Genomic DNA, 57,671 nt, shown 5'->3' with positions numbered 1-57,671 from the left:
TCGATGTGCTTCTGGCGCTCGGCGTCGTCCGAACCGAACGGGTAGACGTCGTTGTCGTGGAACGTGAAGCCCCAGGCGCCGAGGTCCGCGAGCTTGCGGATGGACTCGGCCGGGTCGAGCTCGGGGCGCGATGCCGTGCCGAACGGGTCGACGGCGTTCCAGCCGATGGTCCACAGGCCGAACGAGTACTTGATGTCACTCACGGGGGTCTCCTCATCGAGGCGGCCCCGGCACGCGGCGCCGCATTTGTTGTACGGATGAACTATTGCCCGGGTCTCGGCTACAGTCAAGGCGTGACCACCGCCGGGACCGCACGCGACACCACTACGCGGACGGGCCCAGGTGCGGCCCGTCAGCACACCCTGCGCGAACGCAACCTCGAGCTGGTCGCGCGCGCGGTGTTCGAGGTGCCGGAACCACTCTCGCGCGCCGGTGTGGCCGCGGCGACCGGCCTGGCCCGGGCGACGGTGTCGACGCTGGTGGACCAGCTCGTGGCCGCCCGGCTCGTCCGCGAGCTGCCCGCCGTGACCGGGGGGCGCGCGGGCCGGCCTGCCGTCCCGCTGGTCCCAGCGCCGCGCTCCGTCGTGGGCCTCGGGCTCGAGGTGAACGTCGACTACCTGGGCGTGCGGGTGCTCGATCTCACCGGTGACGTCGTGTCGGAGCGGGTGGTCCCCGGCGCGCTCCACGACAGCGATCCGGCGGTCGTGCTGGGCCGGCTCGGCGAGCTCGCACGCGAGGTGACCGACGGCGTCGCGGCGTCGGGCATGACGGTCGCCGGCGCACGCCTGGCGCTCCCGGGTCTGGTCGACCCGCGCACCGGCCTCCTCGAGGTCGCGCCCAACCTCGGCTGGTCGTCGCTCGACCCGGTCCCGCTCCTGGGACTCGGTGACCTCGCGGTGCGCATCGCCAACGAGGCCAAGCTCGCCGCGCTCGCGGAGCTGGCCGGCGGCTCCGACGTCGCGGCGCCCGACTCCTTCATCTTCGTGTCGGGCGACGTCGGCATCGGCGGGGCCGTCGTCGTCGACCGCGCGCTGTTCCTGGGGGAGCGCGGGTGGAACGGCGAGATCGGGCACGTGGTCGTCGACCCGGCGGGACCGCGCTGCTCGTGCGGCGCGTTCGGCTGCCTGGAGCAGTACGCGGGCAAGGAGGCGATGATGCGCGCGGCGGGACTGCCGCCGGACTCCCCGCTGGCCGCGCTCGTCGCCCGGCTGGCGCAGACCGGCGCCGCCGCGGGGGGCGCCCAGGCGCTCCCGGCCGGCCGTGCCCTCGGCTCGGCGCTCGCGGACTTCGTCAATCTGCTCGACGTCGGCACGATCGTGCTCGGCGGTGCTTACGCGGAGCTGCTGCCGTGGCTCAGGGCCGACGTCGAGGCGGTGCTGGCCGACCGCGTGCTGGCCGCGCCGTTCGTCGACCTGCACGTCCGGGCCGCGCAGGCCGGGCCGCACGCCGCGCTGACGGGCGGAGCGCGCGAGGTGCTGCGGGCGGTGCTGGCGGCCCCTGCCGCCTGGGTCTGAACCGGATCGCACATTGCGGGTCCGCGCGAGAAGATAATCCCCTGGGATAGACGTCCTCCCGAATTGTTGGCAGCATGCCTGCCCATTGGTTCGGTACAAAGGGGATGCCGGGTCAATGGGAATCCGCCAGTTCCCCGCGAGGAGGCGTTCTCTGTGCTGAATTCACTCGCCCGGCGGCTAGGGCTCAGGACGGACCCGGTGATCTTCTTCGTCTCGGCCGGTCTGATGGTCGCCATCCTGCTGCTGCTCGTCATCTTCCCGACGCCCATCGGGGAGCTGTTCACCGCTGGGCGTACCTGGGTGGTGACCAGGCTCGGATGGTTCTTCATCCTTGGTGTCTCCGTCTGGGTGCTGTTCCTGATCTACCTGGCCATCAGCAAGTACGGGAACGTGCGACTCGGTGGCGACCACGAACGGCCCAAGTACTCCAACATCTCGTGGTTCACCATGCTTTTCGCCGGTGGTATCGGCACTGTCCTGATGTACTGGGGAGTCGCCGAACCGATCAACCATTTCGCGTCCGGGCCACGTGGCGCGGTGCCGTTCTCCGCCGAGGCCGCGAACGACGCGATGAGCATCGCCATCTATCACCTCGGCCTGCACACCTGGGCAATCTTCACCTTGCCGGGGCTTGCCTTCGGCTACTTCGTCTATCGGCACAAGCTGCCGCTCCGGGTCAGCTCGGTCTTCTACCCTTTCCTGAAGGACCGCATCTACGGACCGATCGGCAAGGCGATCGACATCTTCGCGATCCTCGGCACGCTCTTCGGCCTGGCCGTGTCGATCGGTCTGGGCACGCAGCAGATCAATACCGGGCTGGCCGACCTGACCGCGATCCCGGACGCGCTGCTGCCCAAGGTGATCATCATCTGCATCCTCACCGCCGTCGCGGTGTCCTCGATCGTCGCCGGCCTCGACAAGGGCGTGAAGAACCTGTCGAACATCAATATCGGCATGGCCGTCGCGCTGATGCTCTTCGTGCTGTTCGCCGGTTCCACCATCTTCTTGCTGCGCGAGATCATCGAGACCATCGGGCTCTACGCGCAGAACATCGTGCCGCTCGCCTTCTGGAACGACGCGCTGGCCTTCACGACACCAGAGGGCTGGGGCTGGCAGGGCGGCTGGACGGTCTTCTACTGGGCGTGGACCGTCACCTGGGCGCCGTTCATGGGCATCTTCCTGGCGCGCATCTCCCGGGGCCGCACCATTCGTGAGTTCGTCGGCGGCGTGCTGGTCGCGCCCTCGCTCTTCACCCTGGTCTGGTTCGCCATCTTCGGCTGGTCGGCGATGGAGCTGGACGGTATCGGCTCGTCCCCGGACGACCCGCACCCCATCACCGCTGCGGTGCTGGAGAACCCGGCGACGGCGATGTTCACCTTCTTCGAGGAGCTGCTCGGCGTGGGTGGCCTGGCCACGTTCATCTCCGGGCTGGTCGTGGTGATCGTGGCGATCTTCTTCGCCACGTCGTCCGACTCCGCCTCGCTGGTCGTGGACATGCTCTGCACCGGGACCGAGGACTCCGGGCCGGTCCGCCAGCGGGTGTTCTGGGGCGTCTCCGAGGGGGCGGTCGCCATCGCGCTGATCGTGCTGGCCGGGGAGGCAGGACTGGTCGCGCTGCAACAGGTGATCACGGTGGTCGGGCTGCCGATCTTCATCCTGATGTTCCTGGCGATGTTCGCGCTCTGGCGGGGGCTCGCCACGGAGAAGTTCGTGACCATCCGGATGCCGCTCTCCGGCTCGAAGGTGGAGACCCTCCAACCGGAGGCCGAGGGGGTGCGCACCAGGATCAGCCGATCGACGCCCCGTCCGGTGCGTCGATCGGGCCAAGAGTGATCTCCGGGGCGTCCGCCGGCTCCTCGAACGTCTCGACGGCCTCGTCCTCCCGGCCCAGCAGCCGGTCCACGGCGCCCTCGAGCATCTGGGTGATGGCGTTCACCAGCCCGTCCTCGTCCCGTGCCTCCAGGCGTTCGACGATCAGCGCGTGCGCGTCCGCGGTGTCCTTGCGCACCACGTACTCGTCGCTCACGGTGAACGTGGCCAGCCGTACCTCGACGATGAGCGTGGTCATCCAGCGGGTGAGCCAGGGGTTGCCGGCAGCGGCCACGAGAGCCCAGTGCAGGTTCAGGTCGGCGCCGCCGACCCGACGGGCGTCCCCGGTGCGGTTCGCGGCGACGAGCTCGTCGTGCGCGCGGCGCACACCGGCGATCGCCGTGTCGGCGCCGGACCGGACGAGCAGCCGGGCCGCGGAGACCTCCACCGACTTGCGCGCCTCGTAGAGGGCAGGGAGCCGCTCCTTGCTGATCGTCGCCACCCGCATCCCTCGGCCCGGCGTCGCGGCGAGCAGGCCCTCCTGGACGAGTCGCTGGGCGGCCTCGCGCAGCGGGCCGCGGCTCACGCCGAGCTGGGCGGCGACCTCGACCTCCCGGATCGGCGAGCCGACGGCGAGCACCCCCGCGTAGACGGCGTTGCGCAGCTCCGTCTGGATCAGGTCCACGGTCGACGGGCGTGTCACCCGGGAGAAGGACGGGGCGGTCGTCAGCGTGGCCCGCGACGGGTGGGACATCGGTGCTCCTTCCGTGAGCGCACGTCGATGACGTCATCATCCCCGGTGCGCAGACAGCTGTGTGACGACGGCGGTGTCCAGGGCGGCGCCGGTCGGGTGAACTTGTAAATTGTAGACAATCATAATGTCGAACGCTAGATTGTCTGAACGTCAGCACCGCGCTACCGTTGCGAATCGTCCGTGAACTCCAGCCCACCCAGGCTTTGCCAAGACCGCCGGGTGGCGTGAAGGGAACCATGTCTACATCAAGCGTCCGACCGCTCCGCCGAGCCGTATTCGCGGCAGGGTCAGCACTCACCCTGGTCGCGCTGGCCGCGTGCTCGTCGACGGCTCCGAACGAGGGTGGTGGCGACGGCGCCAGCACGCTCGAGCAGCTTCAGGAAGACGGCACCGTCACCGTCGCGTTCAACGGCGAGGAGCCGTACAGCTACGAGGACGGCGGCGACCTCACCGGCGCCACCATCGCCCTGGACCGGGAGATCTTCGGCGCGCTCGGCATCGACAACGTCGAGGGCACCCAGACCGAGTGGAACTCGCTCATCCCTGGCCTGACCGCCGGCCGGTACGACACCGTCAGCGCGGGGATGTCCATCCTGCCCGAGCGCTGCGAGCAGGCCCTGTTCTCCGAGCCGGAGATCATGTACACCACGGCGTTCATGGTGCCGGACGGCAACCCGGACAACCTGACGGACATGCAGTCCGCGAAGGACGCCGGCGTCAAGCTCGCCGTCCTCAGCGGTGCTATCGAGTCCGGCTACGCCGACGACCTCGAGATCGAGAAGATCGAGGTCGGCGACGCTCAGGACGGGCTGGACGCCGTCACCTCGGGCCGTGCCGACGCGATGGCCCTGACGGGTATCTCGCTGAGGACTCTTGAGGCGAAGACCGACGAGGCCGTCGAGGTCACGGACTCGTTCGTGGCCGAGATCGACGGCGTGCCGCAGATCGGCGCGGGTGCAGAGGTCTTCCCGAAGGGCGAGGAGGAGCTGCGCGACGCCTACAACGAGGAGCTCGCGAAGATCACCGCCGACAAGGAGCGCTGGCTGGAGATCGTGGAGCCGTTCGGCTTCACGGAGGCTGAGTACCCCGTCGAGGGCCTGACCACCGAGCAGCTCTGCGAGGGTAACCTCGACGAGGTGGCCAAGGAGCTGGCTCCGGAGCTCGGCCTGGACGGCTGACCGGGCACGTGTCGGACAACCTTCAACATCTCGTCGATCTGCTCCCGCAGCTCGGCGAAGGAATACTCGTCACGCTCGGGCTGACCCTCGGCGGTGCGGTGCTCGCACTGCTCGTCGCGTTCACCCTGGGCTTCGGCTCGCGCGCCCACACGAAGTGGGCGCGCGTGCCGTCCCGGGTGGTCGTGGAGTTCTTCCGCGGCACATCTCTCGTGGTGCAGATCTTCTGGCTGTACTACGTGCTGCCGCTCCCGCCGTTCTACGTCGAGCTGGACCCGCTGGCGTGCGGCATCATCGCGCTGGGGCTCAACTACGGGGCCTACGCCGCCGAGGTGGTGCGCGGCTCGATCAACTCGGTCGCCAAGGGGCAGTGGGAGGCGGCCATCGCGCTCGACCTCGGCCCCGTGCACCGCATGCGCCGGGTGATCCTGCCCCAGGCGTGGCCGCTGATGATCCCGATGTTCACCAACCTGCTGATCCAGCTGGTCAAAGGGTCCGCCCTGGCGGCCTACATCTCCCTGCACGACCTCAACTTCTTCACCAACGAGCTGCGTGACCGGACGTCGGACACGATCTTCTCGTACACGGTCGGCCTGCTCTGCTACTTCGTGTTCGCCTACCTGCTCACGCTGGTCATGAACGCCCTCGAGGTGCGGGCAAAGAGCCGGCTGGGCGTGGGACCGTCGCTGCGCGAGGTCCTGCGCCTGGCGCCCGTGCAGACCAAGGCTGACGTCGGTGCCGCAGCTCCTGCCTCGGCGGAGACGAAGGGAGGTGACCGAGCATGAACGACACCCAAGCATGGAACTGGGAGCACGCAGCGGCTGTGCTCCCCGAGCTGCTCGAAGGTCTGCAGATCACCATCCTCGCGACGGTGGTCGGCATGGTCATCGCCTCCGTCCTCGGGCTGCTCGTCGCCATCGTGCGCCGGTCGAGGCTGCGCGTCGTCACCTTCCCGATCGGCTTCCTGGTCGAGTTCATCCGGTCGACGCCGCTGTTGGTGCAGCTCGTCTTCGCGAACCTGTTGTTCACGCAGTTCCCGTCGCTGGCCATCGGCTGCGTCGTGCTCGGCGTGCACTACGCGACGTACATGTCCGAGGTGTACCGCGCCGGTATCGACGCGGTGCCGAAGGGGCAGTGGGAGGCGGCCATCGCTCTCGACCTGCCGCGCTCACGCACCTGGGGCGCCGTCGTGCTGCCGCAGGCGATCCGCAACACGCTGCCGGGCCTGGGAAACTACGCGATCTCCATGTTCAAGGAGACGCCGTTCCTGTTCGCCATCGCCGTGGTCGAGATGTACACGGCCGCGCAGCAGTACGGCGCCGAGACCTTCCGCTACATGGAGGCGATCACGATGGCCGGCCTGCTCTTCCTGCTGGTGAGCTACCCGACCTCGCTGCTCGTCCGCCGATTGGAGAACCGCCTTGCCTGAGAATGACACCACCCCTGCCATCCAGTTCCAGGGAGTCGGCAAGCGCTTCGGCGACAACGTCGTTCTCGACGGACTGGACTTCTCGGTCGCCAAGGGCGACCGGGTCACCCTGATCGGTCCGTCCGGCTCCGGCAAGACGACCATCCTGCGCCTGCTCATGACGCTGGAGGAGGCGAACGACGGCCTCATCTACGTCGACGGCGACCCGTACACGCACGAGATGCGTGGCGACAAGCGCGTGGCCATCCCGGAGAAGCGGCGCAGCCTGGTGCGGCGCCGGGTCGGGATGGTGTTCCAGCAGTTCAACCTGTTCCCCAACATGACAGTGCTGGAGAACATCATCGAGGCCCCGATCCACGTGCTCGGGAAGCCCAAGGCCGAGGCGATCGCCAGTGCCGAGGCGCTCCTCGACAAGGTCGGGCTGGCCGACAAGCGTGACGCCCGGACCACGCAGCTGTCCGGTGGACAGCAGCAGCGCGTGGCGATCGCACGGTCGCTGGCCATGGAGCCGGAGATCCTGCTGCTGGACGAGGTGACGTCGTCGCTGGACCCCGAGCTCGTCGCGGACGTGCTCGGCGTGCTGCGCAACATCGCGGAGACCACGGACATCACGATGCTGATCGTCACGCACGAGATGCAGTTCGCCCGGGAGGTCTCCAACCGGGTGCTGATGTTCGACGGCGGAAAGATCATCGAGGAGGCCGCCCCCGACACGATCTTCACGTCGCCGACGCACGAGCGGACCAAGGAGTTCCTCCGCGCGATCCTCTGACGTCAGGTCGCTCCATAACGTGTCAGACCCTCAGGTCACCCGGGTGACCTGAGGGTCTGACACGTTTCTCAGGGTGCGCCTGGGCAGACTCGAACTGCCGACACCCGCTTTAGGAGAGCGGTGCTCTATCCACTGAGCTACAGGCGCTCACGCCTCTCCTGGCGGGGAGCGACGCGTCCGCCCCCAGGCAATACCCGGGACCGGCGCACACAGCCTAACGTCCCCGTGCCTCGGTGCGCGAAGTGCTGGGCCAGGAGCACGTCACGTTTTGGCAACATCCCTCCCAAACCTTGACGTGTCCGGCAATAGGGCAGAACGATGCTCAGCAACTCGGCGCGACGCTGCACCGGGTCCGCACGACGGCCGTGCGGGTGGACGAGAGGATCAACGATGTTCCTTCGACAGACCAGGTCCCGGGGCACGGTGGCCCTGGCGACGGCCGCTGTGGCGGGCTTGCTGCTGGCCGGCTGCTCCGGCGGTGGTGGGAGCGCACCCACGCCCGCCGCCAACCCGTACGCGTCCGCCGAAGGAATGGACGCGGCGACCGAGCTCATCGGGGAGTACCCCCGCGAGGAGACGCTGTTCACGAGCGGTACCCAGTGGGGCCCGCCGTCGTCGTGGAACCCGATCTCCGGTGCCGGGCACGCCACAGGTGCGCGCGGCCTGCTCTACGAGTCGCTGTTCCAGTTCGACCCGATCACCCTCGAGCTGACGCCGTGGCTCGCCGAGGGCGGCGAGTGGACCGGTGACGACACCTACGAGCTCACGCTCCGTGAGGGCCTCACCTGGCAGGACGGCGAGACGCTCGACGCAGAGGACGTCGTCTTCACCACAGAGCTCGGCAAGGTCGACGCCGTGCCGTGGAGCAACCTGTGGACCTGGCTGGACAAGGTCGAGGCCACCGACGCCACGACCGTCGAGTTCACCTTCTCCGACCCCCGCTACCAGGAGTGGGACAACTGGCTCTACAGCAACATGGTGCTGCCGGAGCACATCATGGGCGAGTGGTCCGATGAGGAGCTGCTGTCCAACCCGAACGAGGACCCGATCGGCTCCGGGGCGTTCAAGTTCTCCGCCGTCGGGCAGGACCGCATGGTCTGGGAGCGTAACGACGACTGGTGGGCCAAGAGCGAGCTCGGCCTCGAGATGCCGATGAAGTACATCGTCGACGTCGTGAACACCTCCAACGAGGTGGCGCTCGGCCTGATGCTGTCCGGCAGCCTCGACCTGAGCAACAACTTCCTGCCCGGCGTCAACACGCTCGTCGACTCCGGCCAGGTCAGCACCTACTACGACGGTGAGCCGTACATGCTGGCGGCGGCGTCCGCGAACCTCGTCCCGAACCAGACGCGGGCACCGATGGACGACGTCGACTTCCGGCGGGCGCTGGCCCGGTCGATCGACGTCGACAAGATCGTCAGCAACGCCTACGGCGGCCTCGTGTCGAAGGCCCACCCCTCGGGTCTGGTGCCGGCGTTCGAGGAGTACTACGACGAGGACGTCGCCGCGGAGCACGGCTTCACCTTCGACGCGGACGAGGCCAAGTCGATCCTGGCCGACGCCGGCTACGAGGACACCGACGGTGACGGGTTCGTCGAGACGCCGGACGGCGAGCCGATCGACCTCAAGCTGATCGTCCCGGCGGGCTGGACCGACTGGATGGAGGCGGCGCGCGTGATCGCCGAGGACGCCTCGGCGGCAGGCATCAAGGTCACCGCCGACTTCCCCGACGCGGGCGCCGTGGACGACGCCAGGGCCACCGGCGACTTCGACCTGCTGATCAACGGCAACGCCGGCATCAGCAACACCCCGTGGACCTACTACAACTACGCGTTCTACCAGCCCATCCAGGAGCAGATGCTGGCGGGCAACTTCGGCCGCTACGAGAACGAGGAGGCCTGGAACCTGGTGGAGGACCTCTCGCGCACCGAGAGCGGCACGCCGGAGTTCTCCGAGACGCTGTCCCAGGTCCAGGAGCAGTTCATGACCGAGCTGCCGATGATCCCGCTCTGGTACAACGGCGCGTGGGCCCAGTACAACGAGTCGCAGTGGACCAACTGGCCCAAGGAGGGGCGCGAGGACGCGTACTTCCCGGTGATGTGGAACAACTACGTGCAGCTGGGCGGCCTGAACACGCTGCTCGCCCTCGAGCCGGCCTCCTGACGTATGGGTGGCTATCTCGCACGCAAGACGCTGGTCTACGGCCTGACGTTCGTCGTAGCGGTCACGCTGAACTGGCTGATCCCCCGGCTCATGCCGGGGGATCCGGTCCAGCGGATGGTGGCGCGCGCCGCCGTCCAGCACCCCGAGACGATCGCGTCGATGACCGAGTACTACGAGCGCACGTTCGGTCTGGACCTACCGATCTGGCAGCAGTACCTGAACTACTGGGCCGCACTGTTCCGCGGGGACCTGGGCACCAGCGTGTGGCTGTTCCCGGCGCCGGTGAGCGAGGTCGTGCTCGCCGCCGTCCCGTACACGCTCGGCATCATGATCCCCGCCATCCTGCTGAGCTTCGTGGTCGGGAACAGCGTGGGCGCGATGGCGGCGCGCAGCCGCTGGCTCGACAACGTGGCCCTGCCCGTCGGCTACCTGATCACGGCCATGCCGTACATGTGGCTGGCGATCCTGCTCGCGTGGGGCTTCGGCGTGGCGCTCGGCTGGTTCCCCGTGGCGGGCGGCTACGACTTCGGCCTGGTGCCGCAGTGGACCTGGTCGTTCGCGCTCGACCTGCTGCAGCACTGGGTGCTGCCGTTCCTGTCGCTCTTCCTGGTCGCGCTCGGCGGCTGGGCGATCGGCATGCGGAACCTGATCATCTACGAGCTCGAGTCGGACTACTCGAACTACCTCGCCGCCCTCGGCGCGCCGAAGCGGCTCATCCGGCAGTACGCGTTCCGTAACGCGATGCTGCCGCAGATCACGGGCCTGGCGCTGCAGCTGGGCACCATCCTGGGCGGCGCCCTGGTGACCGAGATCGTGTTCGCGTACCCGGGGCTGGGCAAGCTCGTGCTCTCGGCCATCCAGAACCAGGACTTCTTCCTGCTGCAGGGCACCCTGCTGTTCGTGGTGATCGGCGTGCTGGTCGCCAACTTCGTGATCGACATCGTCTACGTGTTGGTCGACCCCCGCACGCGGACCGGACTGACGGGGGCGACCTCATGACGGCGACACAACCGACCGCCGGGCCCGGGACCGAGGCGAGCGAACAGCCCGGTGTGGCCGGGGCGACGTCGGGCATCGGGATGACGGGCGGCCGCAAGCCGGGCGGGGACGCACGCGAGACGCTGTACTTCGCGCTGCGCAACCCCAAGGTCATCATCGGCATGGTGGTGGTGCTCGGGTTCCTGCTGCTCGGGCTGATCGGTCCAGCGTTCCTGAAGTACGCGCCGATGGACTACGCGGGGCCGCCCATGGCGCCGCCGTCGGCGGACTTCCCGTTCGGGACCACGACGTTCGGGCAGGACGTGTTCGCGCAGTTCGTCGCCGGCCTGCGGTCCACGTTCCTCGTGGGCCTGCTCGGCGGCGGCGTGGCCGCCGTGATCGGCATGACCATCGGGTTCGTCGCGGGCTACCGCGGCGGCCTGATCGACGAGCTGCTGAACATGCTCACCAACGTGGTGCTCGTGATCCCCGGCTTCGTGGTGCTCATCATCATCAACGCCTACCTGGGCGTGCGGAGCGTCCCGATGCAGGCGCTGTACATCGGCATCTTCAGCTGGCCCTGGGTGGCCAGAGCAGTCCGCTCGCAGACGCTGTCGCTGCGCTCGCGCGACTTCATCGACCTGGCGCGGCTGTCCGGCGTGGGGGTGGGCACGATCCTCCGGCGGGAGGTCGCGCCCAACATGTACTCCTACCTCTTCATGACGTTCGTGCTGCTGTTCGGCGGGTCCATCCTCACGGCGGCGTCGCTCGACTTCATCGGGCTCGGCCCCACCAACGCGATGTCGCTCGGCCTGATGATGAACCAGGCGGTGCAGTGGAGCGCGCTCCATCTGGGGCTGTGGTGGTGGTTCATCCCGCCGGGGCTGGGGATCACGCTCATCGTTGGCTCGCTCTACATCATGAACGTCGGCCTCGACGAGGTCTTCAACCCCAAGCTGCGGGAGATGTGACATGGCCCTGGCTGTGAACGACCTCAAGGTCTGGTACCGCACGCTGCGCGGCGACGTCAAAGCCCTCGACGGCGTCACCTTCGAGGTGGCGGACGGCGAGATCATGGGCATCGCCGGCGAGTCCGGCTGCGGCAAGACGACGCTCGGCAAGGCCCTGATCCGCCTCGACACCCGCATGAAGCACGTGGGCGGCACCGTCGTCCTGGACGACGACGAGCTGCCGCTGGCCGACGACGCCGCCATGCGCCGCTACCGCTACCGCGAGGTGTCGCTCATCCCGCAGTACGCGATGTCGGCGATGAACCCGACCCGGAAGATCGGCCGGATGATCCGCGACCTGCTCGCGGCGCACAACGTCCGGTACGCCGAGGTGCTGCCGGAGCTCGAGCGGCGGCTGGGGCTCGTCGGGCTGGAGACCGACGTGCTGAAGCGCTACCCGATCGAGCTCTCCGGCGGCATGAAGCAGCGCGTGGTGCTCGTGCTGTCCACGCTCCTGAACCCGTCGCTGCTGATCGGCGACGAGGTGACCTCCGCGCTCGACGTGTCGTCCCAGAAGGCCGTCGCCCGGGCGCTCGTCGAGTTCCGCGACCACGGCTTCGTGAAGTCGATGATCGTCATCACGCACGACATCTCCGTGCTGTTCCAGGTCGCCGACACCATCCTCGTCATGTACGCGGGGCACCTCGCCGAGAAGGCGCCGGCCAAGACGATCATCAACGCTCCGCTGCACCCCTACACCAAGATGCTCATCGGGGCTCTGCCCAAGGTCGGCGACCGGTACGAGGAGCAGCAGCTCGAAGGGATCGAGGGGCGGCCGCCGTCGCTCCTGGAACCGCCCGCCGGCTGCCGGTTCCGCGACCGCTGCCCCCTGGTGCACGACAGGTGCGCCGAGGCGCCACCCTTCCGGGAAGTGGCCGAGGGGCATCATGTCGCGTGCTGGGCGGTGAGCTGATGCTGACGCTCAGCGGGCTCGACAAGGTCTACCGGACCGGCACCTTCGGCACCTCCGACCTGCACGCCGTGCGGCAGGTCAGCCTCGACGTGCAGCGCGGCGAGGTCGTGTCGCTGATCGGCGAGTCCGGCAGCGGCAAGTCGACCATCGGCAAGATGGTGCTCCACCTGCTCAGCTCGACGGGTGGCACCATCACGTTCGACGGGCGCGACGTCACCAAGCTGGGGTTCCGCGCCCGCCGCGACTACTACCGCAAGGTCCAGGGCGTGTTCCAGGACCCGTTCAGCTCGTTCAACCCCATCTACAAGGTGGACCGGACCTTCGAGACCCTGCGGCGCTCCTACTTCCCGCGGGTCTCCTCCGCGAGCTGGCGGGAGAAGCTGGACGACGCCCTCGCCGCGGTGACCCTCGAACCGGGCGACATCCTCGGCAAGTACCCGCACCAGCTCTCGGGCGGGCAGCTCCAGCGCCTGCTCATCGCGCGTGCCCTGCTGCTCGACATCGAGCTGCTGGTCGCCGACGAGATCATCTCCATGCTCGACGCCTCCACCCGGATCGACGTGCTCAACCTGCTGGGCGAGCTCAAGGGGCGTGGCCTGGGCATCCTGTTCGTCACGCACGACCTCTCGCTCGGCAACTACGTGTCCGACCGGGTGGTCATCCTCTACAAGGGGCGCGTGGTGGAACGGGGCGACACCAGCGCCGTCTTCGACGACCCGCTGCACCCCTACACGCGCGACCTGCTGGCCTCGGTGCCCCACCTGGACCGGACGTGGGAGGAGGTCGAGGCCCAGGAGGCGGAGCGCACCCGTCGCCTCGCGGGGCGGTGCCTGTACCACGAGGACATCACGGCGCAGGGCCGGTCGCTGGGCGACGAGGCCGAGGCCGTCGGCGGAGTGCCGAACGGCTTGGGTCTGGTCGAGCACGCGCCCGGCCACTTCGTGGGGTGCTTCCGCAAGGCGGCGGAGGAGGAGTGCCCGGCCGGACCCGCCGTCAAGCCTTGACCAGCACCGGGACGCCCGGGTCCAGGTCGGTGAGCAGCTCGAAGTCCGCGCCCGTGAGCCGGACGCAGCCGTTGCTCACCGCCTGGCCCTGGCCGACGCCCACGTGGAGCGCGGTGGCGGCGTAGTCGTTGCCGAAGAACCCGTCCAGGGACTCGCTCTGCATCGACAGGAACACGGACAGGCCGGTGTTCACCGCCTCCGTCACCGTGAAGACCTGGGTGAGCCCCTGCGGCGTCGGCGTGGCTGGCGCGCCGATGGCGGCGGCGCGCTGGTCGCTGGTGCCGTCGGCGTGCTCGACCGTCACGGTGCGGTCCGACAGGTCGACCACCACGGACCGCTCCTCCCGCTCCAGGTCCACGTCGCTCCCACGGAGCCACCCCGCTGATCCGTTGACTTTCTCGGGATCGTCCGACGGCAGGGCGCCACGTCCGTACGGGATGAGCACCTTGACCCACCCCGGCCGGCGCTCCAGGACGAGCCAGCGGGCCTCGGCGTCGTAGTAGAGGGACTCGAGAGCGAGGACCGGCGCCCTGGTCACGTCGGGTTCCGTCCAGACCGGGATCCGCGCGTCCGTCGGCTCCGCCACCGAACCAGGCAGGTTGGCCAGGGTGCTCACCTCGGCACGCGGCAGCCCGCGGGGCAGGATCCCGTCGATGTCCGGCGCGGGAAGGGACGGCAGGGAGTAGGCCGCGGGGCTCGGCTTTGGTTTCGGCTTCGGCGGGGTAGGGCTGGCCGACGGCGACGGGCCGGCCGACGTGACCACCACCGCCGCCGCGCCGGCATCGTCGACGGGCCGCAAGCCGGCCCAGAGGGCGGTCCCGAGGAGCGCGACGGCGACGACGCCACCCACCCAGGCCCAGGTGAGCGCGGCACGGGAGCGGCGTGGCCCCGGTCCCGTCGTCGGCCCGCTGTGCAGCTCTGTCATGGTGTCCCCTCCGTGAGCCTGCGCCGCCCGCGCAGGGTGCCGTGCGTGTCCATGGTGCCCGGTCGGCTGTCGGACGCGGCCGAGCAACTGACGGTAACCGGCTTGTGACACTTGTCCGATATCTTCGTGGGTGCGCGAACCCCTGGGAAGCCGAACGGTTGTTCGATACCATCACCCGGCACCCCCCGACCAAGGAGAGATCACCGTGGCCCCCGCCGACCGGACGTTCCCCGTATCGACCGTCCCGACGCGCCGTTCCCGCAGACTGGTCCTCACCGGCGCGATCTCCGTCGCCCTCATCTCGACCGGGTCCGCGTACCTGGCGATGGTCCAGTTCGGCATCGACGTCCTCGCCATGAACCAGGGCACCGCCTACGCGACCGCGGGCGTCTTCGAGCTGTCCCTCGTCACCGTAGCCCTCCTCGCCCGCGAGGCGGCCCGTGACAACCGGCCAGGCGGCACCCTGCTCGCCCTGACGTGGGCTCTCTCCTCGGCCTCCGGCGTCTTCGCCGCGTGGCACGAGGCGTACATCGGCCACCCGGTGGGTGCTGTCGTGTTCCGGTTCATCGTGCCGCTGCTGGCCGCCCTCATGTGGCACCTCGCACTGATCGGCGACCGGCACCTCGCCACCGGCACGTCCTGGTCCGCGATGCGGCAGTCGGCGCGCATGCACGCCCTCTTCCTCTCCACGGAGGACCTGTTCCGGGCGCAGAGCCTGAGCGACGGGTCACGGGCCGCCCGCCGCCGGCTCGCACGGGCCGAGGCCGGCCGCCGTCGGGCGCGCTCAGTGGCGCTGCGCACCGTCCCGCCCAGGGAGATGCGCGCCCAGGTCGCCGCCTGGTGCGAGGCGCTCGCCGCCGTCGGCGACGGCACGGCCGACGTCGCCCGCCTGCACCTCGCCGACCGGCAGCGGCTGACCGGCATCCTCGTCGACGCCGAACCCATGGACGGCCGGGTGTCGAGCGAGCTGGCTGGTGCAGGGTTCCGTGCCGAGGTAGGGGTGCCCGGGTGCGAGCGCCGGGCCGCCGAGGCGATCGCGGCGGAGTTCGGCGAGACGGCGGGGGCGGCTTCGGACGGGCTCGGTGGCGGCGTGTTCGACGGGGAGGCGTTTGACGGGGACAGGCTCGACGAGGACAGGCTCGACAGGGGCCGGTTCGACGAGGACAGGCTCGACAGGGGCCGGTTCGACGAGGACCGGTTCGACGAGGGCCGGTTCGACGGGGGCGCGGAGCTCCGCCCCGCACGCCGCAGCGCCGCCCTCGACATGCCAAGGCACGGAGTGAGCGAGCGCGCCCCGCAGCCCGACCCGGTCCCGGCGGAGCCCGCCGAGGCAGCCGACCGCGCTACGGCCAACGTCCGGGAGGCGATCCCTCCGCGGCGCACGCCGCGACGAAACACGCAGCTCGGCACGCAGGACGCCGAACGCATGATCGACCTGCGCACCAAGGGCCGGACCTACCGGGAGATCGCGGAGGAGGTCGGCGTCAGCAGCTCGACAGTTGGCAAGCGGATGCGTGAGTTCACGGAGACCGGCTCCATCCCGGTCGTCAAGCCCCGCTGAGGCGCGGACGGGCTCGGTCGGGTTCCATGAGATCGGTCGGTTGCCATGAGTTCGGTCGGTTGGTCTGAGATCGGTCCATTAACGGACCGATCTCATGACATCCGACCGAAGTCGCTGAGCTCGGTCCGACGGTGCGACCGAACTCGGCGCCGAGCGCACTCCCGCCGTCGCCGAGCCGCCTTTACCTGGCCGAACCGGCGTGGGCGACGTGGCTCAGGGACTTCCAGACGAGCAGGAGGGTGACGCCTGCGCCCGCGAAGGCGAACCACCACGGGGCAACGAGGCCCCAGTACTCCGCGAGGACGCCGCCGATGCCCTGCCCGAGGACCAGGCCGCCGAACACGCAGATCATGTTGATCGACGCCACGCGGCCCTGGAACTCCTTTGGCACGGCGCGCTGCCGGATCGTGGTGGACAGCGTGCCCCAGACGAACACGTAGACGCCGAACTCGAACATCAGGGCGATCGCCACCCAGCCCGTGGTGGTCAGGGCGAACGCTCCGTGCGTGAGCACCTCCAGCGTCAGGCAGACGCGGATCAGCGTCGCGAGGTTCACGTGCCGCTCCAGCCAGCCGTACGAGAGGACACCCACGACGCCGCCGAGCCCGGTCGCCGTGGTGAGCAGGCCGTAACCGACCTCGCTCATGTGCAGGTGGTCCAGCGAGTACTTGACCAGCACGCCCCACGGTGCGGCCCACGTGATGTTGAAGACGAGGATGACGATGCACAGGGTGCGCACCGGCGCGTGGTGCCACACCCAGCGCAGGCCCTCGGCGATGTCCTTGCGGACGTGGCTCTCGGAGTCGCGCGTGCTGGTGAACGAGGTGCCTGCGGGAGCCGTGATCCGGGCGACCAGCACGACCGCCAGCGCCACGCACACGACCTGCACCACGAACGGCCAGACCATTCCCGCGGCGAACAGGAACGCGCCGAGCGGCGGGCCCACGAGCTGGTTGGCCGCAAGGAACCCGGCCTGCATGCGCTGGTTGGCGGTGCCGAGGTCCACCGGTCGCACGAGCGCCGGCAGGAGGGTCTGCTGCGTCGTGTCGGCGAAGACCTCGGCGATCCCATAGAGGAACATCGCCGTGAGCACCATGGCGATGCTCACCGTCCCGGCCCCGACGAAGACGCACAGGACGGCGATGACCAGGGCCCGGACCGCATTGGCGATGATGACGACGAGGCGGCGGTCCAGGCGGTCGGCGAGTGCGCCCGCCCACAGGCCGAACAGCAGCCAGGGCACTCGCTGGAGCATCGCGGCGAGCGCGACGAGGAACGCACTGTCGGTCTGTGAGGCGACCAGCAGGGGGCCGGCGGCGAGCGCTATGCCGTCGCCGATGTTGCTGGTCCAGGACGAGCCGACGAGCCAGCGGAACGATCGGCCAAGCCTGCTGGGGAGGAGTGCCTCGACGAGTTTGCTCACAAACCTTCGAGCCTAGGTGTGCCGTCCAGGCTTTTTTGTTCCGGTCGGCAACCACCCCGACAGGGTGATCTACGCGACGCCGGACGTCGTTCCGAGGGGTGCGGAGGGCAGCTCGACCCTGTTTGCCGGGGCGCTGAGCCCGCTGTGCGGGAACGGCGGAATGCTGCGGAAGAGCGTGTCGCACGGGCGGGTGAAGCAGGTAGTTGGATAACGTTTTCACCCTCGCTCGAAAGAGAGTTGGACGCTCGTCCGAGTCGGTGTTGACGTCCGCCGGGAACAGGTGCAGACTCTCACAAGACGGTGCGCATCGCCCGCCCCCTGCGCGGTGCGCACCGTCATACCCCGTCGGGCTCCGGCCCGTCTGCAAGAGCCCCTTCGGACCCCCTGCCGGAGGGGCTCTTGCATTCCCCGACAAAGGTTCGCCGGCCGGCCCGCCGTCAGCCCGCCGGACGTGCCAGAAGCCCAGGCCATCTGACCGGTGGGTCGGACACGCCCGGGAGTTCTGCGGGCCCGGCGTGTCGCGCGGCGTGGCGTCCGGCCCTTGCGGACGCGACGCGGTTAGCGTGCTGGGTGTGAACGCTGCACGCCACCAGACCGCAGCCGCTCCTGAGATCTCGGCCGACCTGTCCGAGGAGATCTCGGCGGCGCTGCAGGACCAGACCGTGAACCCGGCCACCGAGCTGGCAGCGGAGGAGGCTCCAGGGGCCGCGAGGGGCCCTATGGCCGAGTCGGCCGCACGCTGGCGCGCCGGGCTGGTCCAGCTCGCCGGAGGATCCTCCCTCGCGGACGTCGGATTGCTGGGCGAGGCCGTCATAGACCTGTCGGCCGCCCATCCCTCAGGTGTCGCCCAGCTCTTCGCCGGCCGACCCACCCGGTTGTCCAACCTGGTGCGCGAAGCCGGGGCGCTGCCGACCGCCCGCCGTCGGGCACGGGCCGTCGCCGCGCGCTCCGCCGAGCACGCGCAGCGCTACGGGGTGTCGCCCACCTATCTGGCGATCGGTGTCGCCACGTGGACCGAGCGACCTGCCCCGGGTGGCGACGCGAACGACATGGAGGCCATCACGCGGGCGCTCGGCCCGGTGAGCGTGGCCCCCGCCGCCGGGCACGACTCCGCCGACAGCCCCGCCGACGCCCCTGCCCTCACCGGCTCCGTTCCCGTCGTGACGCTGGCCATGCCGTCCGGCAGGCCAAAGGCGCCGTCGGAGAACGCCGGGGAGGACGAACCGCGCGTGGTGCGCGCGCCCGTGCTGCTGCGGCCCGTCATGCTCACGCCGCGCAGCGACGGCGAGGGCGACTACGACATCACGCTCGACCCGACGGCCGAGATCAATCCGGTGGTCGCGCGCACGCTGCGCGCCCACGGTGCCCTGCTCGACCCGGCCGCGCTGGCCAAGGCGACGTTCACGCTCGCAGGCTTCAACCCGACCGACGTGCTGGACCGCGTGGCGAGCCTCGGGTCGGCGGTGCTGGGGGAGTTCCGGCTGGACCGGCGCGTGCTGGTCGGTACGTTCGTCCACCCGGGACAGGTGCTGGTCGACGACCTCGACGAGCTCGGCCCGACCTTGGGGCAGCACGAGGTGGTCTCGGCGCTCGGTGGCGTGGACAGCTCGGTGCGGCGCCTGGGGAAGGTGGAGGTCCCCGAGCCTCGCGTGGGCGACGCCGACCCGGCGCACGAGCGCGGCGTCGGCGACCTGGACCCCCACCAGCGGCACGTCGTCGACGCGCTCGCGACGGGCAGCCATCTGTTCGTCGACGGGCCGGTCGGGTCCGACGTCGCGGGCACGCTGGCCGCCGTCGTCGCCGAGGCGAACGCGAGCGGCCGGTCCGTGCTGTACGTGCCGGGGCACCGTCGGGCCGCCGACGCGCTGGCGGCGCGGCTGGAGTCCCTCGGCCTGGGCGGTCTGCTGCTCGACATCGCGCCGGTGCCTACCTGGCGGACGTCGACGTCGCGCCGCCTCCTCGAGGCGATGGCGCCCGCGCAGGAGCGCATCGACGCCGACGAGGTGGCCCGGGTGCGCGACGCGCTGATCGGCTCCAGGGCGCAGCTCGCCGGCTACATCGGGGCGCTGCACCGGGTGCGCGACCCGTGGCGGGTCTCCGCGTACGACGCCCTGCAGGCGCTCGCCCGGCTCACGTCCGAGCGGCCGGCTCCGGCGACCAGGGTGCGCCTCGGCTCGGAGTCGGTCCTCGCGCTGGGCACGGAGCGCCGCGCCGAGCTCGCCGCCGACCTCGAGCGGTCAGCCGAGCTCGGGGCGTTCACGCTGCAGTCGTCGTCGAGCCCCTGGTTCGGCGCGCACATCCTCACCGACGACGACGCGCGGTCGGCCCTCACCAGGGTCACGCGCCTGGTGGAGCAGACCCTGCCGGAGGTGCGCGAGCAGATCGAGTACGTCGCGCGGGTGACCGGCCTGGTCAAGGCGTCGACGGCGCACCAGTGGGGCGAGCAGCTCGCGATGCTGGGCGGTATGCGGGGCACGCTCGACGTGTTCCAGCCGATGGTCTTCGAGCGCACCGCCGCCGACATGGTGCAGGCCACGGCGTCGCGGAAGGCGCGTGCCGAGCAGGGCGTCGAGATGGGCTGGCTCGCGCGCCGTCGGCTGATGCGGCGGGCCCGCGAGATGGTGCGGCCGGGTGTCCGCGTGCCGGACATGCACGCGGCTCTCGTCGAGGTGCAGCGACAGCGTGAGGTGTGGCAGGCGCAGTGTCCGCGCGGTGGCTGGCCCACTCTGCCGGAGGGTCTGGCCGGCGTGGAGGAGACGTACGAAGCGGTCCGCGTCGACCTCGAGGCGCTCGAGCCGGTGCTGCGCTCGTCGTACGCGGGCGGCGGGCTGCTCGACCTCGACCTGTTCACCCTGGTCCAGCGGCTCGCGTCCCTCGCGGAGACGGAGGAGGCGCTGGCAGCGCTGCCCGAGCGGACGGCTGTGCTGCGTCGACTGCACAAGGCGGGGCTGGGTGAGCTGGTCGACGACCTCACCGAGCGGCGCGTGGAAGCCGACCTCGTGGGGCCGGAGCTGGAGCTGTCGTGGTGGTCCTCGGTGTTCGAGCAGGTCCTGGCCACCGAGCCCGATCTAGCCGGTCAGGACGGGGCGGGGCTGGACGCCCTCGCCAGACGGTTCCGCGAGCTCGACCGGCGGCACGTCGCCTCGCTGTCCGCTCCTGTGCGGGCCGCGGTCCGTGCGCACCTCGGCGGGGCGATGCGGGACCAGCGGGAGGACGCCGAGGCGCTCTACGCCACGCTCGTCGACGGTGGCCTGAGCTCGATCCGCGACCTCGTGTCCGCGCACGGGTCCACCGTGCGGCGGCTGCGGCCGACCTGGGTGTCGACGCCGACGATGGTGCCGCACCTGCTGCCCGCTGAACGCAGCGTCGACCTGGTGATCCTCGACGCCGTGCAGCACGTGCCGGTCGAGGTCGTCGTACCTGCGCTGGCCCGTGGCCGGCAGATCGTCGTGGTCGGCGACCCGCGGTCGGCGTCGGGCACCGCGGTACGAGACCTGGCGCGGCTGCTGCCCCGCGTCACGCTGCAGCCAGAGCCCGCTCGCCGCGACCCGCAGCTGACCGGGCTGCTCGCCGCCCACGGGTACGAGGGCATCGTGCGGCCGGCGCCCGTGCCGCGCACCGAGGCACTGGTGCACTTCTCGCTCGTGGACGGTGCGGGGATGCCCGACCCGGTCTCCGGCACCGTCGAGTCGACGACGGCGGAAGTGGAGCGGGTGGTCGACCTCGCGATCGAGCATGCGATGACCCGGCCCGAGGAGACCTTCGGCATCGTCACGGTGACCGCCACGCACGCCGACCGCATCCGCGAACGGCTGCTGGCCGAGGTGCGGGCCAACCCAGCGCTGGCGCCGTTCTTCGCCGGGTCGCGGCCGGAGCCGGTCGTCGTCGCAGACGTCACGGGCGTGGCCGGGCTGGCGCGCGACACGATTGTGCTCACCCTCGGCTTCGGCCGGACGCCGCACGGCCGCGTGCTGCACCGGTTCGGTGTGCTGGGCGACGGCGGTGGCGACGCGATGCTGCTCGGCTCGCTCGGAGCGGCGCGCAAGCGGCTGCACGTGGTGTCCTGCTTCCCGGCCTCCGACCTCGATCCCGAGCGGCTGCGCGGCCCCGGCCCGCAGCTGCTGGCGGAGGTGCTGTCCTTCGCGGAGGAGCGCTCAGGGCTCGCCGGCCAGGTGGAGACCGGCGACGGCGTGGACGTGGCCCGTTCCATCGACCGCCTGGTCGTGGACCTGGGGGAGCGGCTGTTGCGCTCGGGCCTCGTGGTCGAGACCGGCTACGGGATGCCCGGCGGTGACCGGATCCCGCTCGCGGTGGGGCACCCGGACCTGCCGGGGGAGCTCCTCGTGGCCGTGCTGACCGACGACGTCGCCTACGTGGCCGAGCCCTCCATCCGCGTGCGTGACCGCCAGCTCGCGGAGCGGCTCGAACGGCTCGGGTGGGTCGTGGCGCAGGTGTGGTCGGCGGCAGCGTTCCTGGACCCGGACGCCGAGGCGGAGCGGGTGCGGCGCGTGGTGATGTCCGTGCGGGACGACCGGGTGGGCGTCGATGGCGGTGTGGCGCCGGCGGCGGAGCTCGTGGTCCCGCAGGTGCTGGACGACTGAGGCGCTGGCGATGAGTTCGGTCAGTTGTGTGGGCAGTGCAACTGACCGATCTCGTTCGCGTGCGGTGACAATGGTGGGGTGAGCGAGTCCGTGAACCAGCCAGCTGCCCCGGTGCGCCCGGCCACTTCTACACCCTCCGCCGAGCAAGCAGCGCGTGACGCCGACGAGGCAACGGGTGACGCCGCTCCGCGCCGCCGTGGTCCTCGGCGTGCCGTGCGGCGCGGGACCGAGCGGGAGGCAGTGCTGGGCGTGAGCAGCGACGAGCGCCCGGCAGGCTGGGGCGAGGGGTCCGACGGCGGTCCCGGATCGAACGGCAACGGCTCGAACGACGAGCAGCTCCGGCAGGATGTCCCGCCCCATTGGGGCTGACGGACCCGCGTCCGGCACGACGCCAGATGGTCGGTAAGAGGTCAGGTGGTCGGCAGCTCGAGCTGCCGACCACCTGACCTCTTGCCGACCACGCCGAGATGCTCGCCTGCGCCTCAGCTGGAGTGCGGGCCCGCGCTGCTGCCCGCCTGGACGCGCAGCAGGTCGCGGATCTCGGTGAGCAGCACGACCTCCTCGGCAGCCGCCTCCTCGACGACCTCCTCGGGTGACTTGCGGAGGGACTTCAGCTTGTTGATCGGGACGATCACGAAGAAGTAGACCGCTGCCGCGATCAGCAGGAACATGATCAGGCCCTGGATGAAGCTGCCGATCGGGAACACGGTGGACCCGCCGCGCCAGTTGGGGACGCTGAACGCGATGGCCGTGAAGTCGGGGGCACCGACGAGCCAGCCGATGAGCGGCATGATGAAGCCCTCGACGAGGCCGTTGATCACTGCCGAGAAGGCGCCGCCGATCACGACGGCGACTGCGAGATCGAGCACGTTGCCGCGCGTGATGAATTCCTTGAAGCCCTGAAGCATTGTGGTCCCCTGCGGTTGTTCGCGTTGGTCGTGGGTCGCCAGGATCGGCGCCGGTCAAGGGATTCTGCTGTTCATTCGCAGATTCCGCACGTCGACCGGACATTCCACAGAATTGCGGCGCTGTTTATCCCACTATGCCCGATCCAGGTGCCCCATTCGACTTATGGAACCAGCACCGCCGTCACCGAGCCCCAGCCGGAGACCGCCGACAGCTCCGGCGCGTCCTCCGGGGCGACCGCGACGAGCGTCACCAGCCGGTCGCCCTCCGACGCCGGACCGAGCAGCCCGCCCGACCCCTCGGGCTCGCGCCCGGCCGGCACCGGTAGCACCAGCGCGCCGCGGGCGAGGTGCTGGGGCGATCCGGCCTGCGCACTGCCCGACGTCGTCCCGGACAGCAGGTCGACCCGGTCGCCGGGTCGCAGCAGGGCGGCGACGGCATCGTCGGACAGGCGGACCGGGACGACCACGGTGCCGCGCGGTGCGGCGGCGGAGACGCCGGCGTCGGACACGAGCGTGGCGTGCAGCGGCGCGCCCGCCGGAAGCGCGACCACTGCCGCGCGTCCCAGCAGGCCGCGCACGGTGTGGACCGCGCCGGGCGGGGCGAGGTCGGCGGCGATCGCGCGCAGGACCACGTCGTCCCGGGTGAGCTCCGTACCGGCCGGGACCGGCCGGGCGGTCACCGCGACGTCGACGGTCGGGGGCGGCGGAGGCCGCAGGACGTGCACCGTCAGCGCGACAGCCAGGCCGAACAGGGCGGCTGCCAAGGCGAAGCGCCAGCGCCACACGACCCGTCGGACCGGACGGAGGGCCGCGGAACGAGACCCGCCCGGACGGCCCTGCCCTGGTCGGCCCTGCCCTGGTCGGGGCCGACCCGGGCGGGGTAGCAGGCGGGCAAGGCCCGTGCGCGAGCTGCGCTGGGTCGCCCGGCCCCACGGCGTGCGCGAGTCGGAGCCGGGCGGTGAACCGTGGCGCGCGGCCGGTTCGGCGATGGTGTCGAGGAGTCCCATGCCGGCGACGCTACGCAGCAGGGGTGGGGTCGCGGCGCCGCCGTCGGGCCGCTTGTGCACGACAGCCGAGAAAAGCCGCCTGTGGTCGGGCTCGTATCGTTGGGGGCTCGTCGAGCGGGTCGCCGCCCCTGCCGAGGAGCTTCAGGTCCGGTGCTCTGGCCGACGAGGTCGGGCAATCGCCCGGGGTCGGTACGCCGCACCGAGGTCGGTCCAGTGCTGGACCGACCTCGGTGCAGGATGCCGACCTCAGCGCGAGCGCGAGGACCAGCGTCAGGCCGAGGCGGCCTTGGACGTGCTGGACCCGCTCGACGACCCGCTGGACGCGGAACCGGAGGAGCTCGAGGAGCCGGACGAACCCGACGAACCCGACGAGCTCGACGACGACGACGACGAGCCGGAGCTGTCCGACGACGAACCGCCGGACGAACCGCCGGACGACGAGTCCGACGAGGACTCGCCCTTGCCGGACTTCACGGTGCTGTTGGTCGAGGTGCTGCGCGAGTCCGTACGGTAGAAACCGGAGCCCTTGAAGGTGACGCCCACTGAGCTGAACACCTTTCGGAGCCGGCCCTGGCACTCGGGGCAGATGGTCAGCGACGAGTCGCTGAACTCCTGGTGGATGTCGAACGCGTGGCCACAGTCGGCACACCGGTACGCGTAGGTGGGCACGTGCACTCCTCTTGGACGTCAGGCCGGGCGGGGCGTCCCGCGCTCACCGGAACCGGCTCTGGCACTCGGGGTTTCCGAGTGCCAATAGTAACGGTCGCGCGCCGGGGGATAGTCCCAGGATCTCCTGAGAGTGTTCACCGGGGCGCGTTCACTCAAGCACAGGGGCGGGCGGTAGTCTCCACTGCGTGTCCGCGACCACTTCCGCCGAGCCCTTAGAGCCCGCCGAAACTGCCACCTCCGACGGAGCGCGACGCACCAAGCCCCGTCGTACCCGTACCACTCGTGTCCGTCAGTTCATCGTCGGCACAGCCGTCGTCCTGGTGCTCATCCTGGTCGCACTGACGACCTTCGGCTGGCTCACCGGGCGCCGTCCGCTCCCGGAGCACTCCGGGGAGGTGCAGGTCGAGGGGCTCAGCTCCGACGTCCGCGTCAGCCGCGACGCCCAGGGCGTGCCGCAGATCTACGCGGACTCCGCCGACGACCTGTTCCGCGCGCAGGGCTACGTGCACGCGCAGGACCGTTTCTTCGAGATGGACTACCGCCGCCACGTGACCGCCGGCCGGCTGGCCGAGCTCGTGGGCAACAACCCCGACGCGATCCAGGCCGACATGGTCATTCGCACGTTCGGCTGGCGGCACGTCGCCGAGGAGGAGTTCAACATCCTCGACGACACGACGCGGGAGTACCTCCAGGCGTACGCGGACGGTGTCAACGCCTACATCGCGGACCGCAACCCTGCCGAGACGGCCGTGGAGTACACGGTCCTCGACGTGAGTGTCGAGGTGGACGAGCCGGAGCCGTGGGACCCCATCGACTCGCTCGCCTGGCTCAAGGCGATGGCATGGGACCTGCGCGGCAACTACGACGACGAGCTCGACCGGGCGCTGGCGTACAGCACGCTTGGCGATGCGTCGCGCGTCGCGGAGCTGTTCCCTGCCTACTCGGGCACGGGTAACGCGACCATCCTCGACCCGGAGGAGGCGAGCGTCCCGCAGGCGACGCAGCAGACCGACGCGACCCAGACGGCGTCGGGCACCGGGGACGTGTACGAGAGCCCTGAGCTCGCGGAGGCGCTGGAGTCGGCGCAGCGGGCGCTGGACGCGGTGCCGGTGCAGATCGCTCGCGGCGAGGGCACGGGCTCGAACTCGTGGGCGGTGTCGGGCCAGTACACGGAGTCGGGCAAGCCGCTGCTGGCGAACGACCCGCACCTGGACCTCGCCGCGCCGGGCATCTGGGCGCAGGTGGGCCTGCACTGCAACCAGGTGGGCCCGGAGTGCCCCTTCGACGTTTCCGGGTTCTCCTTCTCCGGTTTCCCCGGGGTGATCATCGGGCACAACGCGGACATCGCCTGGGGCCTGACGAACATGGGCGCCGACGTCACCGACTTCTTCATCGAGCGGGTCCGCAACGACACGTACCTGCGTGGTGCGGACGAGTGGGTCCCGATGGAGAAGGAGACCGAGGTGATCCGGGTCGACGGCGGCAGCCCGGTCGAGCTGGAGGTCCGGCGGACCGTGCACGGCCCGATCGTCTCGTCCGTCATGGACGAGGCCACCATGGAAGCGGTGCGCAACTCGCCCACGGAGGACGGCACGCAGCTGGGCCAGTACGAGATCTCGCTGCAGTGGACCGCGCTCGAGCCCGGCCGCACCGCTGACGCCGTGTTCGAGATGAACCGGGCGAAGAACCCGAAGGACATGAAGGCGGCGGCCGCGAAGTTCGACGTCCCGGCGCAGAACATCGTCTTCGCCACCACCGATGGGCACATCGGCTACCAGGCGCCGGGCAAGATCCCGGTGCGCGCCAGCGTCCCGGGCGTGGTCGAGTCGGACGGCGCCTGGCCGCGCCCCGGCTGGGACGCCCGCTACGACTGGACCGGCTACGTGCCCAAGGAACAGATGCCGGGCGTGGTCGACCCAAAGGAAGGCTTCGTGGTCGCGGCGAACCAGGCGGTGCTGCCCGGGGGCAGCGGGCCGTTCCTCACCCGGGACTGGGACTACGGGTACCGCTCGGAACGCATCCGGACGCTGCTCACCGACCGGATCGCCGAAGGGAGCAAGCTCTCCGCCAGCAACATGTCGGACATCCAGATGGACCAGTGGAGCGTGTTCGCCGACACCCTCGTACCCGTGCTGCTCGCGGTCAACCTCCCCGCCGGCTACGACTCGGACGGCCAGGCTCTCCTCGCCGACTGGGACGGCTACTCCATGGACGAGGGCTCTGCGGCTGCTGCGTACTTCGCCGCCGTGTGGCGCAACCTTCTGCGGACCACCTTCAACGACGAGCTGCCGCAGTCCATGTGGCCCGAGGGCGGCAGCCGCTGGCTGGCCGTGATCCAGGGCATGCTCGACAACCCGAACGACGCGTTCTGGGACGACAAGTCCACGGTGTCCGTCGTGGAGAGCCGCGACCAGGTGCTCACGGAGGCGCTGGTCAGCGCGCGCCAGGACCTGACGGTCGAGCTCGGCAAGGACACGAGCGACTGGGAGTGGGGAAAGCTCCACCAGCTGCGGCTGGAGCACCTGGTGCTGGGCGGGCCGGGCGTCCCGGCTCCGGTGGCGGCGTACATGAACCCGGCGCCGGTCAAGGTCGGGGGAGGAACCTCGATCGTGAACGCCACGGCGTGGGACGCCTCCAGCGGCAGCTTCGAGGTGACCAGCGGCCCGTCGATGCGCATGGTCGTCGACCTCGCGGATCTCGACGCCTCCACGTGGGTGGTCGTGACCGGTACGTCCGCACACCCGGCGTCGGAGCACTACGACGACCAGCTCGACGCCTGGGTGAACGGCGAGACCTTCCCGTGGCCGTTCAGCGCCGAGGCGGTCGACGCCGCACAGGAGAACGAGCTGATCCTCACGCCGTGAGGTAGGCGGTCGTCGGTCGAGCCGCCCGTCGCCGGTCGAGCCTGCCGAGACCGGTCTCGGCAGGCTCGACCGGCGACGGTCACCCGAGCCAGCGCCAGTCGGCGGTGGTCGCGGCTGCGTGCACCAGGATGTCGTGCTCCTCGCGCGGCAGCGGGTGCTCCGCGGCGTCGTACACCTCTTCGGGGAAGACGACGGCGATCACGTTCGCGCCCGGCCGCAGGTGGGTCAGGGCGCGGTCGTACCAGCCGCCGCCCTGCCCCAGCCGCACCCCGCGGGTGTCGATGGCGAGGGCGGGCGCCAGGACGACGTCGGCCAGCTTGGTGGCGTCGGTGCCGAGGGTGGGGCCACCGGGCTCGGGTGGACGACCGGGCGCGCGCTCCAGGAGGTCGTCCGGACCGGTGTAGTCCGCCCAGTCGCGGGCCAGACCCGCGCCGAGCACCGGGAGCAGCACGCGGACACCGCGCCCCGTGAGGCGGTCCAGGAGTGGCAGCATGCCGGGTTCGGTGCTGCGTGCGGCGTACGCGGCGACGCATCCCGCGTCGCGAACCTCGGGAATTGACTCGATGATGTCCGCTAGTGACTCGGCCGCTTGTGCCCGCTGCCGGGCCGACCGGTGGCCGCGCTGCGCGCGGATCGCGCGGCGGAGCTCTTCCTTGGCGTCACCAGTCTCCATCCCGGGTAGGACGGGGTACGGCTGTGGCGTCGGAACAGAGATGCCGCTCATGACCGCTATTGTGCCAAGACTCCGAGACAAGATTGTTACGAACAGCGTACGAAGAAGGCGAGAACATGACCGAGCGGCTGCTCGACGGGTTTCAGACCACCGAGCGTGGTAGACCCTCTCCAACGCCGGGATTCGTCATGGGACGTGGCAAGGGGCGAACGATGATGCCGTCGAGCAAGTCAGATGCGCCGGAAGGCGCGACGGGAAAATTCGGTAAGGGGTGGGCGGTGGCCAAGCCATGGCCGGTGACGCTGCGCGACGACACGGCGGCCGGGGCAGTCGTGCTGCGCCCGCTCCGGCGTCGGGACGCGGGGGACTGGTCCCGGCTGCGAGCAGAGAACGCAGCCTGGCTGGAACGCTGGGAGGCGACGGCGCCCGGCGCGAACCGGTACATCGCCTCGACGTTCGGCGAGTACGTGCGCTCCCTCTCGGCGCAGGCGCGCGCCGGGACGTCGCTCCCGTTCGGCGTCGAGCTCGACGGCGCGCTCGTGGGGCAGCTGACCGTCTCCTCCATCACGTGGGGCTCGATGTGCTCGGCGAGCATCGGCTACTGGGTCAGCCAGAGCGTGGCCGGGCGGGGCGTCATCCCCACGGGCGTGGCGATGGCCACCGACTACGCGTTCTTCCTCGGGCTGCACCGCATCGAGATCAACATCCGGCCCGAGAACAAGCCGAGCCTCCGCGTGGTCGAGAAGCTCGGGCTGCGGGACGAGGGGGTGCGCGAGCGCTTCCTGCACATCCAGGGCCAGTGGCGTGATCACCGCACCTTCGCGATCACCCGCGAGGAGGTCCCCGAGGGGCTGCTGACACGCTGGCAGCGCCTGCGGGACGCGCCCTGACGGCGGGACACGCCGTGCACGGTGCGGCTGGGCGTGGCGATGCTCGCCTAACGTCGTGTCGTGGAATCGACTGCAGGACTGATAGCCGCAACGCTATTCGTCCTGTGGTCGGGCTACTGGCTGCCAACCCTGGTGCGCCATCGGTCAGAGCTCGCGGAATCGCGGGTGACGGACCGGTTTTCGGTGGGGCTGCGCATCGTCGCGATGAGTGGTTCCGACAGGAGAGGAGGAGCGATGGTTGCTGACGGCAAGCCGCGGGGAACCGGCCAGGGCGTGCCGCGCGTCGCTCGTCCGACCCCGAAGGGACACCCGCTCCAGATCATGGTCCGTGGCCGGCCGCTGACGGCGGAGCGCCTCCGCCGGGTCGAACGGCGTGCGCGGCGAGCTGCGCGTGCGCGGCGTCGCCTCATCGTCTCGGCGCTCCTGCTGGTGTGCAGCATCGGCGGCTGGGCACTCGTCGGGCTCGACCGGCTGCACTGGGGCGCGGCCGTCGCGCCGTCGGCCATGCTGCTGTTCGTGCTCTTCCTGGGCCGCCGTGCGGCCCGCGCTGCGCGACGCGCGGACGCCAGGTGGCAGGCCACCGTGCGGGCCGCTCGGCAGCGTGCCACGCAGGCGCGAGCCCTTGCCAACGGTGGCCCGTACGCCCCGCGTAACCGCGCGCAGGTCACCGGCCTCGCCACCCGCGGCTCGAGCACCGAGACGCAGGCGATCCCACGGGTCGCCCGCAAGGACGTGCTCGACGAGATCCTCGACGGCCCGGCGGAGCCGAAGGTCATCGAGGTCTCGGTGGAGGACGAGACCAAGGCGGCCCCGAAGACCGAGCGCACGGCGGAGGACGAGAAGCCGGCGAAGCGGGACGCGGTACCGAGCGGGCGCGCCTGGGACCCCGTCCCGGTTCCCCTGCCCACCTACGTGACCAAGCCTGCGGCACCGCAGCGTCAGCCCGCGGCGCTCCCGGCCTCGTCGACCGCACCCAAGGGTCCGACGGCGCCCACCGGTTCGGCGTCGTCGTCGAGCGGTACCGGTCGTCAGGTCTCCGCCGGCCCTACCTCCGCGCCGCCGTCGGTGCCGGTTTCCGGCGCCGCGCCGGCTACGGGCCCGGTCGCCGAGGACGACGAGCTGTCGCGTGGCGAGCCGCCGCGGATGAAGTCCGAGACGCTGGGCAAGCCGCTGGAAGAGATCCTGGCGCGACGCCGGGCCGCTGGGTGACATAGCCGGTGAGGTCGCGCGGGTCGCGTGTTCGTGACCCGTGCGACACCCCGTCAAGTTGCGGAGGACCGGCGGTGAAGTGCTAGTCTTCTGCAGTCCGAGGGGCTATGGCGCAGTTGGTAGCGCGCTTCGTTCGCAATGAAGAGGTCGGGGGTTCGAATCCCCCTAGCTCCACCCGGTGAAGGCCGCTGAACCGCTCGAAAGAGCAGGTCAGCGGCCTTCGACGTTCCTCGCAGGGCACCTAGAGAAGGAATGGTGCAACGAGGATGACACGGTTCGTGACACGGTTTGAGCGCCCACGGGTGCCGCTCAGTGCCCATGGTTCGAGGTGGCTCAAGGTGGCCGCTGGACTCTTAAGGGGTATGAGCGCAGAGCCCGAGGATCGACTGGACCGCACCCCGATGTGGACCCTCGACGAGCTCTGCGCGTTCGTGCGTACGACCCCTGCCACGGTCTACACGTGGCGTAAGCACGGCCGGGCTCCGAAGGCGTACAAGATCGGCCGACACCTGCTGTTCGCGGAGGCTGACGTCCGGGCGTGGTTGAAGGCGTGCGCGGAGGATGCCAGGGCCGTCGACGACGCGGACGACACCACCGATGGCCCGGGTGCGGGTGCCGATGGGTCGGGGTGGTGAGCCATGGGCAAGCACAAGCTGGAACCGGGCGAGCACGGTGAGATCTTTCTTCAGCAGACCGGCCTGAAGACGTGGCGTGGGCGCACGCGGTTGTGCCTGTGGGACGGCACGGAGACGTGGGTATCCCGCAACGCGTCGACGGACGATGCGGCTCGGTTGAAGGTCCAGAAGGGGGTCGTGGAGCGACTGAGCGCGGCCCGCGGCTCGGACGACCTGAAGCCCAACTCGAAGGTCGGGCTTGCGTGCCGGCAGTGGGTCGCGGAGATGCGAGTGCGTTCGGAGTGGCCGCGCCCGCCGATCCGTCCACAGACTGTGGACGAGTACGAGCGGCTGCTGGGCAACCACGTGGTGCCAACCCTGGGCAAGCGCCGACTGAACGAGCTCACGCCTGCCCTGTGCCAGGCGTTCGTGGACGGGATCGTGAAGCTGGGCAAGTCCAAAGAGCGGCAGGCCAAGGGGCAGGAGATGGTGACCACCACGCTGCAGGTGCGATCCGCTCTGTGCATGGTGCTCGACCGGGCCGTGGTCCACGACGCGATTCGCGACAACCCGATGCGCAAGACGATCGCGCCTGCGAGGAAGAAGCCGAACCCCAAGGCGATGACAGTGACGGACGTGTACCGCCTGCGGACCGCGGTCCGGGCGTGGGAGAAAGACCGCGAGGGCAAGCCGGGGCCGAAGCCGACGGGTCAACTGCCGGCCGCGATCGATGTAATGCTCGGGACCGGGATGCGCATCGGAGAGGTGATGGCGCTGCGCTGGGGCGAGGTGAACCTGTCCCCGGACGGGCTGCCGACGATCGCCGTGGAAGCGACCCTGACGGACGTGAAGGGGCAGGGCACGGTGCGGCAGCCCATGCCGAAGACCGATGCGGGGGAGCGGGTCATCATCATCCCGCCGTTCGTCGTGGAGTCGCTGGAGCAGATCCGCCCTGTGGTGACGAGCGCAGAGATGCCGGTATTTCCTTCGCGCCGATTCAAGGACAAGCGAGTGAGGGAGCAGACGACCGCCAACCTGCGCCGCACTCTCCGGTCGGCGCTGGCTCTGGCGAAGATGGCCGGTGAGGTGCATCCACACCTGCTGCGCTCCACCGCGGCGACCTTTGTCGCGCGGCGAATGCGGGCGGCGGACGCGGCGGCATTGCTGGGTCACAAGATTGACGCCGGGGTTACCGGGAGGCACTACATCGAGCGGCTGCGCTTGGCGCCGGACACGTCGGCCGTGCTGCAGGAGATGGTCGACATCGGCAAGGAGGAAGCCGCGAAGCTGAAGCGAGCCAAGGTCGCTGCGGCATCCGGGATGGGGTCGCGGGAGAAGGCGGTGGCTACCAGAGCGGACGCTGTGCTTCGTTGACGGCTGACCCTGCGCTCCGGACGGGTTCTGCCGCCAGAGCGCAGGGCGTCGCTTGCGACAAGACTGTAGACACCAGGCGCCCGCCAACGAGACGGGAAACACGGAATACACACACCCCGTGCTTCCGCAGAGCCAGAGGCCGGACCCAGCACCGGAGAGCCCGCGCCTGATGCGTCAGGCGAGCCGAAGAGCGACTACACCGGTGGGCCAGAGGCTCCGGCACCTCGTTCCTCGTTTTCGCGAGTTCCCGGGGGTCGCTATTTGATGGCTTCGGCCAGGCGAACTTCGCACTCCCTGACTACGTGTTCGGGAACGGCATCAAACTCGCGCGGATTCAACTGCATCAGGTACTCGTTCTCGATGTGGTAAGACTCGTTCACGAACTTCTGAAAGGCTCTATCTTCACCCTTTATCCAAGTCTTATCAGAGAGAAAGAGACGGAAGAGCTGTACCTTCTCATACCCGACATCTGTCGCTTCGAACTTCGCCTTCACGATCGCCGGGTCTTTGAGTTCCTGCACGACTTTGCCATAGTCAAGCGCGGGGATGTGCTGCCGAACCTTCTCCGTGCCAGCGGCAAGACGGTCCGCTGTCATAGGGGCGAACTCGCCGTCTGCCCCCTTAACTTCGGCGACGTCTCGAACATGTAGCAGGCTCGACAGAATGTGGTACTCGTCTCCAAATTCCCCATGCGCTTCATAGAAGCGGCGGAGGTAGATGCACTTTATGGCGTCGTCGGACGACGCTTCGATGTTGGTCAGGCAGATCTGGGAGAAAGTTGAAATGTGATGCTTATCGATGCGAGATTCCCGGACCGTGCCGGCGCGGCTGTGAAGGAAGTGTGCGATTGGCTTCATCATGGCAAACTGCCCTGAGGTGGGGTTAAGCACGATGTCGATCGCCGGTTCGATGTCGTGGGTCAGTAGCAGCGTCGTGAACTCGCGGATGCTGCTCTTTCCGTGGAATAACTGGTGGAGGATCGCGTACTTTTTCGTCTTGTCGAAGCTCGACACGGGGTCGTCCAGCACAACGAGATCCGGCTTTTCCTTCCGCACATGGTGCATGAAGAGGACGAGTGCGAAAGCGTTTCTTTCTCCGTAGCTCAGGTGGCGGCCCGCCGATTCAATGTGGCCTGCGGAGTCCTCATGCTCCACAATCATCTTGTACGAGTCGTTGGTCTTCTCGATCTTTACGGTGTACCGATAACCTGCTGAGCGCAGGAACTCATTGACCGCATCCTGGTTCGTCCTTATAAGGTCGGCCACCCGACGGTTCTGCTTCCCGAGTTCGGCGCGCAGCTCGTCAATCCGCCCTGCAATCTCGTCGAGCTTGTTATTGATCAACCTCACGACCGATGCTGACTTCTCGGAGTTGAGCGCGTCGAGTAGTGGAAGGTCGATCTTGAGGTCTAGAAGAAGTGCACTGACGTCATCGGTATCCCGGAGGGTGTGAAATGAGAGTGCGCGGAGATCCGTCAACTTTCCTAGGAAGGTTTGAACTTGTTCGCGGAGGTTGGTAAGGAAGATGCTCTGCTCCGGGGAGAGCTCCCCGAGGGAGGTGAGTAGGCCCTGCAGAAGTTCACGTTTGCTGTCCTCGAAGTAGTCCCCGAGCTGGTCGACCACCTGGCGAAGTGCGCTCAGATTTTTGACCGCCGCAGACTCATAAACTGCCGAGACTTGTTTTGCAGTCGCTTTATCTACACCCGAGTTGGAGCAAAACGGGCAGTTCTCCGAGAGGTCGAGGAAGGTTTTCCCCTTGGACTGCCAGGTGATCCAGGTGGCAGGATCATCGCTGTCCAGGAACTGTTTGTAGCCTTGTAGGGGTTCGGGGACGTGCGCCATTTTTCCACCCATCCCTATAGCCTTGAACCCCCGGCTATTCTTTGCGATCGCGCCAGTTTTGGTTACACCGAAAGCATCGCGCAACGCGGTGAACGCGGTCAAAGCGGCGTCGAATTCCTCCTGTTGGGAGAAAGTATCTTTGAGGGCTTGGAAAAGCGAGTCGATTTGAACGAGACCCTGCTTGTACTCGTCGGTATTGATGAAGACTTCAAAGCTGTTCTTCAGCACCTCATCGGGCTGAAATACAAACCGTGATACATAATCGTCGTCGAAGACGAGCACCGTCTTGATTGTGTCGGCGCCGACAACCTCAGGCGACGGGGCGCCATCGACTCCACGATGTTTGAATGGCACGAGCGAATCGAGGGAGCCGTCTCCTTGAGCGCGCAACTGGAGTGCGCGAGCGATCGTACTTTTTCCGACACCGTTAGCACCATATTTGATGTTCAGCGCTGATTTCCGAAGTGTGATCGTTGCTTCGGAGATGCTGTTGCAATCCCGTATTTCGATCATAAGATCTTCGGTGGTTGCATCGGTCATTTAATCCGCACCTGCCTGCTAGGGGACATCGCCTTTGGCGCTTTGCGCACTAGTTCTCCCATGGGCTCTAGTCAAGCGGATCCGGCCGTACGCCTCGCGGACCTGCGCCAGGCGAGCGCACGGTCCCGCGGTCCCGGAGAAGAGCTCGTGTAGTGGTCCATTTCCGCCCTGACTCCTTCGCGCGAACAACGGTGAGCCTCGTCCATCGAACGGCTGGACCCTGGAGTGGAGCGCTCCGTGATCAGAGTTTGAGGCTACGGGCTGTCAGCGAGATCCCGTCGGGCTGCTGGACGGCAGAGCGGGTGACATTTGGATCGGAGCGGAAGTGGCCGAAGGCCATCGAGTTCCGCACACTCCTGTCGAGGCCCCTTTGATCCGCGCACAATTGATTCCCCCCTGGCATGACGTGGTTCGATCCTCACGCGGTGCGAGGCGCGGAGTGGCATTGGCCACGGGCCCGTGGCTTGCAGACATGCGGCTCGAGTCGTGCATCAAGGGCACCGCAGCGGCCGCAGTGCTCGTGGAGCGAGCCGGAGCGTACAGGGCGATCCGTAGGGCCAGGACTCAGCCACGGATGGCGTTGGCGCTTGGCCGCCGGGCGCCGCCAACCGGTAGACCCAGCGCATCTAGGGCTTAGCTACCAGAGCGGAGGCTGTTCTTCGTTGACGACGTGACCCTGTGTTCCGGTGGGTTTCTGACGCCGGAGCGCGGGGTGGCGCTTGCGGCGGGCGGCGTGGATGCGGGTGCAGAGATAGTCGAGGCGTTCGGTCGCCCGGTGCAGGCGGGTGAGGTCACTGCTGTTCGCGGTCACGGCGAGAGCATCGGCGTCGGCCTGGTTGATCCACTCGTCGAGGTCTGCGACGAGCGCGGTTAGCGGCCGCGCCGTGCCCAGCTCCGTTGCGGTGCTGGCGTCGTCGGGCGGAGGTGTCGGAGTGCGTGGTGTACGTGGCCGGGCGAGCGCGGCCTGGGCGATGGCGGCCAGCTCAGCGGGATGGTCCTCGCTGTCGTTTGCCGGGGGCTTGGCATCGGTGGCGTGGTGTTCGTTGATGGCTCCGCGAATCTGCTTCCACTGCTTCTCCGGGGAGGCGCCGTTTGTGGTGATGTCGTGCCAGGCGGTCTCGGCCATGGCGCGGATGTGGGCGGGCATGGCGGGGTCGTCGCGGGTGTCCTTGATCCGTCCGGTGTGTTCGAGGCGGGTGTAGGACTTGGCGCCAGTAACGATCTGGGCGGCCTTGGCGCGCGCGTCACCGTGCCGTGCAGGCAGGGTGTGCTGTGACGGTCCCGCCGATTCGGCGGGACCCGTGTTGTCCCTTTTGCCCCCGTCGTTCGAGCTTCCGCCGTTCAGGTCTTTGACGGTGTGGAAGCGGGTCGCGTGCTGCCGGTGGGTGGCTTGTTCGGTCTCGATGGTCTTGTACTCGCGGTACAGCTCCTCGGCGGCCTGAAGCGGCAGGGGCTCGCGGATCGTGTTCTCGTCGTGCTCGGCGATCACGTCACGCAGTCCGGCTGAGGCGCGGCGGACGAACACTGGAACGGTCTTCCAGCCGAGTAGTCGGACGGCTTCCAGGCGTCGCCACCCGCACAGCAGCAGTCCATCGGGGGTGACGGTCAGGGGGCTCAGCAGCCCGCTACGCGTGATCGAGTCACACAGCGCGGACAGGTCGCCGACCTCGCGCCGGTGCCGGTACCCGACGGTGATGGAGTCGATCGCGCGGTCCAGTCGCAGCCCGTCGCTGAGGTCTTCATGCGGCATGCCCAGCCTCCCGCTGGTCGACGTGACGTGGGGGCGTGAGGTCGTGCGCGTCGTCCGTGATCACCTGGTGCGCAGTGTCGCCGGCCAGGAGGCGATGCAGGAGCCCGTTCCGGGTCGGTGTGCCGAGCACGGCCGAGACGAGACGGGTCCAGGTGGGCTGGTCGATGTCCAGTGCTGTCGCTGGTTGGCGGTCCTTGCGCAGCCGTTCGCGCGCTGTAGGGACGCCACCGGCCGACGTCAGAGTCGTGGTGATGTGCTCCAGCCCGAGCCGGGCCACGTCGTTCGGCCATCCGACCGCCACAAGGACCGCGACCGTCGTCCGGGTCGCGGCCCGGACCTGACCCACGACCAGGGCTGTAGCCGGGTCGAGATCGCAGGCTCCCGCGAGGTCGGAGCGTGTGGTGGCCAGAGCGAGTTCGAGCCAGGGCGCCGGTTCGGTGCCGGGAGTCGGGGTCGGGGCGGAGGGGTTACCGATGCGCCAGGCTGGTGGCAGGTCGGTGCGGGCCATCAGCCGACGTGCGCGGTCCCGGGAGCACAGCAGGTCGTCGGCGCGGGCCTCGGCCCGCAGCGTGCGGGCCACCGCTGTGGTGACCACTGCCCATGGGTTCCGTGAGCGTCGCACGGACACGCTGCGGAGTGCTTCGAACGCTGCGACGGCGGCATCGTGTCCGGAGGCGTGATGCTTGCGCGCTAGGTGCACGTACCGGTCGGCGCAGTACGCCAGCAGCGCCGTCGCTTCCGGAGAAGCAGCCCACGACCCCGGTCCCGCCTCGGCGAGGCGGTCGAGCAGGGCACGGAGCCCTTCTGGGGTAGCGAACTCCGGCCGAACATCGAGGTCGCCCAGCTTCTCCTGGTCGGCGGGAGCGAGAGCCGAGACTGCGCTGTCCGAGCGCTCGAGAACCTTGGCGGGCTGCGGTTCGGGGTGGCGGTCCGGCCCTGCCGTCCGGACTGCGCCCGTGGTCTCGTCGCTCATCATCGGTCCTCGGCCAAGGCGCACACACGGCGAGCCCGGCGTGTGTACTACGTTAGGTCCAGATCCAGAAATGTGCAAGGCATACACAACAAGGAGGTGGGTGTTGTGATTGTGCGCTCCGTGAGTAACCTGGTGCGCATGCCGCACCCGACTGTGCCCAAGCGCCCTGACTCTGGCGAGCAATCCGTCCAGCAGTCCGGCGACGCGTGGTCGAGTTCCTGGACGGCGGGGATCGGCGAGCGTCTGCGAGCCGCACGCTTGGCCGCGGGCTTGTCGACGCAGGAGATCGCGGACCGTACTGTCGCGCTGGGCTATCCGATGGCTCGCGCGAGCATCGCGAACCTGGAGACCAGGCCCCGGGAGAAGATCTACCTGCAAGACGTCACCGTGCTCGCGGCTGCGCTCGGGGTCTCACCGGTAGAGATCCTCTACCCCCTGGAAGTCAGCGCCGTCCCGGCCGCCACCTCCACACCCGTCGGAGCGATCCAGCGTGGCGTGCTGAAGAACACCAGCACCCAGGTACTTCCCGGCCGAACCGAACGAACTCCGGTCGCCGCAGCCTGGTTCACCGGCGGATACGGACGAGTCCTCGAAGCGCGCTTGGCCGCCATCACCGCCTACGGCAGGTTTGAAGCTCGCGGCCAGCTCCTGGCAATGCTTGTAGAAGAAGAGAGAGCCGGCACACTGGAAGCCAGGGCCCGGACAGCTGGCGCTCCCGCGCCCGCTCAGTTCATGAGTGTGCTCCGCATGGAGGTCTACGACCTTGCGCGCTGGGCCATCGACGGAATCGCTGCGTACCAGCGGCTCGCGGCAAAGGTCGGCGACACGAGACCCGCGGTCAGTGGCGAGGAACGCGAGATCGCTGAGCACATCGCGGCCACGCCCCCGGCCGGGTACATCCAGGACCCGTACGAACGGCCCTACGTCCAGGGTGCCCTCACCATCGGAGCTCCCGAGCCCGGAGGCACACCCTTCTACCTCCAGGACGACCCCGAAGACCGGTGGACCCCGCCCGACCTCACCCGACCGGCCACCGCATTCGAGGCCATGCGGCAAGAGTCGCCAGTGCGAACCAAGCCCAAGCCAACGAGGACCGAGCCCTGGCCCTCTCCAGCAGGGCCGCCCCGCCGACGGGACAACGGAGGCATGGAAGCACCCGGGTTCTGAAGCCGAGGCGGGTTCGAGACATGGACCGATTGGGAGCTGGCTCAGCCTGGCTGAGGAACTGACAAGCGACGCGGGTCCGAACGACGGATCCGGTGTTAACGATCCAGGTGCTGGTTTGCGCCCCACGCGGCGTGGGCGAGGTCTTCGAACTGGATGACGTCAACTCCGGCTGCTCGTAGAGTCGCGGCGCCGACGCAGTCCACGAAGAGGTCGGGTTCGGACAAGGCGAAGACGACGCGTGGTATCCCCGCTCGCAGGATGTGCTCGGTGCAGGTAACGGGCCGGCTCGCTCGACTGCTGCACGGTTCGAGCGAGGTGTAGAGGGTTGCGGTGGTGAGCCGGGCACGGCCCGCGTCGTCGAGCTCGTTCAGCGCTGTCTCTTCGGCGTGGTCGTGGGGGTCAAACCTCCCCGAGTAGCCGGTCGCCAGCACGGTCCCGTCGGCGTCCACGATGGTCGCGCCGACGCAGAATGAGGTGGCCTTCGGCGTGCACCTGCTCGCCAGAGCGATGGCCTCCTCCAGGCGCCGACGATCGTCTGGAGCGTTGGCGGCCGTCATCGGATCGGCCGGTAGCGCAGGAGGGCACAGTCGCCAACTGCGCGCGTCTCGATCAGATTCATGCGGTTGCGGAAGTCCTGGGGGAACACACCGTCGTGAACGAAGCGCGGTGCGCTGTTCTGGCCGACGAAGATCGGGGCGAACACGATCTGGAGCTCGTCGACGAGGTCGGCGGTCAGGAACACGGTGTGAATGTGTCCGCCACCTTCCACCATGATTCGCTCGACTCCGCGCGCGGCGAGGTCCTCGAGGACAGCTGCTGGTGTCACGGTCTCGCCGAGCGCGACGACGGTGGCGACGTTGCCAAGCCGCTCCTTGACCGTCGCTTCGGCGGCGTCGGTCGTGTACACGATCTTCTCGGCGTCCACGGTTCCGAAGAACTTTGATCCGGGATCAAGGTCGCCGCTCGCCGTGATCGTCACCTTGATCGGGTAGGCAGGCTTGCCGGCGGCGACCCGCTGAGCGCGACGTTCTTCGGACTTGACCACCAGGCGCGGGTTGTCGCGGCGCACGGTATTGGCCCCGATGAGGATCGCGTCGACTCCCTTGCGCTCTTCGTCCACGCGGTCGAAGTCGGCAAGGTTCGACAACCGCAGCCGTTCGGGATGGTTGTCGTCGATGTACCCGTCGAGCGACACCGCGACGGAGAGCAGCACAAAGGGTAGGCGCTCAGCCATTGATGGCCCTCCGGGTCGGGTGGTCGTCGTCGAACAGGCTGAGACATCCGGCGAACCGATCCACCAGTGCTTCGATGACGGCCTGCCCCTTGGCTGCGGTCGCGAGCGAGGGCATCCCGATCACTCCGGAAGTCGTGTAGGCCTTCATCCCCAGGGTGGTGAGGTGGTTACGTGACGGCGAGTCGTGGTCGTTATTCGCGTACGTGTCTCCGACGGAGTCAGGGAAGGCGTGCATGAGGATCGAGGTCTCGAGCTCGCCGGCATGCATGTCGGCCCTGCCGCCAGTCACGATCCCGGCCGTTGCCCGGGCTGCCTTCCAGTCCTCGTTTCCGGGGAACAGCGCCACCGCGGCGCTCTCGACATTCGCTTCTTGAGCGAGGTTGGACAGCGTGTAGTTGCCGCCGTGCGCGTTCACCAGGACCAGGTTGTGAATGCCCGCACGCTGTAGCGATCGGCGCACGTCATTGACGATCGCCATCAGCGTGGCCGGGCTGACGCTCACCGTGCCTGCCAGCCCCGGCATGCCTTCGTGCTCGTGCGAACAGGAGATCGCCACTGGCGGGAGGTTAAGAAGCCCGTACCGCTCGCTGACCCTTTCGGCGATCAGGGTAGCGACCATCGTGTCCGTAGCCAGGGGGAGGTGGTCTCCGTGCTGCTCGAAGCTGCCTATCGGTAGAACCGCGATCCGGGCGCCCTGGCGAGCAGCGTCGGTCGCGGTTACCCGGGGCATGAAACTCACTTCTGCGGTCCTCTCGTGGGGTCGCGTCATCCTCTCAGACGCAACGTCGTCTGAAGAGAGTGCCGCAGGTCAGCCCCCTCGCTACGAGCACCCGTGGTGTGCAGGATCGATGATGCCCGGTACAGCTGCTTTGCGGTGCGGACTGAGCCTGTCTCGCTGAGGATCCGGACGGCCTCCATCGCGATATCTAGGGCGTCGTCAGGCTCCCCGGTTCGGGCGTGGGCGACGGCGAACCGTGCGAGTCCGAGTCCAAGGTCGCGGCGGAATTCGGGTCGCCACTCCGCCAGTCCCTGCTGGAGCGCGCCGAGCGCCCTTTCTGGCTTTTCGAGCTCGACCCAACAGTGGGCGGCTTCCATCTCGATGTAGCTGGGGGTGCAGTAGCGTGCGATGTCGGTGTCCTGGGTGGGCGCGGTCGCCAGCTCGAAAGCGCGGTCGAGCGCGTGTGCGCAGGCGTCCTGATCCCCTAACAGAGCGTGGGCGTGCGCCTCCTGACGGGCCGCGAGTGCCCGCATCCGTGAGGTGAGTTCGCCGGGGACCTCGGCAGCGGCCCGTGCAAGTTCGAGGACGACGTCAGGGCGGCCAGCGTCGAATGCGATGTTGCTCTTGCGCATCAGGATGTAGGAGATGAGGCCCGGGCGCTTGATCTCGGTAGCCATGTCCAGGGCACGGTTCGACCACGTCATGGCGGCCCGGATGTTGCCGCTGTCCTGGTTCAGCCAACCGATGAACTCCGCGAACCGCGCACCGACGTACAGGAGCTGCTTGCGTGACGGGCCGGCGTCCGCAAGGAGTGAGTTGATGAAAGTGGCCTGCGCCTCGGCCAGAGGAAGCATCGGGGCAGGGCCGGTCATGTTGTCGGTGGTCGAGTACTGCCGCAAGGTCGCCAGCAGCGAGTCCGCCAGCGCGGCGTCTGTGGCGTGACTTGTCGCCGGGCGAGGCACCCCACCGGGGAGATTCATCGGCTTCGGACGACGTTCTCGCGACGGCGACGGGTCCGCAGTGGCGAACCAGAGCAGCTCGTGAGGGATGTGGAGAACCGACGCGTAGTCGCGGAGCCGGTCGATGTCCCGGATCTTGTTCCGGCCGGACTCGATACGGCTGAGCTGTCCCTGGGTGATCCCTAGCCACCCGGCAACGAGGCTCTGCGCGAGGGCACGCCGTCCATGACGAGGGTGACGTCGATATGCGGCCACGACCACGCCCATGTCCTGGCTCGCCAGGGCGTCGCGCATGAGGTCCGTCTCCCAGAACGAGCGGTCCAACTGCGGAGAACCGCCCGGACCGGTCTGAGCCGAACGGGCGCAGGCCGAGCACATCGAGGAAGAGTTGTCGGTCGCGACGCGCGCGGCACAGCGGGTGCAGTAGCGCACGAGCGCTGTGGTCGTATCCAGCAACGACTCCACCCCCTCTGTGACGGCAATCACTTGGCTGGTGTCAGCGTACGCGCGGGAGAAGGGCGGATGCGGTGCGCGCATACAAGTTATGCGCACGAGGCTGGACTGCCGTGTGGCTGCCGCCCATAGCGTTCCAGGCATCGAAGCCACCACACGTTCTGGAGAGCACCATGAGCACATCCAGTGAGAACGACGGAGCCGACATGGCTTCGCGGCTGGAAGCAGCGATGGCGACCACCGCGCGGGTGCTGCGAACCGTCGGGGCAGATCACATCGAGATCGTGACGCTCACCCGCGGCAGGATCTGTCTGCAGCCCGTGGACCTCAACCAGGGCGAGCAGATCGCGCGTGCCCTGGGCTGCGACTTCCCGCTGGACCATCGCATGTTCGTCCCTGGGCACACACTCTGGACCGGGCTGGTTGAAGGCCTGGAGATCCAGGTGCGGTCGGCCCTGCGTCAGGTGGTGGCCCGATGACCACCGCGACGACGACGTGCATGCGAGCCCTGGTTGCCCTCGATATCGACGGCACGCTGGTGGACGGCGACCGGCGGATCGCCTCCGGGACGGTCGAATTGCTGGATCTGGTCCGCGCAGCTGGGCACGACGTCGTGCTCGCCACTGGGAGGTCGCTGGCCGGGCTGCTGCCGATCGCCACGAGACTGGGACTCACTACCGGCTGGGCGGTGTGCTCGAACGGGGCCGTGACCGTTCGCCTCGACCGGGCTGCGCCGTCGGGCTACGACGTTGTCGAGGCCCGGATGTTCGAACCGCGGCCCGTGATCCGCCGTGCCCTGGACGTCGCTCCGAGCGTCCGGATCGCGGTCGAGGAGATCGGATGGGGGTGGCGCACCAGCGGTGCGTTCGAGCCCAGTGAGCTCAATGGGCAGCAGAAGACGGTGCTGCTGCCAGATCTGATGGCCGAGCCAGTCACTCGCCTCGCGCTCGTCGCTCCCGGTGTTCGCCGGTACGCAGAGGCGCTGCATGCCACTGGGGTCACAGTGGCACCGCAAGGACCGGACTGGCTCGACGTCACGGCCCCTGCCGTGAATAAGGCCGTCGCACTCGAAGTCGTGCGCGCCCAACTTGACGTGCCCGCAAAGCGCACGGTGGCAGTGGGTGACGGAGTGAACGACCTGGACATGCTCGCCTGGGCCGGACGCTCAGTTGCAATGGGGCAGGCGCCCGCCATCGTGCTTAGCGCTGCGGATCAGGTGACCGGCACCATTGGCCAGGCCGGAGTCCTGCCGATCCTTGCATCGCTCGTCCCGGCCGTGGACGGTGCGTTGTCACCGCTGGCTGCGCAGCTCGCGACCGCCGAGCGGACCGCGCCGGGCCCGGTCGTGCTACGGGTTTGGCACGGCACCGGGCCGGACTTGGCCCGGTGCGAAACCTGGGCCCTCCAAAGCGGGCACTGGGTGCGCCACGGACCGGTCCCATCTGGCGTCGGGACAACGATGCGCGCGATCGAGAAGGCAGCACTAGAGGCTGGGCTGCCCTACCCGCGCGGGGACGAGGGCAGGCGTCGCGCCCAATGGCGCAGCGTCACCGGTGACGGTCCGGCCGGTTTCGAACTTCCCCTGAGTGACCTTTAGCTGCGTCGCGCAACCGCGCAGTGCCCCAGACGACGAGGCAACCGGCACCACCGAGGAGACAGGCGCGGTGCCTGTGCTGCGGCCACTCTTGACCGCAGGTCCGCTCGGACCACGAATGCCACACCACCAAGAACTGCGATCACGAGAGGGATGAGATGACGGAGCAGACGTACGTGTCCGACGGACCCGTTGACAGCGAGCAGGCCCAGGAACTGCGGGAGGGCATGGTCAGCGCGTTGCAGACGTCGGGTGTGCTGCGCAGCCCGGGGGTAGTCGCCGCGCTCAGGGCTGTCCCACGGCACGTGTTCGGGCCCGAGGACGAGTTGGAGTCGGCGTACGCGTTGCGGACAGTGCTGCACCGCACCCTGGACGAGACCGGTGTCGCGGTCAGCATGATCTCAGCCGTCGATATCCAGGCGCTGATGCTCGAACAAGCCCAGATCAGTCCGGGCATGCGGGTTCTCGAGGTCGGCTCGGGCGGCTACAACGCGGCGCTGCTGGCCGAGCTGGTCGGCCCGGACGGGCAGATCACCACGGTCGACATCGACCCTCGCGTGACTGAGCGCAGTGTCCAGTACCTCGCCCGAGCTGGGTACGAGCGCGTGAACGTGGTCCTGGCTGACGCCGATTCTGGCGTCCCGCAGCACGCACCGTACGACCGGATCGTGGTCACCACCTCGGTAGCCGACCTGCCGCCGGCGTGGATCGAGCAGCTCGCGCCCGAGGGCCGGATCATTGTGCCCCTGCGGATGCGGGGCATCACCCGGGTCGTCGTGCTGCACCGGCAGGGCGCCGGTCTGGTGAGCGGCGAGTACGAGCTGGCGCAGTTCGTTCCCATGCGTGGTGCGGCCAGCCCGGCCGAGAGGTACCTGGAGCTGGCCGACGGCGTGACGCTCCTGATCGACTCCGACCTCCCCATCGACCCCGGCGCACTCCGCGACTCCCTGTCACAGCCGCGCGTGGAGGCATGGGGCGAGGTGACCGGCGTGGAGCGGTTTGACGGGCTGCACCTGTGGCTGATGGTCAACGAGCCGATGTTCGGGATCATCACCGCGACCAAGGCCGCCGCCGAGGCCGGACTGATCGCTCACGCCTGGCCGCTGGGCCTGCCGACGATCCTCGACGAGGCCGGCACCTCGTTCGCCTATCTCTCGCTGCGCAGGTTCGACGACGGCCTACGGTTCGGCGCCATCGGCCACGGCCCTCGCGACCAGGAGATGGCCGACCGGCTCGTCACCCTGATCAGCACCTGGGACGAGAGCAACCTCGACGCGACCATCGCCGTCTACCCCGCCGGTACCCCTGACGACGCGATCAGCACCAACGGTCGTGCGCGGGTCCTGGACCGGCCCCGTAACCGTGTGGCCATCACCTGGCCCGCGCCGCAGGAGTCCTGACTCGGGCACCTGCGCGAACACCACTCAAGCAGTACCGAACAAGGAGGAACCAAACATGGTGATGCCCCTGAGCCCCGCCCCCGCGTACTCGCCGCTGAGCGGCACCCCGGTCACCCCCGTGGCCAGCACCGGGTTCGACCTGGACATCCGCGTCGTGGAGTCCGGCCCGATCGTCGAGGACCTCTACCAGCTCACCAACGACAACTGCGGCACGACCTGCGAGACCGCCTGCACCAGTTGCCCCAAGTAGCTCTGCAGCAGTCCCCAGTAGTACCGCAGTAGATCCGCACTGACCGCCCTGGCGTGGGGGCTGGCTCCCGACCGGCTCCCACGCTCTGCGAAGGGAACGAACTGTGTTCAAGGCAATTGACGCCGCGTTCATTCGGATCGGAACCTGTTCAGCACCTTCTGCCCCACCTACCAGCGGCGGCCCGGGCGCCGACGTGCGTGCGTGGCTGACCAGCGCATGGCGGGAGTCCTTCGCTGCGGCGATCGAGCTGGCCAGCCCGTCCTTGGCGGCGCAGACACGCAAGGTCCTGGATGACCCCCTCGCCACCGCCGGCGACCTGGACCGCGTCGCACGGGCTCTCGGTCGGTACGCGCGACGAGCGGCCAGCCGTGTCACGCCCTTCGGATTGTTTGCCGGGGTCGCACCGGTCGCGTTCGGGCCGACGACGAAGGTGCGACTCGGCCAGGAGCACACTGCTTGCCCCCGCCCGGACGGCCAATGGGTGGCTGACGTCGTGGGCCGCCTGGAGTCCGATCCGACCGTCCTGCAGGGCCTGTCGGTCGTGGCGAACGAGCTTGCCTTCGTCCGTGACGGCCGCCTGGTCCTCGACCACCGACCCGACGGCGGAAACTCTCGTCACCCGAACCTCACCGAAGTCTCTGTCGCGCTCACCGAACCAGTGCTGCACACCATGGTGTGCGCGCGAGGACCCATTCGGTTCGCCGACCTCGCCCAGGCGGCCGTCGGTACTTTCCCTGACGCTCAGCGTGCGGACGCAGAGCGCATGATCACGGCCTTGGTCGAGCGCGGGTTCCTAGTGACGAGCCTGCGGCCGAGCCCGGCCGCAACCAATCCGGTTGCCCACATCGCGGGAGAGCTCGACGAGTCCAGACTGCAACCGCTGGTGGCTGAGGTGCGGAACCTGGCCGAACGGTTCCAGATCGCTCCCGCCGTCGCGTCAGGTGGCTCCTGGCGTGAGCTGGCCGAGCGGATGCGCACGATCCAGCCTCACGAACGACCGGTCGGAGTCGACACGCTGGCCGACGTCGACCTCATGATCCCGACACCGGTGATCGAGGAAGCTGAGCGCACCGCCGACCTGCTGATGCGCTTGGCACCGGAGCCGGACGGCCGAGGCGAGTGGCGTGATTACCACTCCCGGTTCTTGGAGCGGTACGGCCCGCACGCTGTGGTGCCGCTGCTCGAGCTCCTCGGGGACACCGGCCTGGGCTACCCGGCTACCTTCCGCGGCACTCGCCTGCCCGCACCGCGGCACGAGTCGACCCGAGATCGCGATGGCATCCTCGCGGCCCTCGCACAGCGAGCCGCCCTGGAACGACAGGTGGAGATCGACCTGGACGACGCCCTGATCGAGCGGGTCGCGTCGCAGCCGCCGCGCGTAGCACAGGCGCACACCGAGCTGCGGTTCGAGGTCCAGGCCGCCACTGCCGAACAGGTCGACGCCGGCGACTTCACGCTCGTGGTCGCCGGAGCCGCACGCGCGGCCGGGACTACCACCGGACGCTTCTGGCACCTCCGCGAAGAGGCTTCCATCGACCAGATCCGGGACGCCTACCGGTCCCTGCCGACGTCCACCCGCGATGCCCTGGTGGCACAGGTCGTGGTGCGCTCACTGAACGTCCGCGCCGAGAACGTCTCGGCCAGCCCCATGGTCCTGCCCTACGTCATCTGCCCCGACGGTGTGACGCCACCCGGTACGGAACCGATCCGGCTCGACGACCTGGCCGTCACGGCGGACCGAGAGGGCCTGACCCTGATCTGGACGAGCCGTGGCGTGTCGGTGGAGCCGGTCACGTTCACCGCGATCGAGCTGACCCAGGCCGCGCACCCCCTGATGCGATTCCTCTGCGAGATCCCGACAGCGCGGGCCGCTGCGTGCACTGCCTTCGACTGGGGCACTGCTGCCGCGCTGCCGTTCCTGCCGCGCGCGCGGCGGGGGCACACCGTCCTGTCGCCGGCCCGCTGGATCGTGACGACGGACGACGTCGGGGGCACGGGGGCCGATGGCGTTCATGCGTCCTTGGACTCGTGGCGCGATCGGATGATGGTGCCGTCCGGTGTGCTGCTGGTCGACATGGACCGCCGGCTTCGTCTCCATCTCGACGACGCCGCCGACCGCACCCTCCTCCTCGAACACCTGGCGCAGAACGACACCGCCGTCCTGCACGAAGCACCGCCACCCGGAGCGCTCGGCTGGATCGACGACCGCCCCCACGAGCTGGTGATCCCACTCGGCTCGCACACGCCGACCCGCTCACTCAACGTGCGTCCCGCACTCGCTGCCAGCGGCACGTCCACCACCGCACCGCACATGCCGCTGGCCGGGGACTGGCTCTACGCCAAGGTCTACGGCCACCCCGACAAGATCGACCCCGTCCTGATCGACCACCTGCCCAGGCTGCTGGACGGCCTCGGGGCCGGGACGCGGTGGTGGTACCTGCCCTACACAGACCCGGACCCGCACCTGCGCCTGCGCATCGAAATCACCGAACACACCGCCGAACACGTGGCCCACCAGACCGGCCGGTGGGCGCAGTCCCTGCGAGACCAGGGCCTTATGAGCCATCTCGTGCTGGATACCTACCAGCCCGAGACCGGCCGGTTCGGCACCGGAACGACGCTCGCAGCAGCCGAACGGTTCTTCGCCGCAGACTCGGCCGCCGCTCGGCTGCAACGCGCGGCCACCATCGATGCTCCGCTCGCGGTGCGCAAGGCCATGACCGCCGCGAGCCTGGTCGGCATCGCCGCAGTCCTGGTCGGCGAGCCCGATGCGGCCGTCGCCTGGTTGCTGGCGAAGATCCCGAGAACACCATCCGAACCTCCTGAGCGCACAACGCGCGCTCGCGCGATCACCTGGACTCGTCATGTCCTCGACGAGTACTCGGAGCCGGACGATCCACAACGCGATCCCCAGATCGCAGAGGCATGGCAGGCACGACACTCCGCCCTGACGGAGTACCGGTCAGCGCTCCTCGGCCTGGGTACCGACCCTGCTGCCTGGATTCCTGACCTCTTCCACCTGCACGTCATCCGCATGCTCGGCCTCCTGCCTGGCGCCGAAGGGGAATGCCTGCACCTGGCGCGCGCAGGGGCCCTGGCCTGGAACGCCCGCAGGCTTCACGAAGGGAGCTGCGCATGACTAACCCGGACACCATTCAGACCCAGTCGATCACCAGAGCTGCGGAGGATCTGGTCGGCGAGATCGCCCAGCGGCTCACCGACCCGGCGCGGTACCAGCACGGCAACGGACGCGCCCGGAGGCAGTCGCTCGGGGGCGGCGCGATAGGGATTGCTCTGCTGCATATCGAGCGCGCCCGCACGGGGCACGGCGACTGGGCCACCGTCCACGCCTGGCTGCGCGAAGCGGCCCGCGAGCCTCTCAGCGCCGGAGTGAACGCCGGGCTGTTCTACGGGACACCAGCTCTCGCCCTGGCGCTGCACACCGCAGCAGACGAGACAGAGTTCTCCAGCAGCCTGTCCCGTCTGGACCGAGCGGTCGCCACGGTCATCCGCCAGCGCCTCGGCCAGGCGCGCGCTCGGTTGCGGTCGAGATTGACACCGCCGATGGGGGAATACGACCTCATCCGCGGCCTGGCCGGCCTGGGCGCGTACCACCTGCGTCGCCATCCCGACGATGATCTGACCATCGAGGTCCTGGACTACCTGGTCCGGCTCACAGACACGCTCCCAGGGCACGAGGATCTACCTGGGTGGTGGACGCACACCGCGCCCACCAAAGAGACCGCGGGCACCGCCCGATTCGCCGACGGGCATGCCAACCTCAGCATGTCCCACGGCAGCGCCGCGGTCTTGGCCGTACTCGCCTCCGCGCTGCGCCAGGGTGTGCGGGTCCGCGACCACGAGGCTGCGATCGGGCGGATCTGCTCTTGGTACGACACCTTGGAGCAGCACGACGAGACAGGCACCTGGTGGCCGAGCATCCTGACGCCGGCCCAAGTCCGCGGCCACGAGCCGCCATCACCGCGGCAACGTGCGTCGTGGTGCTACGGCACGCTCGGCATCGCCCGCGCACTCCAGCTCGTCGCACTCGCGACTGGCGACGAGCAACGACTCCTGTGCGCCGAGAGCGCGCTCCTGAACGAGGTCCGCAGCGAGCAGAGCCTGGCCACCCTGACCGATGTCGGCCTGTGTCACGGCCTGGCCGGCGTCCTGCAAACCGCCTGGCGCGCGAGCGTCGACGCCGCCACACCCGACCTCGCCAACGAGGTAGTACGTCTTACCCGAGCTGTCGTCGAGCAGACCGATTCGCTCACCGAGCAGACCGAGTTCCTTGACGGTCTCGCGGGTGTCGCGCTCGCACTGCACACCGTCACGACAGGGCACCGGGAGGCGCAGTGGGACACCTGCCTGCTCCTGAACTGACCACGAACACCATCGACACGGTCGACCTCGACCCGGTCCCGACCGACGATGCATCGGTCGAGTGGCGGCAGGCCAACATCCGCTTTAGCGATCCGGCCACCGTCGAAATGACTGCGGTGACCGTGCTCTCGCCTCTGGTGGACTTCGGCGGCGGAAGGTGGTTCTTCGTCCGTAAGGCGCCGTACTGGCGGGTCCGTCTCCACGCCGACCTCGCCGGGGCAGCCCACTTGGGCGAAGCACTCGACAAGCTCCGCATCCGCAGGCTGATCCACGACTGGACATGGTCCGTCTACGAGCCGGAGACCCGCGCGTTCGGCGGTACGGCAGGGATGCAGGTGGCGCACACACTCTTCGTCAGCGACACCGCCCACGTGCTGGCCTACCTCGCCCACCGGCAGGCCCGGCCGACCGGCCCTGACCAACGTGAACAGGTCTCGATCCTGCTGGCAGCGCTGCTACACCGAGCCGCCGGCCTGGACTGGTACGAACAGGGCGACGTCTGGGAACGCATTGCCCACCACCGCGCCACGGCCACCACACCGACCGCCGATGACGTCACCGCGACACGACGGCTACTGACCGTGGACACCGCACGCCTCGTCGAGAACAACGAAGCGCTCACCTGGCTCGCCCCCTGGGCTGCCGCCTACACGGCCACCGGGGATCGACTCCGCGAGCACAGCCAGCGCGGGGAACTCACCCGAGGCATCCGCGCAGTCCTGGCCCATCACGCGCTGTTCGCCTGGAACCGCATCGGCCTTGACTCCCAGGCCCAGGCGCACATCGCGCACACCGCTGCCGCCGCCGTGTTCGACGACGGACCCCACAGTCGGACAGGAGTCACGTCATGACCACAACCAAGATCAGCCTGACCACGTTCGCCCACTGGTTCCCGCTCGTCCCTCGCCCACGCCCCGTCGCGCTACCGGTCGCTGACCGCATCGCCGCCCTCCGAAACGGTGCAGAACGAGCCGGCCAAGACGACGGCGACCTCGCCGCAGCCACCGCCGTACTGAACAGAGCGGCCCTGCTGCTGAGTGACACCGGGCACCCCGACTATGCCCGCGATTTGTGCTGGCGGCAGTTCGAGATCTTCCGCGAGCACGCGCCGCTGCCCGGAACACCCGCGACCTGGGCGCTGCAGCCCGTGGTCAACATCGCTCGCCTGCACATCCGAAACGGACAAGGCGAGCAAGCCCACACCGTCTTGCGCACCCTCCACGAGGCTGCGATACAACCCGGCGTAGTTGTCATCGACGGCGTACCCATCGACCTGGATCAGCTCGCCGTACCCGACGCTGCGGCAGAGATCGCGCGGTTCACCTGGACCACCCTGCTCGCAGACGGCACCCGAGCCCTGACCAGCATCGGCCGCTGGGCCGACGCCACCGCCTATGCAGAGCAGCACCACGGCATCGGCGAACGACTTTTCGACGGCCGACAGGCCGCGATCCTCGCCCAGCTCGATGCTGGCAGTCCCGACCAAGCATTCAGTCTCTTGGACGACACCCACATCGAGGAACTCTGGGAGTATGCGGTAGCAGCTTGCCTGCGCAGCGTCTGCCTCGCGATCACCGGGCGGCCAGTGAGCCTGAATCTCGGTGACGTGGTCCGTCTCATCAGCGCGCTCGACGCGGCACAGGCACTGATCGTCTTCCGTGTCCGGGTGGTCCTGCTCTTGCTCCAGCACACGACGGCTCGACCGGGTCAGCTCGCGGAAATCATCGAAGGCCTCGTCGCACAGGCCGACGGCTACACCGCGCGCGATCTCCTCACGGCTGACGGCATCATCGTGAGCCTGACAGACGGCAATCGGCGGGCACTAACCGCCGTCGTGGACGAATCGGTGACACAGGAAGTGCTGTCACTGGACGGTGTGGAGCAGATCATGGGCGCCGTGCACACCGCGGAGCAGACCTTGGACGAGCTGCTGGGGCGGGCCCCAGTAGGAGCACGCGCGCCGCAGCCCGCCAAGGTCTGAGTCGGGTAGTGCTCGTCGTGTAGCAGTTGAGCCAGGAGGTCGCCATCCCCGTTCGGGGTCGGCGGCCTCTTTGCATGCCCCGGGGGGCGGACGCGGTTCGCCGGGGGGACCCAACCTCGCGTCTCTTCCCGCCCCGGCCCACCGAGCCCGTTCCTGTCACTCGTTCGCATCCCGTCCCGACGCTGCCGAGCCCACGCGACCCGTTCCGCCCGCCGCACACCGGCGTCGTGCTCGCCGCGTCTCGCCAACGCGACCGGCCGGACCCGGCGTCGCGCACCCGGGCACCGGTCCTCCCTTGGCGAAGGAAACACACCTAATGCACAACGCTGTGAGCGGCCCGTGCCAACCCGAGTTGACCCGCTCCCAGCCGTGACCGGGAGGTGGTGGGGGGACGTGATGACGGCCCATGTGCTCAGCGCGGGTGGCGGGTACACGTACCTGACGCAGCAGGTCGCGTCGGGCGACGTGCCGCGTGGCAGGGGCATGTCGCTGACGGACTACTACATGCAGCACGGCAACCCACCCGGGCAATGGGTCGGGTCGGGGCTGGACCAGCTCGGGGTCTCGGGCCAGGTGCTCGAGAAGCAGATGAAGTCTCTGTTCGGGCAGGGGCGGCACCCGGACGCGGACCGGCTCGAGGTCGAGGCGCTGGCCCGCGGATTGTCGAAGCAGGATGCGGAGCGCACCGGTCGGCTGGGGCGAGCGTTCCCGCATTTCAAGGCCCGGCCCGACGACGGCTACACAGCGGCGCTTGAGGCAGCGTTCGCTGCGTTCGCTGCCGAGAGCGATCGCCCGCCGGAGGCGGGGATCGAGCGGGACCTGATCCGCTGGAACGTCGCCCGTTCTCTCGCGCAGCAGGAGCACACCGACAAGGGCCCTTCGGGCGAGCTGTCGGACAAGGACGTCGCCACGTGGTTGGCCAAGCGCGGGCAGCAGCCCCGCAAGGCGGTCGCGGGGTATGACCTGGTGTTCACGCCGGCGAAGTCGATCAGCGTGTTGTGGGGTCTGGGTGATGCGGCCACGCGGGAGGCGATCACGAAGGTGCATACCCAGGCTTGGCGGGACACGCTGGCGTGGATCGAGGCTGAGGGCGCGCTCACCCGTGGCGGTGCCGGTGGGGTGCGGCAGATCGACACCTACGGATTGACCGCCGTGGCGTTCGACCACCTGGACTCCCGCGCCGGGGACCCGAACCTGCACACCCACGTCGCGGTCTCCACCAAGGTCCTCGGCGTGGACGGGATCTGGCGTGCCCTGGACGGGCGGGTGCTGCTGGCGCTCAAGGTGGCGGCGTCGGAGCGGTACAACACCCGCATCGAGCAGCTCCTGGTCGAGCGTCTCGGCGTCGCGTTCCACACCGAGACCCGGGGCCGGGGCAAGCAAGGTGTTCGCGAGATCGTTGGCATCCCCAAGGCGCTGCGGGACGTGTTCTCCCGGCGGCGCGCGGCGATCCAGGAGTCCTACGAAACTCTCCGGGCTGAGTACCGCGCCAAGTACGGGCACGAGCCGGGCACGAAGACCGCGTACGGGTTGGCGCAGCAGGCCAACCTGGACACTCGGCAGGGCAAGGGCGCTCCCGTCGGGCTACGTCATCGGCTCCCGCAGTGGGCCCAGATGGCAGCCACGGTCTTGGGCGGGCCGGAGGCGGTGGCGCGGATGCTCGCGCGCGCGCTCAACCCCCGTCCGGGCACGGGGCAGGTCGTGGTCGACGGGATCAAGGATCTGTGGCCTGCCGTCGCCCAGGACCTCGCCGGGCGAGGGACCACCCGGTGGGCGGTTCAGGACGTCAGGGACGCGGTGGAGCGGCTCGCGGCGGTATGGCCGCGCGCGCAGGTCTTCCGGCAGTTGCGGTGGCGCACACCAACCGGTCGCCAGAGCGTCCTTGCGGACCTGGCCGTGCAGGTGCTGGCCCAGGGTGACCTGGTGGACGCCTGTCTGACGAACGTGGCTGGTAGGCGGGCGACGTGGACGACCTACCACCTGCAGGCCGAGGCCACCCGCCTCGCCCGGGAGCACGCCCCGAAGGGAACCGACCTGCTCGCGTTGGCCGCAACGATCTCCGCGCACGCCGTCGACGTCAGCCTCGTGATCACTCCCCCGGACCTGAACGAGCCGCCGGACGTGATGCGTCGCAAGGACGGCGAGTCGGTCTACTTCGTGCACGGCTCGACCAGGTACACGTCCCTCGCGGTCCTGGAAGCTGAAGATCAGCTCCTGGCTGCGACCCGCACCCTCGGTGGCCTGATCATCGAGCCCAACGCAGTCGAGCGGGCCATCGAGCGAGTACGGGCGGAGACCGGTCGAGTCTTGAACCCGGGGCAGCGGGAGCTGGTGACGCACTTCGCGGCCAGCACTGTCCTGGCGGCGGGGATCGGCCCTGCCGGGACCGGGAAGACCACGGCGATGCGTGCCCTGGCCGCCGCCGTCCAGAACGCGGGCGGCAAGCTCATCGCGCTCGCGCCGTCGGCCGCCGCAGCGGAAGTCCTCGGTGCCGACCTCGGCGACCCCGGGATCACCGCGGAGACGCTGGACATGTTCCTCCTGGCCAACCAGGGCGCCGGAGGGCAACGTCTCCGGGAACGGCTCACGGTCGAAGAAGGCACTGTCGTGCTGGTCGACGAAGCCAGCCTGGCCGGCACCCTCGCCCTCGCGCAGGTCCTGGCCATCACCCGGGCTGCCGGCGGCAGCGTCCGGCTGCTCGGGGACCCCGCCCAGCTCGGCGCCGTCGCCGCAGGCGGTGCGCTCCGACTGCTCGCGGAGCAGGCGGGCGCGGCCGAGCTGACGCAGATCCACCGGTTCCACACCACCGGAGAGGCCGAGGCCTCCCTCCAGCTCCGCGACGGGGACCACCGGGGTCTGGACTTCTACGTCACCCAGCACCGCACCCAGGGCGGCAGCGCGGCGGCGATGGCGGAGGAGATGTTCGCGAACTGGCAGACCGACTCCGACCACGGCCGCAAGACGATCATGATCGCCGCGACGAACGATCTGGTCACCAACCTGTCTGCCCGCGCCCGCCTGCACCGCGTCGCCCGCGGCGAGGTCGAGGAGAACGGCGTCACGCTGCACGACGAGACCCGTGCCGGGATCGGGGACGTGATCGTGACCCGGCTGAACAACCGGCACCTACGCGCCGAGCATGACGACGGGCACATCGACTGGGGTCGGGACTGGGTAAAGAACGGTGACCTGTGGCGCGTCATCGCCCGGGGCCGTGACGGGGCCTTGCAGGCCCGGCACCTGGAAACGGGTGCAACCGTGGTGCTCCCGGCCGACTACGTCGCCGCGCATGTCGAGCTCGGATACGCAGCGACGATCCACCGGGTGCAGGGCATGACCGTCGACACCAGCCACGCGATGGTCGGAGTCGGTATGAACCGCAACGAGCTCTACACCGCGACCACCCGCGGCAGGGACTCGAACCGGATGTACGTCGAGACCGACGACGTCCTCGACCTGGACCCGCATCGTCAGCCGGACCAGGAGCGTGCGGTTCTGAACGCGCTCAAGGGCGTCCTGGATCGTGACGGGGAGGAGAAGTCCGCCTCCCGGGTGATCGAGGAGGAGTGGGGCTACGCGCACTCCCTGGCTCGTCTGGTGCCGGAGTACGAGGACGCCTATCTCGCGTTTCTCGAACCGGACCGTGCCGGTCGCCTGGGACAGGCCGTGCGGTCGGTTCTGCCTGAGCCGATGGCCGACCTGGTGCTAGCGGACGAGGTATGGCCTGCGCTGGTTAAGCGGTTGTCCCAGCACGAAGCGGCGGGTACTGATGCTGCGATCGTCGTGCGACGGGCGGTCGAGGGCGGGTTCCAGGGTGCCCGGTCGGTCGCGAAGGTCCTGCACCACCGCGTCGGCGTGCCCCGACCCCGCGACCTGGACGGGCGGGGGTTGCCGGCCTGGATCACCACCTCACCTGACGCCACCGATGACCTCGCGTTGAGCAGCGCGTTGCTGCCCGGCGCGTGTCTGCCACATGCCGACCAACCCACCCCTGGAGGGCCGGACGAGCTGTCGATTGGGCAGGGCGAGAGTGCGGCCGAGATCGCCACGCGCACTCGATACGGTGAGCCGCCCGCGCCGGTCGACCCGAAAGCGCGGGCGCTGGCGGTCGAGATCAACGAGCACGCGTGGACTTGGTGGACAGGACAAAGCGTCACGCAACCCTGGGCACGCCATTACATGGCTGACCGTGGCCTGACAGAAGCCGAGTGGGGTGCTGCCCCGGCGTCCTGGACCGGGCTGAGCGACCACTTGCAGACGCTCGGCTACACCCTCGACGAGCTCATCGACGCGGGGGTCGCGACCAGGACCAGGAACGGGAGGCTGATCGACCGGTTCCGCAACCGGATCATCTTCCCCGTCCGCGACCAGGCCGGCGCTGTCGTCGGCGTCACCGCCCGCATCAACCCCAACGCCGCCGACGAACGCACACCGAAGTACCTCAACACCCCCGAGACCGTCGCCTACCGCAAGAGCGAGCTCCTGCTCGGCCTCGACCCCGAAGCCATCACCCGCCTGGCTGCTGGAGCGCGCCCGGTCTTGGTCGAGGGTGCCACCGATCAAGCGGCCCTCCACCTGGCCGCCTCAGCGCTGACCGAGCGCACGGGTATCGAGATCGTGCCGGTGGCCGCGTGCGGCACCGGCATCACCGAGCAGCACCTCCAAGCCCTGCGGGACGCCAGCGGACGCGACCTTCGCGACCTGATCGTGGCTCTAGACGCTGACAACGCCGGACGCACCGCCGCCGCTCGCGCGTGGGACATGCTTACCCCCGACGAAGCAGCCCACGCCCGGGCACTGGACATGCCGACCGGGACCGACCCCGCCCAAGCCGCCACCGGCGACCCTGACGCGCTGGTCACGCTCCTGGTCGAGGCAATCCCACTGGCGTGGTTCGCGATGGAACCGAACCTGCAACACATCCGGTCCCTGGATCACTTCGAACGACAGATCCCGCTCCTGCGAGCCCTGGTCGACCATCTGCACGGTCGTGTTGAACTCACTCACTGGCCGGCCCTGATCGACCATGTTGCCCAGAGCGTCGGCAGCATCACCGGCGCCAGCGCCCACGTACGGCTGGACGCCGGTGACGTGTGGCGGACCATGGTCGAGCACTACGCCGACCACCTCCTGGACCACGCGCAGGCTGACGTCGGACCGGAGCACGACCTAACGACCAAGGAGGTCGGCATGGCAACGACCGACCGAACGCAGGTCAGAAAGGACCCGGAGGTGCAGGACTGGCTCGTTCGGCATACTGAACTGATCGCGGCCCGTCTGGACCGCCTGGTCGAACACGCGGTTGCTGATCCGGAACTGTGGATGGAGACGATCACGCCACCACCATCGGACCGCGCGGCACGCGAGACGTGGACCGCGGCATTACGACAGGTGCTCGCCTACCGCGACCGCTATCAGGTCTCCAGTTCCACCGACGCACTGGGGCCGATGGTCGAAGGCGAGCGTGGAGACGCGCATCTGATTGCCATCCGGGCGTTGCAGACCATCACCCAGGCCGATCACGTCAAGACCGCCCTGGCGGCGAGGCGCGGTCCACGGCCGATGGAGCGCGTCCCGGTCGTCCTGAAGGAGGCACGAGCCGAGGGCGAGCGCAGGCTCCGTGAAGCCGACGAACGTGCCCGACACGACCAAGCCAACCGAGAACGTGATCCCGCGGCCAGCCATGGCTGGTAGCCGCGTGGTCAGGCCGTGAGGGCGGCTGTGATCTGATCATGGGTGGGTAGGTCCAGTCGACAGCATGTCGCCGTAGCGACCGGTCGACCGGTGGCGACGTCCAACCCGTCGATCACCAGGGTCGGGGAGGGGTGGTCGCCGACGACGACCTGCGCGTCCACCTGGATGCTGGTCTCGGCTTCCGCGTTCCGGATCCGGCCGAGCAGCTCGCCGACCAGCGGGCAGTCCGGGACTTGCAGCACTCGTACCTGTCGTGGGGCCAGCTGCGAGGTGCGGTCACTGTGGGGCACAAGGGCTTCCTGGGGTGTGACGTGGTCTCAGGAGGGGCGTGGGGCGTACATGATCACGGCGACGCCGACGAGGCAGACCAGGGCGCCGATCACGTCGTAGCGGTCCGGCTTGAAGCCGTCCATCACCATGCCCCACGCCAGGGATCCGGCGACGAAGATCCCGCCGTAGGCGGCCAGGATGCGGCCGAAGTTGGCGTCGGGCTGG

46 protein-coding genes, 2 tRNA genes and 1 pseudogene (1 of these 49 running past the window's edge) are annotated in these 57,671 nt (G+C 69.1%); 31 read left to right on the top strand and 18 right to left on the bottom strand.

All coding sequences use genetic code 11. The features are described 5' to 3' along the window. Window positions 1-203, bottom strand: the beginning of a protein-coding gene (gene xylA / locus APR04_RS27740) for a xylose isomerase (protein WP_253877256.1). Its footprint begins 952 nt before the window's first position; the window shows 203 of its 1,155 coding nt (coding positions 1-203); its start codon is at window positions 201-203; its stop codon lies beyond the left edge, outside the window. 90 nt (window positions 204-293) lie between these two features. On the opposite strand from xylA, the gene APR04_RS27735 reads away from it, so the two are divergent. After that, window positions 294-1,514 (top strand): ROK family transcriptional regulator, encoded by a 1,221-nt coding sequence (locus APR04_RS27735; RefSeq protein WP_253877254.1) that lies wholly within the window; start codon window positions 294-296, stop codon window positions 1,512-1,514. 153 nt (window positions 1,515-1,667) lie between these two features. Beyond that, complete coding sequence (locus APR04_RS27730) at window positions 1,668-3,347, top strand: BCCT family transporter (RefSeq protein WP_253877252.1); 1,680 nt, start codon at window positions 1,668-1,670, stop codon at window positions 3,345-3,347. On the opposite strand, the gene APR04_RS27725 is transcribed toward APR04_RS27730, so the two are convergent. After that, window positions 3,301-4,077, bottom strand: a complete 777-nt coding sequence (locus tag APR04_RS27725; RefSeq protein WP_253877250.1) for a GntR family transcriptional regulator — start codon at window positions 4,075-4,077, stop codon at window positions 3,301-3,303. The genes APR04_RS27730 and APR04_RS27725 overlap by 47 nt on opposite strands. Window positions 4,078-4,313: 236 nt before the next feature. On the opposite strand from APR04_RS27725, the gene ehuB reads away from it, so the two are divergent. The 4 genes from ehuB to APR04_RS27705 are packed head-to-tail and all read left to right on the top strand — an operon-like array spanning window position 4,314 to window position 7,453. Further along, window positions 4,314-5,255 (top strand): ectoine/hydroxyectoine ABC transporter substrate-binding protein EhuB, encoded by a 942-nt coding sequence (gene ehuB, locus APR04_RS27720; protein WP_253877248.1) that lies wholly within the window; start codon window positions 4,314-4,316, stop codon window positions 5,253-5,255. Between the two features lie 8 nt (window positions 5,256-5,263). Further along, complete coding sequence (gene ehuC / locus APR04_RS27715; RefSeq protein ID WP_253877246.1) at window positions 5,264-6,037, top strand: ectoine/hydroxyectoine ABC transporter permease subunit EhuC; 774 nt, start codon at window positions 5,264-5,266, stop codon at window positions 6,035-6,037. Then, a complete protein-coding gene (gene ehuD / locus APR04_RS27710; protein ID WP_253877240.1) occupies window positions 6,034-6,681 on the top strand; it encodes an ectoine/hydroxyectoine ABC transporter permease subunit EhuD in 648 nt (215 codons plus the stop codon). Before ehuC ends, ehuD begins: the two co-directional genes overlap by 4 nt. After that, a complete protein-coding gene (locus APR04_RS27705) occupies window positions 6,674-7,453 on the top strand; it encodes an amino acid ABC transporter ATP-binding protein (protein ID WP_253877231.1) in 780 nt (259 codons plus the stop codon). The genes ehuD and APR04_RS27705 overlap by 8 nt, the downstream gene beginning before the upstream one ends. A gap of 74 nt (window positions 7,454-7,527) precedes the next feature. Here APR04_RS27705 and APR04_RS27700 read toward each other — a convergent pair. Further along, a tRNA-Arg gene (locus tag APR04_RS27700) sits at window positions 7,528-7,600 on the bottom strand. Window positions 7,601-7,843: 243 nt separating this feature from the next. Here APR04_RS27700 and APR04_RS27695 point away from each other — a divergent pair. The 5 genes from APR04_RS27695 to APR04_RS27675 are packed head-to-tail and all read left to right on the top strand — an operon-like array spanning window position 7,844 to window position 13,521. Next, entirely contained in the window at window positions 7,844-9,616 is a 1,773-nt protein-coding gene (locus APR04_RS27695; RefSeq protein ID WP_253877229.1) for an ABC transporter substrate-binding protein, read from the top strand. Window positions 9,617-9,619: 3 nt separating this feature from the next. Next, window positions 9,620-10,615, top strand: coding sequence for an ABC transporter permease (locus APR04_RS27690; protein WP_253877227.1), 996 nt, complete (start codon window positions 9,620-9,622; stop codon window positions 10,613-10,615). Further along, window positions 10,612-11,565 carry an ABC transporter permease gene (locus APR04_RS27685; protein WP_253877225.1) on the top strand — a complete coding sequence of 318 codons (954 nt, stop codon included), beginning with the start codon at window positions 10,612-10,614 and terminating at the stop codon, window positions 11,563-11,565. Before APR04_RS27690 ends, APR04_RS27685 begins: the two co-directional genes overlap by 4 nt. Window position 11,566: 1 nt before the next feature. Then, the gene (locus APR04_RS27680; RefSeq protein WP_253877223.1) at window positions 11,567-12,517 is read left to right on the top strand and encodes an ABC transporter ATP-binding protein; all 951 of its coding nucleotides are present in this window, start codon (window positions 11,567-11,569) and stop codon (window positions 12,515-12,517) included. Beyond that, window positions 12,517-13,521, top strand: coding sequence for an ABC transporter ATP-binding protein (locus APR04_RS27675; protein ID WP_253877221.1), 1,005 nt, complete (start codon window positions 12,517-12,519; stop codon window positions 13,519-13,521). Before APR04_RS27680 ends, APR04_RS27675 begins: the two co-directional genes overlap by 1 nt. Here the strand turns inward: APR04_RS27675 and APR04_RS27670 are convergent. Further along, entirely contained in the window at window positions 13,511-14,446 is a 936-nt protein-coding gene (locus APR04_RS27670) for a L,D-transpeptidase (RefSeq protein ID WP_253877220.1), read from the bottom strand. The two genes, APR04_RS27675 and APR04_RS27670, sit on opposite strands and share 11 nt — an antisense overlap. 205 nt (window positions 14,447-14,651) lie before the next feature. Here APR04_RS27670 and APR04_RS27665 point away from each other — a divergent pair, with 205 nt between their 5' ends. Then, complete coding sequence (locus APR04_RS27665) at window positions 14,652-16,007, top strand: winged helix-turn-helix transcriptional regulator (protein ID WP_253877218.1); 1,356 nt, start codon at window positions 14,652-14,654, stop codon at window positions 16,005-16,007. Window positions 16,008-16,188: 181 nt separating this feature from the next. Here APR04_RS27665 and APR04_RS27660 read toward each other — a convergent pair whose 3' ends face one another. Beyond that, window positions 16,189-17,430, bottom strand: coding sequence for an MFS transporter (locus APR04_RS27660; protein ID WP_253877216.1), 1,242 nt, complete (start codon window positions 17,428-17,430; stop codon window positions 16,189-16,191). A gap of 572 nt (window positions 17,431-18,002) precedes the next feature. Between APR04_RS27660 and APR04_RS27655 the strand changes: the two genes are divergently transcribed. Next, complete coding sequence (locus APR04_RS27655; RefSeq protein WP_253877214.1) at window positions 18,003-22,031, top strand: PDDEXK-like endonuclease domain-containing protein; 4,029 nt, start codon at window positions 18,003-18,005, stop codon at window positions 22,029-22,031. A 78-nt stretch (window positions 22,032-22,109) separates the two neighbouring features. Further along, window positions 22,110-22,400 (top strand): hypothetical protein, encoded by a 291-nt coding sequence (locus APR04_RS27650; RefSeq protein WP_253877212.1) that lies wholly within the window; start codon window positions 22,110-22,112, stop codon window positions 22,398-22,400. Between the two features lie 113 nt (window positions 22,401-22,513). On the opposite strand, the gene mscL is transcribed toward APR04_RS27650, so the two are convergent. Together mscL and cpaB are read right to left on the bottom strand one after the other, a co-directional pair. Then, window positions 22,514-22,939 (bottom strand): large conductance mechanosensitive channel protein MscL, encoded by a 426-nt coding sequence (mscL, locus tag APR04_RS27645; protein ID WP_253877210.1) that lies wholly within the window; start codon window positions 22,937-22,939, stop codon window positions 22,514-22,516. A gap of 161 nt (window positions 22,940-23,100) precedes the next feature. Further along, window positions 23,101-23,946 (bottom strand): Flp pilus assembly protein CpaB, encoded by an 846-nt coding sequence (gene cpaB / locus APR04_RS27640; RefSeq protein WP_253877208.1) that lies wholly within the window; start codon window positions 23,944-23,946, stop codon window positions 23,101-23,103. A gap of 286 nt (window positions 23,947-24,232) precedes the next feature. Here cpaB and APR04_RS31205 point away from each other — a divergent pair, with 286 nt between their 5' ends. After that, a complete protein-coding gene (locus APR04_RS31205) occupies window positions 24,233-24,460 on the top strand; it encodes a hypothetical protein (RefSeq protein WP_308292400.1) in 228 nt (75 codons plus the stop codon). A gap of 14 nt (window positions 24,461-24,474) precedes the next feature. Here APR04_RS31205 and APR04_RS31200 read toward each other — a convergent pair. After that, a pseudogene (locus tag APR04_RS31200) lies at window positions 24,475-24,615 on the bottom strand (FmdB family zinc ribbon protein); the annotation flags it as partial. 185 nt (window positions 24,616-24,800) lie between these two features. On the opposite strand from APR04_RS31200, the gene APR04_RS27630 reads away from it, so the two are divergent. Beyond that, window positions 24,801-27,479, top strand: a complete 2,679-nt coding sequence (locus APR04_RS27630) for a penicillin acylase family protein (RefSeq protein ID WP_372496181.1) — start codon at window positions 24,801-24,803, stop codon at window positions 27,477-27,479. 79 nt (window positions 27,480-27,558) lie between these two features. Here the strand turns inward: APR04_RS27630 and APR04_RS27625 are convergent, their stop codons facing one another. Beyond that, window positions 27,559-28,203 carry a 5-formyltetrahydrofolate cyclo-ligase gene (locus tag APR04_RS27625; protein WP_253877204.1) on the bottom strand — a complete coding sequence of 215 codons (645 nt, stop codon included), beginning with the start codon at window positions 28,201-28,203 and terminating at the stop codon, window positions 27,559-27,561. A 227-nt stretch (window positions 28,204-28,430) separates the two neighbouring features. On the opposite strand from APR04_RS27625, the gene APR04_RS27620 reads away from it, so the two are divergent. The 5 genes from APR04_RS27620 to APR04_RS27600 all read left to right on the top strand — a co-directional run bounded on the left by APR04_RS27620 (window position 28,431) and on the right by APR04_RS27600 (window position 32,239). After that, entirely contained in the window at window positions 28,431-29,042 is a 612-nt protein-coding gene (locus APR04_RS27620; protein ID WP_372496180.1) for a GNAT family N-acetyltransferase, read from the top strand. 234 nt (window positions 29,043-29,276) lie between these two features. Further along, complete coding sequence (locus APR04_RS27615; RefSeq protein WP_253877202.1) at window positions 29,277-30,251, top strand: hypothetical protein; 975 nt, start codon at window positions 29,277-29,279, stop codon at window positions 30,249-30,251. 101 nt (window positions 30,252-30,352) lie between these two features. Continuing rightward, window positions 30,353-30,425, top strand: a tRNA-Ala gene (locus APR04_RS27610). Window positions 30,426-30,613: 188 nt separating this feature from the next. Continuing rightward, entirely contained in the window at window positions 30,614-30,886 is a 273-nt protein-coding gene (locus tag APR04_RS27605; protein WP_253877200.1) for a helix-turn-helix transcriptional regulator, read from the top strand. A gap of 3 nt (window positions 30,887-30,889) precedes the next feature. Next, window positions 30,890-32,239, top strand: a complete 1,350-nt coding sequence (locus APR04_RS27600) for a tyrosine-type recombinase/integrase (RefSeq protein WP_253877198.1) — start codon at window positions 30,890-30,892, stop codon at window positions 32,237-32,239. A 257-nt stretch (window positions 32,240-32,496) separates the two neighbouring features. Here the strand turns inward: APR04_RS27600 and APR04_RS27595 are convergent, their stop codons facing one another. From APR04_RS27595 to APR04_RS27585, 3 genes are all read right to left on the bottom strand, one after another. Next, window positions 32,497-34,620, bottom strand: coding sequence for an AAA family ATPase (locus APR04_RS27595; protein WP_253877196.1), 2,124 nt, complete (start codon window positions 34,618-34,620; stop codon window positions 32,497-32,499). Between the two features lie 637 nt (window positions 34,621-35,257). Then, window positions 35,258-36,370, bottom strand: coding sequence for a ParB N-terminal domain-containing protein (locus APR04_RS27590; RefSeq protein WP_253877194.1), 1,113 nt, complete (start codon window positions 36,368-36,370; stop codon window positions 35,258-35,260). Further along, window positions 36,360-37,343 (bottom strand): hypothetical protein, encoded by a 984-nt coding sequence (locus tag APR04_RS27585; protein ID WP_253877192.1) that lies wholly within the window; start codon window positions 37,341-37,343, stop codon window positions 36,360-36,362. The genes APR04_RS27590 and APR04_RS27585 overlap by 11 nt, the downstream gene beginning before the upstream one ends. Before the next feature lie 138 nt (window positions 37,344-37,481). Here APR04_RS27585 and APR04_RS27580 point away from each other — a divergent pair, with 138 nt between their 5' ends. Beyond that, window positions 37,482-38,510 carry a helix-turn-helix domain-containing protein gene (locus APR04_RS27580; RefSeq protein WP_253877190.1) on the top strand — a complete coding sequence of 343 codons (1,029 nt, stop codon included), beginning with the start codon at window positions 37,482-37,484 and terminating at the stop codon, window positions 38,508-38,510. A gap of 95 nt (window positions 38,511-38,605) precedes the next feature. Here the strand turns inward: APR04_RS27580 and APR04_RS27575 are convergent, their stop codons facing one another. The 4 genes from APR04_RS27575 to APR04_RS27560 are packed head-to-tail and all read right to left on the bottom strand — an operon-like array spanning window position 38,606 to window position 41,958. Next, window positions 38,606-39,067, bottom strand: coding sequence for a deaminase (locus APR04_RS27575; protein ID WP_253877188.1), 462 nt, complete (start codon window positions 39,065-39,067; stop codon window positions 38,606-38,608). Then, complete coding sequence (locus tag APR04_RS27570) at window positions 39,064-39,744, bottom strand: RibD family protein (RefSeq protein WP_253877183.1); 681 nt, start codon at window positions 39,742-39,744, stop codon at window positions 39,064-39,066. The genes APR04_RS27575 and APR04_RS27570 overlap by 4 nt, the downstream gene beginning before the upstream one ends. After that, window positions 39,737-40,474: a creatininase family protein gene (locus tag APR04_RS27565; RefSeq protein WP_253877264.1), complete on the bottom strand. Its 738-nt coding sequence runs from the start codon at window positions 40,472-40,474 to the stop codon at window positions 39,737-39,739. Before APR04_RS27565 ends, APR04_RS27570 begins: the two co-directional genes overlap by 8 nt. A 35-nt stretch (window positions 40,475-40,509) precedes the next feature. Further along, entirely contained in the window at window positions 40,510-41,958 is a 1,449-nt protein-coding gene (locus APR04_RS27560; protein ID WP_253877181.1) for a helix-turn-helix domain-containing protein, read from the bottom strand. A gap of 89 nt (window positions 41,959-42,047) precedes the next feature. Here APR04_RS27560 and APR04_RS27555 point away from each other — a divergent pair, with 89 nt between their 5' ends. The 9 genes from APR04_RS27555 to mobF all read left to right on the top strand — a co-directional run bounded on the left by APR04_RS27555 (window position 42,048) and on the right by mobF (window position 57,176). Further along, a complete protein-coding gene (locus tag APR04_RS27555) occupies window positions 42,048-42,353 on the top strand; it encodes a hypothetical protein (protein ID WP_253877179.1) in 306 nt (101 codons plus the stop codon). Then, complete coding sequence (locus APR04_RS27550; RefSeq protein ID WP_253877177.1) at window positions 42,350-43,471, top strand: HAD family hydrolase; 1,122 nt, start codon at window positions 42,350-42,352, stop codon at window positions 43,469-43,471. Before APR04_RS27555 ends, APR04_RS27550 begins: the two co-directional genes overlap by 4 nt. 155 nt (window positions 43,472-43,626) lie before the next feature. Next, the gene (gene fxlM / locus APR04_RS27545) at window positions 43,627-44,868 is read left to right on the top strand and encodes a methyltransferase, FxLD system (RefSeq protein WP_253877175.1); all 1,242 of its coding nucleotides are present in this window, start codon (window positions 43,627-43,629) and stop codon (window positions 44,866-44,868) included. Between the two features lie 55 nt (window positions 44,869-44,923). After that, the gene (locus tag APR04_RS27540; protein ID WP_253877173.1) at window positions 44,924-45,118 is read left to right on the top strand and encodes an FxLD family lanthipeptide; all 195 of its coding nucleotides are present in this window, start codon (window positions 44,924-44,926) and stop codon (window positions 45,116-45,118) included. Window positions 45,119-45,311: 193 nt separating this feature from the next. Beyond that, a complete protein-coding gene (locus APR04_RS27535) occupies window positions 45,312-48,257 on the top strand; it encodes a lantibiotic dehydratase (RefSeq protein WP_253877171.1) in 2,946 nt (981 codons plus the stop codon). Continuing rightward, window positions 48,254-49,501 (top strand): lanthionine synthetase C family protein, encoded by a 1,248-nt coding sequence (locus APR04_RS27530; RefSeq protein ID WP_253877169.1) that lies wholly within the window; start codon window positions 48,254-48,256, stop codon window positions 49,499-49,501. The genes APR04_RS27535 and APR04_RS27530 overlap by 4 nt, the downstream gene beginning before the upstream one ends. Then, complete coding sequence (locus APR04_RS27525) at window positions 49,474-50,352, top strand: thiopeptide-type bacteriocin biosynthesis protein (RefSeq protein WP_253877167.1); 879 nt, start codon at window positions 49,474-49,476, stop codon at window positions 50,350-50,352. Before APR04_RS27530 ends, APR04_RS27525 begins: the two co-directional genes overlap by 28 nt. Then, window positions 50,349-51,482: a hypothetical protein gene (locus tag APR04_RS27520; protein WP_253877165.1), complete on the top strand. Its 1,134-nt coding sequence runs from the start codon at window positions 50,349-50,351 to the stop codon at window positions 51,480-51,482. The genes APR04_RS27525 and APR04_RS27520 overlap by 4 nt, the downstream gene beginning before the upstream one ends. 396 nt (window positions 51,483-51,878) lie before the next feature. Next, window positions 51,879-57,176, top strand: coding sequence for a MobF family relaxase (gene mobF, locus APR04_RS27515; protein WP_253877262.1), 5,298 nt, complete (start codon window positions 51,879-51,881; stop codon window positions 57,174-57,176). Between the two features lie 8 nt (window positions 57,177-57,184). Here the strand turns inward: mobF and APR04_RS27510 are convergent, their stop codons facing one another. Beyond that, window positions 57,185-57,466, bottom strand: coding sequence for a hypothetical protein (locus tag APR04_RS27510; protein ID WP_253877163.1), 282 nt, complete (start codon window positions 57,464-57,466; stop codon window positions 57,185-57,187). A gap of 27 nt (window positions 57,467-57,493) precedes the next feature. Next, on the bottom strand, window positions 57,494-57,671 hold a 178-nt coding region (locus APR04_RS27505), incomplete at its 5' end, for a YnfA family protein (RefSeq protein WP_253877260.1).

It is taken from the genome of Promicromonospora umidemergens, assembly GCF_024171995.1.
Taxonomy (GTDB): Bacteria; Actinomycetota; Actinomycetes; order Actinomycetales; family Cellulomonadaceae; genus Promicromonospora; species Promicromonospora umidemergens.
This window is presented reverse-complemented; position numbering and strand designations above follow the sequence as displayed.

Coding starts and splice junctions, on each gene's coding strand:
- APR04_RS27725 (WP_253877250.1), bottom strand. CDS start 4,077: ATGTCCCACCCGTCGCGGGCCACGCTGACGACCGCCCCGTCCTTCTCC.
- ehuB (WP_253877248.1), top strand. CDS start 4,314: ATGTCTACATCAAGCGTCCGACCGCTCCGCCGAGCCGTATTCGCGGCA.
- ehuD (WP_253877240.1), top strand. CDS start 6,034: ATGAACGACACCCAAGCATGGAACTGGGAGCACGCAGCGGCTGTGCTC.
- APR04_RS27695 (WP_253877229.1), top strand. CDS start 7,844: ATGTTCCTTCGACAGACCAGGTCCCGGGGCACGGTGGCCCTGGCGACG.
- APR04_RS27690 (WP_253877227.1), top strand. CDS start 9,620: ATGGGTGGCTATCTCGCACGCAAGACGCTGGTCTACGGCCTGACGTTC.
- APR04_RS27685 (WP_253877225.1), top strand. CDS start 10,612: ATGACGGCGACACAACCGACCGCCGGGCCCGGGACCGAGGCGAGCGAA.
- APR04_RS27680 (WP_253877223.1), top strand. CDS start 11,567: ATGGCCCTGGCTGTGAACGACCTCAAGGTCTGGTACCGCACGCTGCGC.
- APR04_RS27675 (WP_253877221.1), top strand. CDS start 12,517: ATGCTGACGCTCAGCGGGCTCGACAAGGTCTACCGGACCGGCACCTTC.
- APR04_RS27670 (WP_253877220.1), bottom strand. CDS start 14,446: ATGACAGAGCTGCACAGCGGGCCGACGACGGGACCGGGGCCACGCCGC.
- mscL (WP_253877210.1), bottom strand. CDS start 22,939: ATGCTTCAGGGCTTCAAGGAATTCATCACGCGCGGCAACGTGCTCGAT.
- cpaB (WP_253877208.1), bottom strand. CDS start 23,946: ATGGGACTCCTCGACACCATCGCCGAACCGGCCGCGCGCCACGGTTCA.
- APR04_RS27625 (WP_253877204.1), bottom strand. CDS start 28,203: ATGAGCGGCATCTCTGTTCCGACGCCACAGCCGTACCCCGTCCTACCC.
- APR04_RS27615 (WP_253877202.1), top strand. CDS start 29,277: ATGGTTGCTGACGGCAAGCCGCGGGGAACCGGCCAGGGCGTGCCGCGC.
- APR04_RS27605 (WP_253877200.1), top strand. CDS start 30,614: ATGAGCGCAGAGCCCGAGGATCGACTGGACCGCACCCCGATGTGGACC.
- APR04_RS27600 (WP_253877198.1), top strand. CDS start 30,890: ATGGGCAAGCACAAGCTGGAACCGGGCGAGCACGGTGAGATCTTTCTT.
- APR04_RS27595 (WP_253877196.1), bottom strand. CDS start 34,620: ATGACCGATGCAACCACCGAAGATCTTATGATCGAAATACGGGATTGC.
- APR04_RS27590 (WP_253877194.1), bottom strand. CDS start 36,370: ATGCCGCATGAAGACCTCAGCGACGGGCTGCGACTGGACCGCGCGATC.
- APR04_RS27585 (WP_253877192.1), bottom strand. CDS start 37,343: ATGAGCGACGAGACCACGGGCGCAGTCCGGACGGCAGGGCCGGACCGC.
- APR04_RS27580 (WP_253877190.1), top strand. CDS start 37,482: ATGCCGCACCCGACTGTGCCCAAGCGCCCTGACTCTGGCGAGCAATCC.
- APR04_RS27575 (WP_253877188.1), bottom strand. CDS start 39,067: ATGACGGCCGCCAACGCTCCAGACGATCGTCGGCGCCTGGAGGAGGCC.
- APR04_RS27570 (WP_253877183.1), bottom strand. CDS start 39,744: ATGGCTGAGCGCCTACCCTTTGTGCTGCTCTCCGTCGCGGTGTCGCTC.
- APR04_RS27565 (WP_253877264.1), bottom strand. CDS start 40,474: ATGCCCCGGGTAACCGCGACCGACGCTGCTCGCCAGGGCGCCCGGATC.
- APR04_RS27560 (WP_253877181.1), bottom strand. CDS start 41,958: ATGCGCGCACCGCATCCGCCCTTCTCCCGCGCGTACGCTGACACCAGC.
- APR04_RS27555 (WP_253877179.1), top strand. CDS start 42,048: ATGAGCACATCCAGTGAGAACGACGGAGCCGACATGGCTTCGCGGCTG.
- APR04_RS27550 (WP_253877177.1), top strand. CDS start 42,350: ATGACCACCGCGACGACGACGTGCATGCGAGCCCTGGTTGCCCTCGAT.
- fxlM (WP_253877175.1), top strand. CDS start 43,627: ATGACGGAGCAGACGTACGTGTCCGACGGACCCGTTGACAGCGAGCAG.
- APR04_RS27540 (WP_253877173.1), top strand. CDS start 44,924: ATGGTGATGCCCCTGAGCCCCGCCCCCGCGTACTCGCCGCTGAGCGGC.
- APR04_RS27530 (WP_253877169.1), top strand. CDS start 48,254: ATGACTAACCCGGACACCATTCAGACCCAGTCGATCACCAGAGCTGCG.
- APR04_RS27520 (WP_253877165.1), top strand. CDS start 50,349: ATGACCACAACCAAGATCAGCCTGACCACGTTCGCCCACTGGTTCCCG.
- mobF (WP_253877262.1), top strand. CDS start 51,879: ATGACGGCCCATGTGCTCAGCGCGGGTGGCGGGTACACGTACCTGACG.